At 61.4% G+C, this 57671-nt stretch carries 52 protein-coding genes (1 of these 52 running past the window's edge); 28 read left to right on the plus strand and 24 right to left on the minus strand.

Features of this window, described 5'->3' with window-relative positions:
- The first annotated feature begins 206 nt into the window (after window positions 1-206).
- The 5 genes from fadB to BN1118_RS17360 all read left to right on the plus strand — a co-directional run bounded on the left by fadB (window position 207) and on the right by BN1118_RS17360 (window position 7419).
- Complete coding sequence (fadB, locus tag BN1118_RS17340) at window positions 207-2354, plus strand: fatty acid oxidation complex subunit alpha FadB (RefSeq protein ID WP_043557266.1); 2148 nt, start codon at window positions 207-209, stop codon at window positions 2352-2354.
- A gap of 21 nt (window positions 2355-2375) precedes the next feature.
- Window positions 2376-3539: an acetyl-CoA C-acyltransferase FadA gene (fadA, locus tag BN1118_RS17345; RefSeq protein ID WP_042867410.1), complete on the plus strand. Its 1164-nt coding sequence runs from the start codon at window positions 2376-2378 to the stop codon at window positions 3537-3539.
- Between the two features lie 286 nt (window positions 3540-3825).
- Entirely contained in the window at window positions 3826-4548 is a 723-nt protein-coding gene (locus BN1118_RS17350; RefSeq protein WP_042867409.1) for a response regulator, read from the plus strand.
- Window positions 4549-4599: 51 nt separating this feature from the next.
- Entirely contained in the window at window positions 4600-6045 is a 1446-nt protein-coding gene (locus BN1118_RS17355) for an ATP-binding protein (protein WP_042867408.1), read from the plus strand.
- Window positions 6046-6180: 135 nt separating this feature from the next.
- Window positions 6181-7419, plus strand: a complete 1239-nt coding sequence (locus BN1118_RS17360) for an ABC transporter substrate-binding protein (RefSeq protein ID WP_043557267.1) — start codon at window positions 6181-6183, stop codon at window positions 7417-7419.
- A 74-nt stretch (window positions 7420-7493) separates the two neighbouring features.
- Here the strand turns inward: BN1118_RS17360 and BN1118_RS17365 are convergent, their stop codons facing one another.
- Complete coding sequence (locus BN1118_RS17365) at window positions 7494-7685, minus strand: hypothetical protein (protein WP_042036104.1); 192 nt, start codon at window positions 7683-7685, stop codon at window positions 7494-7496.
- A 281-nt stretch (window positions 7686-7966) separates the two neighbouring features.
- Here BN1118_RS17365 and tusA point away from each other — a divergent pair, with 281 nt between their 5' ends.
- Genes tusA through BN1118_RS17380 form a run of 3 tightly spaced genes read left to right on the plus strand, consistent with a single transcriptional unit; the run spans window position 7967 to window position 8697 of the window.
- Complete coding sequence (tusA, locus tag BN1118_RS17370) at window positions 7967-8212, plus strand: sulfurtransferase TusA (RefSeq protein WP_043135850.1); 246 nt, start codon at window positions 7967-7969, stop codon at window positions 8210-8212.
- A gap of 19 nt (window positions 8213-8231) precedes the next feature.
- A complete protein-coding gene (locus BN1118_RS17375) occupies window positions 8232-8579 on the plus strand; it encodes a RidA family protein (RefSeq protein WP_043557268.1) in 348 nt (115 codons plus the stop codon).
- A 10-nt stretch (window positions 8580-8589) separates the two neighbouring features.
- On the plus strand, window positions 8590-8697 hold the full coding sequence (locus tag BN1118_RS17380) for a RidA family protein (RefSeq protein WP_043557269.1): 108 nt from the start codon (window positions 8590-8592) through the stop codon (window positions 8695-8697).
- A 144-nt stretch (window positions 8698-8841) separates the two neighbouring features.
- Here the strand turns inward: BN1118_RS17380 and BN1118_RS17385 are convergent, their stop codons facing one another.
- Window positions 8842-9498 carry an OmpA family lipoprotein gene (locus BN1118_RS17385; protein ID WP_043135845.1) on the minus strand — a complete coding sequence of 219 codons (657 nt, stop codon included), beginning with the start codon at window positions 9496-9498 and terminating at the stop codon, window positions 8842-8844.
- Window positions 9499-9752: 254 nt separating this feature from the next.
- Entirely contained in the window at window positions 9753-10325 is a 573-nt protein-coding gene (locus BN1118_RS17390; protein WP_043557270.1) for a DNA-3-methyladenine glycosylase I, read from the minus strand.
- 221 nt (window positions 10326-10546) lie between these two features.
- Here BN1118_RS17390 and glyQ point away from each other — a divergent pair, with 221 nt between their 5' ends.
- Window positions 10547-11470, plus strand: a complete 924-nt coding sequence (glyQ, locus tag BN1118_RS17395) for a glycine--tRNA ligase subunit alpha (protein ID WP_005320598.1) — start codon at window positions 10547-10549, stop codon at window positions 11468-11470.
- 9 nt (window positions 11471-11479) lie between these two features.
- A complete protein-coding gene (gene glyS / locus BN1118_RS17400) occupies window positions 11480-13549 on the plus strand; it encodes a glycine--tRNA ligase subunit beta (protein WP_043557271.1) in 2070 nt (689 codons plus the stop codon).
- 266 nt (window positions 13550-13815) lie between these two features.
- Here the strand turns inward: glyS and BN1118_RS21365 are convergent, their stop codons facing one another.
- Both BN1118_RS21365 and BN1118_RS17405 read right to left on the minus strand, forming a co-directional pair.
- Window positions 13816-14397 (minus strand): hypothetical protein, encoded by a 582-nt coding sequence (locus tag BN1118_RS21365; RefSeq protein WP_084214187.1) that lies wholly within the window; start codon window positions 14395-14397, stop codon window positions 13816-13818.
- A gap of 246 nt (window positions 14398-14643) precedes the next feature.
- Window positions 14644-15150: an AAA family ATPase gene (locus tag BN1118_RS17405; RefSeq protein WP_043557272.1), complete on the minus strand. Its 507-nt coding sequence runs from the start codon at window positions 15148-15150 to the stop codon at window positions 14644-14646.
- A 231-nt stretch (window positions 15151-15381) separates the two neighbouring features.
- Here BN1118_RS17405 and BN1118_RS17410 point away from each other — a divergent pair, with 231 nt between their 5' ends.
- Window positions 15382-15861, plus strand: coding sequence for a DM13 domain-containing protein (locus tag BN1118_RS17410; RefSeq protein WP_043557273.1), 480 nt, complete (start codon window positions 15382-15384; stop codon window positions 15859-15861).
- Window positions 15862-16007: 146 nt separating this feature from the next.
- Here BN1118_RS17410 and BN1118_RS17415 read toward each other — a convergent pair whose 3' ends face one another.
- The 6 genes from BN1118_RS17415 to norV form a co-directional block, all read right to left on the minus strand.
- Window positions 16008-16562, minus strand: a complete 555-nt coding sequence (locus tag BN1118_RS17415; RefSeq protein ID WP_043135890.1) for a hypothetical protein — start codon at window positions 16560-16562, stop codon at window positions 16008-16010.
- 262 nt (window positions 16563-16824) lie between these two features.
- A complete protein-coding gene (locus BN1118_RS17420) occupies window positions 16825-18051 on the minus strand; it encodes an aromatic amino acid transporter (protein ID WP_043135835.1) in 1227 nt (408 codons plus the stop codon).
- A 288-nt stretch (window positions 18052-18339) separates the two neighbouring features.
- The gene (locus tag BN1118_RS17425) at window positions 18340-19557 is read right to left on the minus strand and encodes a 4Fe-4S binding protein (RefSeq protein ID WP_043135832.1); all 1218 of its coding nucleotides are present in this window, start codon (window positions 19555-19557) and stop codon (window positions 18340-18342) included.
- Between the two features lie 123 nt (window positions 19558-19680).
- A complete protein-coding gene (locus tag BN1118_RS17430; protein ID WP_042064476.1) occupies window positions 19681-20022 on the minus strand; it encodes a TehB family protein in 342 nt (113 codons plus the stop codon).
- A gap of 51 nt (window positions 20023-20073) precedes the next feature.
- On the minus strand, window positions 20074-21240 hold the full coding sequence (gene norW, locus BN1118_RS17435) for an NADH:flavorubredoxin reductase NorW (RefSeq protein ID WP_043135827.1): 1167 nt from the start codon (window positions 21238-21240) through the stop codon (window positions 20074-20076).
- On the minus strand, window positions 21237-22721 hold the full coding sequence (gene norV / locus BN1118_RS17440; RefSeq protein ID WP_043135823.1) for an anaerobic nitric oxide reductase flavorubredoxin: 1485 nt from the start codon (window positions 22719-22721) through the stop codon (window positions 21237-21239). The genes norW and norV overlap by 4 nt, the downstream gene beginning before the upstream one ends.
- 171 nt (window positions 22722-22892) lie before the next feature.
- On the opposite strand from norV, the gene norR reads away from it, so the two are divergent.
- A complete protein-coding gene (norR, locus tag BN1118_RS17445; protein WP_043135822.1) occupies window positions 22893-24419 on the plus strand; it encodes a nitric oxide reductase transcriptional regulator NorR in 1527 nt (508 codons plus the stop codon).
- 102 nt (window positions 24420-24521) lie between these two features.
- On the opposite strand, the gene BN1118_RS17450 is transcribed toward norR, so the two are convergent.
- Complete coding sequence (locus BN1118_RS17450; protein ID WP_043135820.1) at window positions 24522-25229, minus strand: GntR family transcriptional regulator; 708 nt, start codon at window positions 25227-25229, stop codon at window positions 24522-24524.
- Between the two features lie 284 nt (window positions 25230-25513).
- Between BN1118_RS17450 and BN1118_RS17455 the strand changes: the two genes are divergently transcribed.
- A complete protein-coding gene (locus tag BN1118_RS17455) occupies window positions 25514-27103 on the plus strand; it encodes an alpha-glucoside-specific PTS transporter subunit IIBC (RefSeq protein WP_043135817.1) in 1590 nt (529 codons plus the stop codon).
- Window positions 27100-28425, plus strand: coding sequence for a 6-phospho-alpha-glucosidase (locus BN1118_RS17460; protein WP_209428888.1), 1326 nt, complete (start codon window positions 27100-27102; stop codon window positions 28423-28425). The genes BN1118_RS17455 and BN1118_RS17460 overlap by 4 nt, the downstream gene beginning before the upstream one ends.
- 80 nt (window positions 28426-28505) lie before the next feature.
- Here the strand turns inward: BN1118_RS17460 and BN1118_RS17465 are convergent, their stop codons facing one another.
- Complete coding sequence (locus BN1118_RS17465; RefSeq protein ID WP_043135813.1) at window positions 28506-29510, minus strand: substrate-binding domain-containing protein; 1005 nt, start codon at window positions 29508-29510, stop codon at window positions 28506-28508.
- Window positions 29511-29945: 435 nt separating this feature from the next.
- Between BN1118_RS17465 and BN1118_RS17470 the strand changes: the two genes are divergently transcribed.
- The 6 genes from BN1118_RS17470 (at window position 29946) to BN1118_RS17495 (ending at window position 36020) form a co-directional block, all read left to right on the plus strand.
- Complete coding sequence (locus BN1118_RS17470; RefSeq protein WP_043135811.1) at window positions 29946-31067, plus strand: branched-chain amino acid ABC transporter substrate-binding protein; 1122 nt, start codon at window positions 29946-29948, stop codon at window positions 31065-31067.
- A 64-nt stretch (window positions 31068-31131) separates the two neighbouring features.
- Window positions 31132-32058 (plus strand): high-affinity branched-chain amino acid ABC transporter permease LivH, encoded by a 927-nt coding sequence (gene livH, locus BN1118_RS17475; protein WP_042867383.1) that lies wholly within the window; start codon window positions 31132-31134, stop codon window positions 32056-32058.
- Window positions 32058-33326 (plus strand): high-affinity branched-chain amino acid ABC transporter permease LivM, encoded by a 1269-nt coding sequence (locus BN1118_RS17480; protein ID WP_043135809.1) that lies wholly within the window; start codon window positions 32058-32060, stop codon window positions 33324-33326. The genes livH and BN1118_RS17480 overlap by 1 nt, the downstream gene beginning before the upstream one ends.
- Before the next feature lie 97 nt (window positions 33327-33423).
- Window positions 33424-34197, plus strand: a complete 774-nt coding sequence (gene livG, locus BN1118_RS17485; RefSeq protein ID WP_043557277.1) for a high-affinity branched-chain amino acid ABC transporter ATP-binding protein LivG — start codon at window positions 33424-33426, stop codon at window positions 34195-34197.
- A 275-nt stretch (window positions 34198-34472) separates the two neighbouring features.
- The gene (locus BN1118_RS17490) at window positions 34473-35174 is read left to right on the plus strand and encodes an ABC transporter ATP-binding protein (protein WP_043557278.1); all 702 of its coding nucleotides are present in this window, start codon (window positions 34473-34475) and stop codon (window positions 35172-35174) included.
- Window positions 35175-35177: 3 nt separating this feature from the next.
- Complete coding sequence (locus BN1118_RS17495) at window positions 35178-36020, plus strand: AraC family transcriptional regulator (protein WP_043557279.1); 843 nt, start codon at window positions 35178-35180, stop codon at window positions 36018-36020.
- On the opposite strand, the gene BN1118_RS17500 is transcribed toward BN1118_RS17495, so the two are convergent.
- Window positions 35999-36592, minus strand: a complete 594-nt coding sequence (locus BN1118_RS17500) for a LysE family translocator (protein ID WP_156995097.1) — start codon at window positions 36590-36592, stop codon at window positions 35999-36001. The genes BN1118_RS17495 and BN1118_RS17500 overlap by 22 nt on opposite strands.
- Window positions 36593-36762: 170 nt before the next feature.
- Between BN1118_RS17500 and glpE the strand changes: the two genes are divergently transcribed.
- Window positions 36763-37086 (plus strand): thiosulfate sulfurtransferase GlpE, encoded by a 324-nt coding sequence (gene glpE / locus BN1118_RS17505; RefSeq protein WP_043557281.1) that lies wholly within the window; start codon window positions 36763-36765, stop codon window positions 37084-37086.
- A 29-nt stretch (window positions 37087-37115) separates the two neighbouring features.
- Window positions 37116-37949, plus strand: coding sequence for a rhomboid family intramembrane serine protease GlpG (gene glpG, locus BN1118_RS17510; protein ID WP_043557301.1), 834 nt, complete (start codon window positions 37116-37118; stop codon window positions 37947-37949).
- Window positions 37950-38036: 87 nt separating this feature from the next.
- Here glpG and BN1118_RS17515 read toward each other — a convergent pair whose 3' ends face one another.
- On the minus strand, window positions 38037-40454 hold the full coding sequence (locus tag BN1118_RS17515; RefSeq protein WP_043557282.1) for a VolA/Pla-1 family phospholipase: 2418 nt from the start codon (window positions 40452-40454) through the stop codon (window positions 38037-38039).
- A gap of 300 nt (window positions 40455-40754) precedes the next feature.
- Between BN1118_RS17515 and ubiK the strand changes: the two genes are divergently transcribed.
- The gene (ubiK, locus tag BN1118_RS17520) at window positions 40755-41012 is read left to right on the plus strand and encodes a ubiquinone biosynthesis accessory factor UbiK (RefSeq protein ID WP_042867376.1); all 258 of its coding nucleotides are present in this window, start codon (window positions 40755-40757) and stop codon (window positions 41010-41012) included.
- 99 nt (window positions 41013-41111) lie between these two features.
- Here ubiK and fre read toward each other — a convergent pair whose 3' ends face one another.
- From fre to trxA, 5 genes are all read right to left on the minus strand, one after another.
- Window positions 41112-41810 (minus strand): NAD(P)H-flavin reductase, encoded by a 699-nt coding sequence (gene fre, locus BN1118_RS17525; RefSeq protein ID WP_043135798.1) that lies wholly within the window; start codon window positions 41808-41810, stop codon window positions 41112-41114.
- Between the two features lie 214 nt (window positions 41811-42024).
- Window positions 42025-43494: a 4-hydroxy-3-polyprenylbenzoate decarboxylase gene (gene ubiD, locus BN1118_RS17530; protein WP_043135797.1), complete on the minus strand. Its 1470-nt coding sequence runs from the start codon at window positions 43492-43494 to the stop codon at window positions 42025-42027.
- A gap of 30 nt (window positions 43495-43524) precedes the next feature.
- Entirely contained in the window at window positions 43525-44529 is a 1005-nt protein-coding gene (locus BN1118_RS17535; protein WP_043557284.1) for a hypothetical protein, read from the minus strand.
- Between the two features lie 107 nt (window positions 44530-44636).
- Window positions 44637-45902: a transcription termination factor Rho gene (rho, locus tag BN1118_RS17540; protein ID WP_042036072.1), complete on the minus strand. Its 1266-nt coding sequence runs from the start codon at window positions 45900-45902 to the stop codon at window positions 44637-44639.
- Window positions 45903-46108: 206 nt separating this feature from the next.
- Window positions 46109-46435, minus strand: a complete 327-nt coding sequence (gene trxA, locus BN1118_RS17545; RefSeq protein ID WP_005307306.1) for a thioredoxin TrxA — start codon at window positions 46433-46435, stop codon at window positions 46109-46111.
- 113 nt (window positions 46436-46548) lie between these two features.
- On the opposite strand from trxA, the gene rhlB reads away from it, so the two are divergent.
- The 4 genes from rhlB (at window position 46549) to BN1118_RS17565 (ending at window position 50806) form a co-directional block, all read left to right on the plus strand.
- Window positions 46549-47838, plus strand: a complete 1290-nt coding sequence (gene rhlB / locus BN1118_RS17550; RefSeq protein WP_042867371.1) for an ATP-dependent RNA helicase RhlB — start codon at window positions 46549-46551, stop codon at window positions 47836-47838.
- 13 nt (window positions 47839-47851) lie between these two features.
- A complete protein-coding gene (gene gppA / locus BN1118_RS17555) occupies window positions 47852-49342 on the plus strand; it encodes a guanosine-5'-triphosphate,3'-diphosphate diphosphatase (protein WP_043135795.1) in 1491 nt (496 codons plus the stop codon).
- A 208-nt stretch (window positions 49343-49550) separates the two neighbouring features.
- The gene (locus tag BN1118_RS17560) at window positions 49551-50528 is read left to right on the plus strand and encodes a DUF4382 domain-containing protein (RefSeq protein ID WP_043557286.1); all 978 of its coding nucleotides are present in this window, start codon (window positions 49551-49553) and stop codon (window positions 50526-50528) included.
- Between the two features lie 17 nt (window positions 50529-50545).
- A complete protein-coding gene (locus BN1118_RS17565; protein WP_043557288.1) occupies window positions 50546-50806 on the plus strand; it encodes a Rho-binding antiterminator in 261 nt (86 codons plus the stop codon).
- Between the two features lie 74 nt (window positions 50807-50880).
- Here the strand turns inward: BN1118_RS17565 and BN1118_RS17570 are convergent, their stop codons facing one another.
- Entirely contained in the window at window positions 50881-51630 is a 750-nt protein-coding gene (locus BN1118_RS17570) for a class I SAM-dependent methyltransferase (protein ID WP_043557290.1), read from the minus strand.
- Between the two features lie 76 nt (window positions 51631-51706).
- Here BN1118_RS17570 and BN1118_RS17575 point away from each other — a divergent pair, with 76 nt between their 5' ends.
- Complete coding sequence (locus BN1118_RS17575; protein ID WP_043557291.1) at window positions 51707-52447, plus strand: substrate-binding periplasmic protein; 741 nt, start codon at window positions 51707-51709, stop codon at window positions 52445-52447.
- A 7-nt stretch (window positions 52448-52454) separates the two neighbouring features.
- On the opposite strand, the gene BN1118_RS17580 is transcribed toward BN1118_RS17575, so the two are convergent.
- The 3 genes from BN1118_RS17580 to hemB all read right to left on the minus strand — a co-directional run.
- A complete protein-coding gene (locus BN1118_RS17580; RefSeq protein ID WP_043557292.1) occupies window positions 52455-55001 on the minus strand; it encodes a putative bifunctional diguanylate cyclase/phosphodiesterase in 2547 nt (848 codons plus the stop codon).
- A 205-nt stretch (window positions 55002-55206) separates the two neighbouring features.
- Window positions 55207-57249 (minus strand): oligopeptidase A, encoded by a 2043-nt coding sequence (gene prlC, locus BN1118_RS17585; RefSeq protein ID WP_043557293.1) that lies wholly within the window; start codon window positions 57247-57249, stop codon window positions 55207-55209.
- A 222-nt stretch (window positions 57250-57471) separates the two neighbouring features.
- Window positions 57472-57671, minus strand: partial view of a porphobilinogen synthase gene (gene hemB, locus BN1118_RS17590; RefSeq protein ID WP_043557294.1) — the 3' portion only. Its footprint extends 820 nt past the window's final position; the window shows 200 of its 1020 coding nt (coding positions 821-1020); its start codon lies off the right edge, out of view; its stop codon occupies window positions 57472-57474.

Below are 57671 nucleotides of genomic sequence, written 5' to 3' on the forward strand. Positions count from 1 at the left end.
TAATTGGGACATAGCCTTAATAAAGGCGTCATGAGACGCCTTTATTTTGGCTGTTAGTCTGAGGCGAGCTTTTACTCGAGATCTGTTAAACAAATGTTTTAAATAGGTGTTGAAATTGTCTTCTTTTGGATCAATAGTGAGCCTCGCCCCCTGCTGGGGATAAAGGAGCAACACCCCCCACCGAGTGGGAACAAGGAGACACTCTCATGATCTACCAAGGCGAAACCCTGTCGGTCAGCTACCTCGAACACGGCATTGCCGAACTGAGGTTTGATGCCCCGGGTTCAGTCAACAAGCTGGATCGCGCTACCCTGCTCTCACTGAGCGAAGCGATCGCCGCATTAAAACAAGAACGTGAACTAAAAGGTCTGATCCTCACCTCCGGCAAAGACGCCTTTATCGTCGGCGCCGACATTACCGAATTCCTGGAACTGTTCGATCTGCCGCAAGAAGAGCTGCTCGGCTGGCTGAAAAAGGCCAACGACATCTTCAGCGCCATCGAAGATCTGCCGGTACCGACCCTCTGTGCCATCAAGGGCCACGCTCTGGGCGGCGGTTGCGAGACCATACTCTCCACCGATTTTCGTCTGGCCGACACCAGCGCCAAGATTGGCCTGCCGGAAACCAAACTCGGCATCATGCCGGGCTTTGGCGGCACGGTTCGTCTGCCGCGCCTGATCGGCGCCGACAACGCGCTGGAGTGGATCACCACAGGCAAGGATTACCGTGCCGATGACGCCCTCAAGGTGGGTGCCGTCGATGCCGTGGTCGCGCCCGAGGCACTGCACAGCGCCGCCGTGCAGATGATGAAAGACGCCATCGCGGGCAAGCTGAACTGGCAGAGCCGCCGCGCCGCCAAGAAGGCCCCGCTGCGTCTCTCCAAGCTGGAAGCCATGATGAGCTTCAGCACCGCCGCCGGCATGGTTGCCGCCGTGGCGGGCAAACACTATCCAGCCCCCATGACGGCGGTGAAAACCGTCGAAGCCGCCGCCGGCATGAGCCGTGACGAGGCGCTCGTCGTCGAGGCACAGGGCTTTATCAAGCTGGCCAAGACAGACGTAGCCAAGGCGCTGGTCGGTATCTTCCTCAACGATCAGCACATCAAGGCGCTGGCCAAGAAGGCCGCCAAGCAGGCAGCCAAGGCCACAAGCCACGCCGCCGTGCTGGGTGCCGGCATCATGGGTGGCGGCATCGCCTACCAGTCTGCCAGCAAGGGCATTCCGGCAGTGATGAAGGACATCAACGAGAAGGCGCTGGCGCTCGGCATGGGCGAAGCCACCAAGCTGCTCAACGGTCAGCTCGAGAAGGGCCGCATCGATGGCATCAAGATGGGCCAGGTGCTCTCCGCCATCACCCCGACCCTGAGCTATGACAGCGTCAAGCACGTGGATCTGGTAGTTGAAGCCGTGGTCGAGAATCCCAAGGTGAAGGCCGCCGTGCTGGGCGAAGTGGAAGGCATTATCGGTGACGACGCCGTCCTCGCCAGCAATACCTCCACCATCCCCATCTCCCTGCTGGCCAAGGGGCTGAAGCGTCCGCAGAACTTCTGCGGCATGCACTTCTTCAACCCGGTGCACCGCATGCCGCTGGTGGAGATCATCCGTGGCGAGCAGACCTCCGATGAAACCATCAACCGCGTGGTGGCCTACGCCGCCGCCATGGGCAAGTCGCCGGTGGTGGTCAACGACTGCCCGGGCTTCTTCGTCAACCGGGTGCTGTTCCCCTACTTCTTCGGCTTCAACAAGCTGGTCGCCGATGGCGCCGACTTCGCCGCCGTCGACAAGGTGATGGAGAAAGAGTTCGGCTGGCCCATGGGCCCGGCCTACCTGCTGGACGTGGTCGGCATCGACACAGGTCACCATGCCGGTGACGTCATGGCGCAGGGCTTCCCGGCGCGCATGAGCAAGGAAGGTCGCACCGCCATCGATGTGATGTACGACGCCAGCCGCTTCGGTCAGAAGAATGGCAAGGGCTTCTACGCCTACGAGCAGGACAAGAAGGGCAAGCCGAAGAAGGTGGCCGATGTGGCCGCTTACGAGCTGCTGGCCCCCATTGCCAAGCCGAAACAGGATTTCGACAAGGAAGCCATCATAGCCCGCATGATGATCCCGATGATCAACGAGGTGGTGCTCTGTCTGGAAGAGGCCATAGTCGCCACGCCGGCCGAGGCCGACATAGCGCTGGTCTATGGTCTGGGCTTCCCTCCCTTCCGTGGTGGCGTGTTCCGCTATCTGGACACCATAGGTCTGGATCGTTACGTGGCCATGGCCGACCAGTATGCCGATCTGGGCCCGCTCTACCGCGTCAGCGACAAGCTGCGTGAGATGGCCGCCCAGGGCAAAACCTTCTACTGATTGCGGAAAGGAGATCCATTCATGAAAGACGTAGTCATTGTCGACTGTATCCGGACCCCCATGGGCCGGTCCAAGGGCGGCGCCTTCCGCAACGTGCGTGCAGAAGATCTGTCCGCGCACCTGATGAGCTCCATCCTGCTGCGCAACCCCAACCTGGACCCGAACGAGATCGAGGACATCTACTGGGGCTGCGTGCAGCAGACCCTGGAACAGGGCTTCAACATAGCCCGCAACGCCGCCCTGCTGGCGGGGATCCCCAAGCAGGTGGGGGCGGTCACCGTCAACCGTCTGTGTGGCTCCTCCATGCAGGCGCTGCACGATGCCTCCCGCGCCATCCAGGTGGGTGATGGGGACATCTTCATCATCGGCGGCGTCGAGCACATGGGCCATGTGCCCATGAGCCACGGCGTCGACTTCCACCCCGGCATGGCCAAGTCGGTAGCCAAGGCCTCCGGCATGATGGGGCTGACCGCCGAGATGCTGGGCAAGCTGCACGGCATCAGCCGCCAGCAGCAGGACGAGTTTGCCGCCCGCTCCCACCGCCGCGCCTATGCCGCGACCGTGGAAGGACGCTTCGCCAGAGAGATCGTCGGGCTGGAAGGGCATGACGCCAGCGGCGCCCGCTTCTTCTACGACTACGACGAGGTGATCCGCCCGGAGACCACGGTCGAAACCCTGAGCCAGCTGCGCCCAGTGTTCGACCCGGTCAACGGCACAGTCACCGCCGGTACCTCATCGGCCCTGTCCGACGGCGCCTCCGCCATGCTGGTGATGAGCGCGGATCGGGCCAAGGCGCTGGGGTTGACCCCGCGCGTCAGGGTACGCTCCATGGCCGTGGCCGGTTGCGATGCCGCCATCATGGGTTACGGCCCTGTGCCCGCCACCCAGAAGGCGCTCAAGCGTGCCGGCCTGACCATAGGCGACATAGATCTGGTCGAGCTGAACGAGGCGTTCGCCGCCCAGTCCCTGCCCTGCGTCAAGGACCTGGGACTGCTGGACGTAGCGGAAGAGAAGGTCAACCTGAACGGCGGCGCCATCGCGCTGGGCCACCCGCTGGGCTGCTCCGGCTCCCGCATCTCCACCACCCTGATCCACCTGATGGAGGAGAAGGACGCCACCCTGGGTCTGGCCACCATGTGCATAGGTCTGGGCCAGGGCATAGCCACCGTGTTCGAACGGGTGTGATGTCAAGGGCTCGCCCTCCCTTCGACAGCGAGGGCGAGCCAGAATTGTCTCTTTTGGGGTCGGCCTTGCCGGCCCGTCATCGAGTCTGTGGAGATCGCCACACGGGGTGATCGCCTGTCGTCGGAATCTGCGTGTTGGCCGCCCCGTTTGGGTCGGCCTTTTTTATTTACGGGACGCGATATGGGAGGATATTGCCCATAACCTCACATTAGATGGGGGGCTTGCTTGCTTTTTACTCCCCCGACAGGTTCAATCTGCACAAAAAAATGGGTGGATGCACATACATATGTCAACGAGCAAACAACTGCTGATCGTCGACGACGACCAAGAGATCCGCGAGCTGCTCAATGAATACCTGACCAGGGCGGGTTTCCAGGTATTGACGGCGGCGGAAGGAAACGAGATGCGCCAGCAGCTCGCCCTGCACAGCCCTGACCTGATTATTCTCGATATCATGATGCCAGGCGACGACGGTTTTACCCTCTGCCAGCAGATCCGTCGCGACTCCCAGGTGCCCATCATAATGCTGACCGCCGCCTCCGATGAAGCGGACCGGGTGATCGGCCTCGAACTCGGCGCCGACGACTACATCGCCAAGCCATTCAGCCCGCGCGAACTGCAGGCCCGCATCAAGGCGCTGCTGCGCCGCGCCGAATTCCGCCAGCCGGAAAAAGAGAAAGAACCGAGCCGCCGGCTGCGTTTTGCCGAATGGACCCTGGACACCCTGAGCCACCAGCTGACTCACGAGGATGGCAGCCTGCTGGATCTCTCCGGCAGCGACGCCCTGCTGCTCGGCATGTTTCTGCAGCAACCCGGCGTGGTGCTGGACAGAGACACCATCTCGGACGCGACCCGCGGCCGCGAGAGCCTGCCGATGGAGCGCGGCATAGACGTACAGATCAGCCGTCTGCGCCAGAAGCTGGGTGACAACGGCAAGAGCCCTCGGATCATCAAGACCATTCGCGGCAGCGGCTACATGCTGATTGCCGAGGTACACGAGATCCCATGATGGGTAAAAAGGTAGCGATGGCATGCTGATTGACCAAAGGCACGAGATCCCATGAGAACGAGGTGGTTCTGGCGGGCGCTGGTACCCCGCTCCCTGTTGTCGCGGATGCTGCTGTTGTTGCTGCTCGCCATCCTGCTCTCCCAGACCATACTTACCGGCATCTGGATGCAACAGATCCAGAAGCGGGAGCTGGAGGGCATGCTCAGCACCACCCGCAACCTGGCGCTGTCGGCCGCCTCCACCGTCAACTTCTTCAAATCGCTGCCGCTGCAGTACCGCCATATCGCGCTGGACCAACTGCGCAACATGGGCGGCAGCCGCTTCTTCGTCTCACTGAACGAGGAGGAGATCCACATCAGCGCCATCCCGGAGAGCGAGCGCAAGACGCTGGTGCTCAAAGAGGTGCAGGGCGTGCTGACCCGCAAGCTCTCCGATGCCATGGCCATCAAGGTGGACTTCTCGCGGCCCGAAGAGCTGCACGTCTTCAACAACGACACCCTGCTGGCGGATCTGCCCTCCTCCTGGGCCCGCTATACCCTGTCGCTGGAGCCGCTCAATCCTCCCGTGCTGGTGACCCAGATAGAGATAGAGCCGGGTGAATGGCTCTATCTGGCGGCCCTGCTGCCCGCTCCCTACATGACGCTCGACGATACTGTGATGCCGAGCAACCAGGTGCGTTTCATCGCCCTGATGACTGTCTTCCTCTGCTTCTTCACCTTCCTGCTGGTGCGCTGGCAGACCCGCCCGCTGCGCCGGCTCGCCAAGGCGGCGGTCAATCTCGGCAAGGATATAGACCAACCTTCGCTGAAAGAGGAAGGGGCGTCAGAAATCGTGGCGGCCACCCGCGCTTTCAACATCATGCAGCACCGCATCCGCCGTTATATCGACGACAGGGAGCGGCTGTTCAGCTCCATCTCCCACGATCTCAAGACCCCCATCACCCGGCTGCGGCTGCGGGTCGAGCTGCTCGATGACGAGGTGCAGATCGGCAAGTTCAACAAGGACCTGGACGAGCTGGAGCTGATGGTCAAAGGGGCGCTGCAGACGGTGAAAGACACCGACATCCACGAGAACATAGAGCAGCTGGACATAGACGCCATGCTGGAGCAGATGGCCGAGTCCATGAACCTGCATGACGAACGGCTGACCATAGAGGGCCACTGCAAGCAGCTCTACCGTGGCAAGCCGCTGGCGCTCAAGCGCTGCATCGGCAACCTGGTGGACAACGGCATCAAGTACGGCCAGAAGGTGCGCATCATCATCATGGACGACGAAGAGATGCTGATCCTCTTCATCATGGATGAGGGCCCCGGCCTGCCGGACGATCAGTTCGAGCGCATCTTCGAGCCCTACTACCGGCTCAGCACGGATCTGGCCGGTACCGGCCTTGGCCTGGGCATAGCCCGCAACATAGCCCACGCCCACGGCGGCGATCTGGTGCTGGAAAATCGCCCGCAGGGCGGCCTGCAGGCCACCCTCTCCCTACCAAGGCAGTAACCTTATGAAGTGGTTGTCTTTTTCTGTCATCGCCCTGTTGTCTCTGCCGATCGAGGCTTCCCTGCGCGTCGGGGGGCTGCACGGGTGGCGTGCGGTCGGCGCCGGTCACTCTCCTTCAATCAAGGCAGTCACTGTATGAAGTTGTTCCCGTTTGCCATTGTCGCCCTGCTCTCCCTGCCTGTAGGCGCCTCCCAGGTGGAGGTGCTGCACTGGTGGACCTCCGGCGGTGAGGCCAAGGCGGTGGAAGTGCTCAAGTCCGAGTGGACCGAACAGGGCAACCAGTGGAACGATTTCGCGGTGCAGGGCGGCGGCGGCAAGAGCGCCATGACAGTACTCAAGAGCCGGGCGCTGGCGGCCAACCCACCGGAAGCGGCGCACCTCAAGGGCTATGAGCTGAGGGAGTGGGCCGGGCTCGGCTTCCTGCGCGATCTCACCCCCATGGCCGAACACCTGGGCTGGTATCCACAGCTGCCCGCCATGGTGCGGGAGACCCTCAGCCAGAATGGCGCCCTGATGGCGGTGCCCACCGGCATCCACCGCGTCAACTGGCTGTGGCTCAACCGCAAGCTGTTCGACAAGCTGGGGCTGACCCCGCCCACCGACTGGAACCAGTTCGTGGCCGTGGCGGAACGGCTCAAGGCACAGAACATCACACCGCTCGCCATCGGCAACGAGCCCTGGCAGCTGGCGGTGTTGTTCGAAACGGTGGCGCTGGGCGAAGGAGGCAAGGATTTCTATCGCAAGGCCTTCGTCGAGCTGGACGGCGCCACCCTGACCGGCCCCGACATGGTGCGGGTGCTGACCCGCTTCCAGCAGTTGCGCGCCTATGTGCCCAAGAGCTTCATCGGCTTGAAGTGGCACCAGGCCACCAACCAGCTGGAGACGGGCGAGGCCGCCATGCAGCTGATGGGGGACTGGGTGAAGGGGGAGCTGAGCGTCAGCAACTACAGGCCGGGTGAAGATATTGAGTGCCTGCCCAGCCCGGGCAGTGAGGGGCTGTTCAGCTACAACCTGGACTCCATCGCCATGTTCAAGCAGCGGGATCCCGCCCAGTTGCAGGCACAAGGCGAGCTGGCCCAGCTGCTGATGACACCGCGCTTCCAGCAGGAGTTCAACCGGGTGAAGGGCTCGATCCCCGCCCTCACCAAACCGGACATGAGCAAGTTCGATCGCTGCGCCCTGCGCTCCTACCAGGATTTCCTGCTGGCGGAGCGAGAGGGCAACCTGCTGCCCAGCATGGCGGAAGGGATGGCGACACCGACCAACATGCGCCAGGCGATCATGGATGTGCTGAGCAACTTCTTCAACGACCCCAGGGCCAACCCGGAGCAGACGGCACTGCATCTGGAGCGGGCCATGCGCTCGACCCGCTAGCCCTTTCCCGACGGCCAGAAACGACAAAGGCGGATGATGCATCCGCCTTTGTCATCGTGGGAGAAATCCGGGAGCTAAGTGTTGTCGTTCTCGTCCTCATCTTCGTCGTAGTAATCGCTGAGCTCGATCCAGAGCCCCAGTCCGATCATCACCATGGAACCGAACCAGGTGCCTGTGTTACCGATCGGGCTGCCCATCACTATCATGGCGAAAGCCAAGAACCCCATGCCTGCGTAGGCTTGCAATCTGCCGTAGGAGACCTGCATATTCACACCTCCTTGTTGAATATGGTTCAATTTTTATATTACTCACAAGACGGGGACTAGATAGGGCCAGATAACACTTTGGTTACATATGCTGCTTCCAGCCCCAGTTATTTGATTATTTTTTCGCCGTGAGTATCATTGGCAGCTGAATTGGTTGAAGGTTGATTATTGATGAGTGCTTTATTCTGCGATGCAACCCATGAGTTGGACGCAATCGGGCTTCGTTATCCCGAACCCGTGACGATAGCGCGCAAGAAAGTGCGGCTGAAGGTTGATTATTAATGACTACTTTATTCTGCAATGCGACTCACGAGTTGGATGCAATCGGGCTTCGTTGCCCGGAACCCGTGATGATGGTGCGTAAAAAAGTGCGGCTGATGGCCCAGGGCGAGACCCTGCTGGTCAGCGCCGACGATCCCTCAACCACCCGCGACATCCCCAGCTTCTGCCGCTTCATGGATCACACCCTGATCGCCAGCGAGACAGAGCAGGCCCCCTACCGCTATCTGATCCGCAAGGGTCAATAAGCCCAGTTTCGGAGCAAACATGACAACCATTACCCGAGTCGGCACCACCCAGCGTTGGTCAGACGTGGTCATTCACAACGGCACCCTCTATGTGGTGGAAGTCCCCGTCAGCGAAGAGGCCGATATTCACCAGCAGACCCGCGAAGTGCTGACCAGCCTGCAGCGCCTGCTGGAAGCCAACGGCTCCGGGGTCGACAAGATCCTGATGGCCAACATCTATCTCAAGGACATTGCGGACATTGCCGCCTTCAACGAGCTGTGGGATGCCTGGATCCCGGCGGGTACGGCGCCTGTCCGGGCCTGCTTACAGGCTCGCCTGGCCCACGAAGGCTACAAGGTGGAAATCCAGCTGACTGCGGCCGTCTAAGCCGAGCGGGATGCCCGGCTCCCCTGATGCCGACACAGCCCCCGTCCGGGCCTGCGTACAGGCCCGCCTGGCCCACGAAGGCTACAAGGTGGAAATCCAGCTGACTGCGGCCGTCTAAGAGGCTGTTTTCCCCCTCATCCCCAGCCCTTCTCCCGCAAGGGGAGAAGGGTGCAAAGAACAAGGCGCCATTGCTCGCAACGGCTCCAATAAAAAGGCCCCGCCATCACTGGCGGGGCCTTTTTGTTACCGGAAACCGGACGACTTAGGCAGTCGGGGTCAGGGTAATGGTCACGCGACGGTTCTGGGCCTTGCCGGCGGTGGTGCTGTTGCTGGCAACCGGTTGATCCGGGCCCACACCGCTAGTGGCGATGCGGCTGCCGGTCACGCCCTGACCGATCAGCTGGGCGGCAACGGCATCGGCACGCTGGGCGGAGAGCTTCATGTTCAGATCGCGGGAGCCTGTGCTGTCGGTGTGGCCGACCACGTTCAGGCGGGTCTTGTCGAACTCGGCAACCACCATGGCCACGCCGGACAGGGTATTGGCACCGGCCGCTTTCAGCTGGGCGCTGGAGCTGTCGAAGGTGACGTTGTTCGGCATGTTGAGGATCAGCTCGTCGCCATTGCGGGTCACGCTGACGCCAGTGCCCTGCAGCTTCTCGCGCAGCTTGGCTTCCTGCACGTCCATGTAGTAACCGATACCGCCACCCAGGGCGGCACCGGCGGCCACGCCAGTCAGGATCCCCTTCTTGCGATCACCCTTGCTGGAGGAGAGCGCGCCCACGGCGGCGCCCGTCGCGGCGCCGGCCAGCGCCCCCCAGGCACCCTTGGAGGTCTGGGATTCACCGGTATAGGGATTGGTAGTACAGCCGGTCAGGGCAATGGTCAGTGCCAGAGCTGGCACCAGGATCTTGGCTCGCATGAAAAAACCTCTATGAATACAGTCCGGCACCATGCCGGGGGCCGGATTGTAACGCGCCACCACGCCATTGTCTGACGCAGGTCTGAACGGTTGGCGAGAGTGGGCATTTTTTGCGCACCAGCGGCGCTTGGCAGGCCAAATTCGGCTACAAATGCAGCCGAATTGGTCGCAAGAAAGAGGATGATCGACAGCCCCAGGCCATTCGGTGTGACCGATAGCCCTTGGCGGGCGTCTGGCACGGGCGATAAGCAGCCTCAGGCCGGTTGCTGACACTCGCCGTGGCAGGGGCAGGTCACCAGATGATCGTTCACCATGCCCACCGCCTGCATGAAGGCGTAGCAGATGGTGCTGCCGACGAAGGTGAAGCCGAGCTTCTTGAGGGCCTTGGCCATGGCATCCGACTCCGGCGAGGTGGCAGGAATATCGCCGTTTCCCTGCCGCTGATTGACCATGGGAGCGCCGCCGACGAAGCCCCACAGGTAATCCGCGAAGTCGATGCCCTGCGCCTCCAGCACCAGATAGGCGCGAGCGTTTTTGATGATCGACTGCACCTTGAGGCGATTGCGGATGATGCCTTTGTCCTGCATCAGCCGCTCCACATCCTGCTCGTCAAACCGGACGATGAGGTTGGGATCGAAGTCGGCATAGGCTCGGTAATAGCTGTCGGTGCGCTTGAGAATGGTGATCCAGGAGAGCCCCGCCTGCTGGCCATCGAGGCAGAGCTTGGCAAACAACTCGCGCGGGTCACGCACCGGCCGCCCCCACTGCTTGTCATGGTATTCGATATATTCCGGGTCCCTGGTCACCCAGGCGCAGCGCAGTTCCATTCTTCGTCTCCTGTTATTTTTCTCTGCCCGACTCTCTGTCCGACAAGGGGATTTCATCGGCCACATGATGGGGCTTCCATCCCGGGCCAACCAGGCCCGGCGCAGCCCCGCCCCATGAATCCCCTACAATTTCGCCTATTATCCGACCATGCCAGACGGTATACTCCTTCGGTTCACATTCAGCAAATCTTGCTCTGATTTCACTTCGCGCGAAAAACACTATGCAAAAATTCGATGTCAAAACCTTTCAGGGCCTGATCCTGCAGCTGCAGGACTATTGGTCCCGCCAGGGCTGTACCATCATTCAGCCGCTGGATATGGAAGTGGGTGCCGGTACCTCCCACCCCATGACCTGCCTGCGCGCCCTGGGCCCGGAGCCCATCGCCTGCGCCTACGTGCAACCGTCCCGCCGTCCGACTGACGGCCGCTACGGTGAAAACCCGAACCGCCTGCAGCACTACTACCAGTTCCAGGTGATCATCAAGCCTTCCCCCGACAACATTCAGGAACTCTACCTCGGCTCGCTGAAAGAGCTGGGCATGGATCCCGAAATCCACGACATCCGCTTCGTGGAAGACAACTGGGAAAACCCGACTCTGGGTGCCTGGGGTCTGGGCTGGGAAGTCTGGCTCAACGGCATGGAAGTGACTCAGTTCACCTACTTCCAGCAGGTTGGCGGCCTCGAGTGCAAGCCGGTCACCGGCGAGATCACCTATGGTCTCGAGCGTCTGGCCATGTACATCCAGGGTGTGGACAGCGTTTATGACCTGGTCTGGTCCGATGGCCCGCTGGGCAAGACCACCTATGGCGACGTCTTCCACCAGAACGAAGTGGAGCAGTCCACCTACAACTTCGAACACGCCGACGTGGACTTCCTGTTCCACTGCTTCGAGCAGTACGAGAAGGAAGCCCAGCACCTGCTGGCTCTGGAAACGCCGCTGCCGCTGCCCGCCTACGAGCGCATTCTGAAAGCCGCCCACTCCTTCAACCTGCTGGATGCCCGCAAGGCCATCTCGGTCACCGAGCGTCAGCGCTACATATTGCGCATTCGCACCCTGACCAAGGCCGTGGCCGAGGCTTACTACGCCTCCCGCGAAGCGCTGGGCTTCCCCATGTGCAAGCGCACCGAGAACAAGCAAGGTTAAGGAACGGACATGGCACAACATACATTTCTGGTAGAGATCGGCACAGCTGAGCTGCCGCCAAAAGCCCTGCGCTCCCTGGCCGAAGCCTTTGCCGACAACTTCAAGGCCGAGCTGACCAAGGCCGACCTGGCCTTCGGCGACGTCGAATGGTTCGCCTCACCGCGTCGTCTGGCGCTGAAAGTACACGCGCTGGCTGGCGAGCAGCCGAGCAAGAGCGTCGAGAAGCGCGGCCCGGCCGTCTCCCAGGCGTTCGATGCCGACGGCAAGCCGACCAAGGCCGCCGAAGGCTGGGCCCGTGGCAACGGCATCACGGTGGAACAGGCCGAGCGTCTGGTCACCGACAAGGGGGAGTGGCTGGTTCACACCGCCAAGGTCGAAGGTCGTCCGGCGCGCGAGCTGCTGGGTGAACTGGTTAGCCAGGCTCTGGCCAAGCTGCCCATCCCCAAGATGATGCGCTGGGGCGACAAGACCATCCAGTTCGTGCGTCCGGTGTTCACCGTGACCCTGCTGCTGGACGGCGATCTCGTGCCTGCCCACATCCTGGGGATCGATTCCGCCCGCACCATCCGCGGTCACCGCTTCATGGGCGAAAGTGAATTCACTATCGACAACGCCAGCCAGTACCCGCAGATCCTGCTGGAAAAAGGCAAAGTGGTTGCCGACTTTATGGCGCGCAAGGCCAAGATCAAGGCTGACGCCGAAGCGGCCGCTGCCGCCTTCGGTGGGGTCGCCGATCTGGACGACGCCCTGCTGGAAGAGGTCACCGCACTGGTCGAATGGCCTGTGGTGCTGACCGCCAACTTTGAAGAGAAGTTCCTGGCCGTCCCCGCCGAGGCGCTGGTGCACACCATGAAAGGTGACCAGAAGTACTTCCCGGTCTACGACAAGAGCGGCAAGCTGCTGCCGAAGTTCATCTTCGTCACCAACATAGAGTCGAAAGACCCGAGCCAGATCATCAGCGGCAACGAGAAGGTGGTTCGCCCCCGTCTCTCTGACGCCGAGTTCTTCTTCAAGACCGATCTGAAGCAGAGCCTGGCCTCCCGCCTGCCGCGCCTCGAAACCGTGCTGTTCCAGCAACAGCTCGGCACAGTCAAGGCCAAGGTCGAACGCATCGAGACCGTCGCCGGCTTCATCGCCGAGCGCATCGGTGCCAACGTGGCTCAGGCCAAGCGTGCCGGCCTGCTCTCCAAGTGTGATCTCATGACCAACATGGTTGGCGAGTTCGCCAGCACCCAGGGTGTCATGGGGATGCACTACGCCCGTCACGACGGCGAAGACGAAGTGGTGGCCGTGGCCCTGAACGAGCAGTACATGCCGCGCTTCGCCGGTGATGCCCTGCCGTCCGCTCTGGAAGCCTGCGCCGTGGCGCTGGCGGACAAGCTCGACACCCTGGCCGGCATCTTCGGCATCGGCATGCTGCCCAAAGGCGACAAGGATCCCTTCGCCCTGCGTCGCGCCGCCATCGGTGCCCTGCGCATCATGACCGAGAAGCAGCTGGATCTGGATCTGGTTGAACTGGTTGAAGAAGCAGTACGCGTCTACGGCGACAAGCTGACCAACAAGACCGTCGTCACCGACGTGGTCGACTTCATGCTGGGCCGCTTCCGCGCCGCCTATCAGGACGAAGGCATAGGTGCCGATGTGGTGCTGGCCGTGCTGGCCCGCCGCCCGACCCGTCCGCTGGACTTCGATCGCCGCGTCAAGGCCGTCAGCCACTTCCGCAGTCTGGATGCCGCCCTGGCCCTGGCCGCCGCCAACAAGCGCGTAAGCAACATCCTGGCCAAGGTCGAAGGCGAGCTGCCGACTGCCGTCAAACCGGAACTGCTGGTCGATGCCGCCGAGAAGGCGCTGGCCACTCAGGTTGCAGCACTGCAATCCGAGCTGGCCCCGCTGTTCGCCGCCGGTGACTACCAGGCCGCCCTCACCCGTCTGGCCGCCCTGCGCGAGCCGGTCGACACCTTCTTCAACGAGGTGATGGTGATGGCCGACGACGAGGCCCTCAAGGCCAATCGTCTGGCGCTGCTGAACAACCTGCGCAACCTGTTCCTGCAAGTCGCGGATATCTCCCTGCTGCAGTGATTTTGGTTGGGTTGAGTGATAGTAAAAACGGCGCCGTAAGGCGCCGTTTTTTATAGGAGCAAATATCATGGAAGCACTGCATGAAATTATTTATTCGTTATCCCTACTACACTGGTTTTTTTCGCCACATTAGTTCATGAGTTCACTCTGGTTTATTTACATAAATTAGTTATAAATATGAAACATTAAACAATGTAAGGCTGCAACAACATGCACAACTATTGGGTCATGAAAAATACTATAACATCTGAATAAACTCTAATAAATTAGAGTTCAACAATTCTAGCAAGACCAGAAGGCAAGCGAACGGTTCTATTTTGATTGGCCCTCCAAAATAATCGATACTCTTGCTGCCAAGCATCCTCAAAGGATTTTAAAAAATGATCTCTTTCGTGACCTCGTGTATATTTACAATTACCTGCAATAGACTTACATTTAAGTCGTTTATTTATAACCCTAGCTAGATTATTGATATCTAATATCTCAACACAAGCTACCTTTCCTAATTTTTTTGCTATCTCAGGGTCGAATACATTACAAAACGACAATATAAGACCATCTTCTTTATAATACATACCATTAGTGATATCTGGTATTCTCATTCCGTTATAATAATTACCAGACATGTTCACTCCCTTGACATCGTGCATCTCAAATCCAAACATCTTCAATGCAGGAATGGGGAATTCTGATCGATGAATTAGGTTTTCATCCGGAGTCATGATCCCTTCACGATTGTTACTTAAGTAGGTACTGGCTAGCTTAATAGGTATATCGCCTCCACTGACCCATGTTTTACAGTGCCACTTCTCAGACAGGTACAAATATTTTCTTGCGTTGCCACTCATAATAAAAATCCTGTAGAGTATTCATAAGGAATAATGACAATATTTTTGTACTATTTTCAAGTGAAAAAAATTATGAATATAGCTCGTAGGTTCGATTAACTATCAGGCGTAATCGGACGTTCGCGTAAATCAACTCTTCCGTCATATCAGCCAGCCGAATATCCTCTCCGGCTGACCGCCCCTGACTCACGGCAACAGCCGGAACAGAAGCCTCTCGATCGTCCGATTACGCCGCGCTAATCGAACCTACAGATCCTTTGCCAACGCGGCGACAATCTTTTCCACGCTCTGGGCTACCGACAGGGTGGCGCTATCCAGTATCAGGCGCTCCCTGTCCCAGGGTTCATAATCGCGGTCGAGCACCGCCTGCCAGTCCGGCAATGCAAACCCCGCAATATCGGCCGTCCGGTTCTCGACCCGTTCACGGTGCAGCCTAGGGTTGGAGCAGACGACCTCGATATCGAGACAGGGCACCCCGACCGAGAGGGCAACGTCGTGGTAAGCATCCCGGGTAAGCTGTATGGGGTTAACGGAATCGGTAATGACAGTAGACCCGACTTTCAGGTTCTCTCTGGCCAGCTCATAGGCAACGAAATACCCGGCGGGCCCCATCTCTTTGTTTGTCTGGTCGGCGTCACGAATGGCCTGCTCTATGGTATCGATGCGCAGATAGACGGCCCCCAACCGCTGGGCCAAGGCACGCGCAATGGTGCTCTTTCCGCTGCCCGGCAAACCACTGAAGATAATCAGCATCATGTCTCCCCTGTGATGAAAAAGCTTGCCGGTATTCTCCCCGCGATGGAGGCCCTGAGTCCAGCGCCTGTGTGCCGGCAGCCCACCGACAGGCTCGCCCGATCACCACAACCCCATGCAGGCACCGGCTGCGGGGCCCCCCACAGAGTGAACCTTGCCGCGTTCGGGTATGGGCATGGGAAGCTGCCGCTGTTAGGGTATGACCATCAATTAATCGACGACCGAGGCGTTATGCAACGCAAGACCCTGGCCCTGTTGCTGGTCACCCATCTGTTGGTGGGAGCGGCGGGCTTTGCCGTCGGCATCTATGCCCTGCCGATCCTGATAGCGCCTGCCGCACCGAGCAGTGAACAGGTGGCGGCCAGTCAGCAACAGGCAACCTTTAACGGCACCTTTCGCCGGGATCTGAAAGAGAGCGACCGGCTGCACTGGGGCGAAGGCCAGGTGAGCATAGGGCCAGATGCCATCAGCCTGATGGGCAAACTGGCGCCGGGGCCCGACTACCAGCTCTATCTGTCGCCGGAATTTGTCGAAACCGAGGCGGACTTTGCCCGCCTGAAGCCACAGATGGTGCGGGTCGGGCCGGTGAAAACCTTCGACAACTTTATCGTGCCGCTCCCCGCCAATATCGATCCGGCCCGCTACGACAGCGTGATCGTCTGGTGCGAAACCTTCGGCCAATTCATCACGGCCGCCCGCTATCGGCAGTAGATGCCATGCCCGCTTCCTGCCGTCATGAGCCAGCCGATCAAAGAGGAGGTTTCTTCTCCCGCGACAGTCCAATACAAAAGGCGCCAACAGGCGCCTTTTGATGATCGGCAGCGGCGAGCCGCACCGACCCCATTGCACGGAACGCCTTACTCCACCGGCGCCATCAGGTGCTGATAGGGGGTGCCAGACCACATGATATAGGGTATCGAGGTATCAGGAGCGGCACCTTTCGGATACTGATCGTAGAAGGCGTCATCCGCCCCGACAACCATCACGTGGGGCCCGGTCTGCAACCAGTGATTGCTGGTGGTGGGCTGGGTGGCGTAAGGATCTGTGTTGCTGGCATCGGTGCCACCCTTGAGCATGTACATAAAGCCGATCTTGCCCTTGGGCGGGGTCTGATGGCCGATCCAGGCGTGAGCCCAGGCCATCGCCGCCGCATCCATGCACATGGGGTCCGGCCCCGGCGTGGCGGGGTTGTCGGGCATGCAGGTAAAACCGTTGCTGCCTTCCCGCAGGGTACGCATCTTGCCATCGGCGCCCATGGCGACAATGGTGGCGCCGGCACCGACCCTGGTGGGGGCCGCCGCCATGGCGCTGGTGATCATCGCCTCGTCCGTCATCGCCGCAGCGCCGGCCATCTCTTCGGCCTGCACCAGGCCGGCCAGGGTGATGGCCGCGAGTGCTCCAAGGGTGGACATGTGCTTGCACATAACGTCTGTCTCCCGGTTGATTGGATAGATCACGCGCGGCCTGACTACCATGGCGGCCGTGCTGCCGGGCAGCAGCTGTCTGGTGGGGGACGGAGTGATCGGAAGGTGGCGCCATGGGGTCGCAGCCCGGGGGCGTGCGGTGGGCCGCCGACGTCATCTGTCTGACTATAGTCCCTCCAGCTCCCTGCGCCGGATGGCGCAAAAAACAAGGCGCCACCCGGGCGCCTTGTCATAGGGTGAGGACAAAAAACTAGCCCATGTAGACGGGCAGCAGACCCGCCATGTTGAGCAGATGGAAGAGGGCGGTCAGCACCCCGAACAGCAAGACGCCCACTATCATCGGCAGGCCGCCCGGCGCGCGGAAGCCGTCACCTTTGCCGCCTTGCTCACCCTTGCCGGCGCGCACCTTCCAGGCCAGCAGCGCGGGTATGATGCAGGTCCAGAGCGTCGCCACGGCACCGGCGTAGCCGATGGCCATCAGGAAGCCGAACGGGAACAGCAGGGAGAGCAGCAGCGGCGGCAGGAAGGTGGCGGCCCACGACTTGGCGCGGCCACCGCGGCCGTTGTCGAACTTGAACAGATCCGCCAGATAGTCGAACACCCCCAGACCCACACCGATAAAGGAGGAGAGGATGGCGGCCATGGAGAAGAGGTTGAGGGCGCTGGAGACGGCCTCCGACTCTATCACCGAGGCCAGCGCCTTGAGCAGCACATCGACGTTGCCGCCCTGGGCCACCACGGGTCCGAACTCGCTGCGCGGCAGGTTGCCGAACACGCTCACCAGCCAGATGAGGTAGAACAGCAGCGCGATGGCAGTGCCGCCGAGGATGGCGTAACGGGCGCGGCGCTCCTCACCGTAGTAGGCGCGCATGGACGACACCGAATGGTGATAGCCGAACGAGGTGAGCGCCACCGGCAGCATAGCCAGGGCATAGGGGGCATAGCTGGCGTGCTGGCTCAGGGTATCGAACAGCAGGGTCGGCTTGATGTTGAGCGACAGGCCCGAGATGCCGAACACGAAGCTCAGCCCCATGGCGATGACCAGCACCACTGAGATGCGATCCACCGCCCGGGTGGAGTGCCACACCAGGCCGGAGAAGCCCAGGGTAAACAGGATGGAGCCCCAGTGGCTGCCGATGCCGGTCATGCCATCTATGATGAGGCCGGCCGAGGTGATGTAGGCGTAGAGCAGTATGCCACCGACGAAGTAGACGGTGAGGTTGTTGAGGACGTTGACCTTGTCCCCCAGCAGTTCGCGGGTGACGGTATCGAACGACACGCGCAGCGGATAGCCCTGATAGGACTCCAGCAGCATCCAGCCGGAAACCGTCATCACCACCATGGTCAGGGTGATGGCCAGCACCGACCAGATGGTCCAGGCGCCCGCCCCGGCACTCGGCAAGCCCAGCATGCCGGCTCCTACACAGACGCCGGCAATGATGCATGCCCCGCCCACCAAAGATGGTTTCTGTCCCATTTACTTCTCCAAAGACGATTGTGGATCTGGTCGCGACCGCGGACCGTTGCATTTGCTACGCCGGTTGTCATGGTAGATCGCGCTCATCTATGTGCCGGCGCCCAGTACTTGCTGCTTCGAAAGCGAAGCAAGGTGCGGTTAAGGCGGGCTGCCGGCCCGACACGGCAGCAGGGCCACCATATCGGGGAAGGGACTTTACCCTGCTACCCCTCAGGTATCAAATGCGGGTGTATCTTCAGAGCTCCCGGCGGCCCCCCAACAGGCAGCCTGCAACTGGCGCATCGGCACTCAATGAGCCAGTTGCGGCAACAGCTGCAGCAGCTGGGCGCGATCCGCCAGCGGCGTCTGGCTGACCCAGATACCCAGCAGGCCGTAGGAGAGCAGCGGCAATATCAACAACAGCAGGCAGAGCAGACCCAGCAGCCAGCGGGGCTCAAGCCTGCGCGCCTTGCTGCCAAGGTGCAGCGCATCTGCCCGCTTGGGGCAGGCGGCGACGCAGCTCATACAACTGGTGCACTCCAGGCTGCGCACCGCGATCAGCTGGTGCACCTGGATGCGGGAGGGACAAACCCGGCTGCACTTGTCGCAGTCATGGCCAGCACTTCGCAGGCAGCGGGCCGGGTCACGCCGAATGCGCAGCGGTGTCAGCAGGCCGAGTAAAGACAGCCAGGCGCCGTAGGGGCAGAGGTAGCGGCAGAAGCCCTGGCGGAAGGTGGCGGTGAGCAGCAGCACCCAGCCCAGACACAGGCCCGAAATCAGGGTCAGGTTGAAGAAGAAGGCCCCCATCTTCATGTCCGCCGCCTGATGGTAGGGGCTGGTGAAGTAGCCGGGCAGAGCGGTGCCCGGCACCGCGATCAGCACGATAAACAGCAGGAAAGCCAGCACCAGGAATTTCTGGGAACGCAGCACGGCATCGAGCCAGCGCGGCGGCGTCCACTCCCCCACTATCCATCGGCTGCGCAGGCCGTGCATCCACTCGCCCACCAGCCCGAGCGGGCAGAACCAGGCGCAGAAGGCCCGCCCCAGCAGCAGGGCCGACAGGCAGAGCACCAGTACAGTGATGGTCGCCGCCGGATGATGGGGATCCACTATGCCCTGACTGAGCCAGGCCCGCAGCCCGAGCCCGCCGGCGATGGGCAGGAAACCGTCCACCACGTCCGGACGCATCAGCCAGGGGGTCTCCCCCTGCCCCAGCTGCCAGATATGGATGCTGTACTGCACAGTCACCAACCCCCAGCAGATCAGCAGCAGATGGCGCGCGCGCCCCCGCAGCGACTGGCTGTTGATCCCGCTGAGTGCCGGCAGCGGTCGGTATCTGTGCCACAGGGCGAGGGGGATGACCAGCAGCCCCAGCGCGAACCAGAGCAGGCTGTCCGCCGCCACCAGCCAGATCAGGCCCAGCAGGCCGAGGGCAAGACGCCACTGCCAACCGGTGCGCGCCTGCCACCCCAACAGGGCCAGATAGACCAGGCCAGCCACCATGGTCATCGCTTCAATCAGGCTCATGCATCTCCCTCATAGCACTCATTCGGATAAGGGGGCAGGATAACGAACATCTGAGTTGATTATTTTGATCTGCATGGGCAGAGGGGGACATTCGCGCCCAATGCCCCTGGCGAGGGTTGAACCTTATGCCTTGCGGCTGTTGAACAGCGGCTGGTCCGATTCGGCCTGCTCGGCCCAGAAGTGGATGTTGAAGCGGGCATCCTCCGACAGCTCGACCCTGTGCCAGTATTGGGGCGGGCTGGTGGCAAACTGGCCGGCATGGATCACCAGGCTTATCTCAGGCTCCTCGGCCTGCTCGTCGGCAAAGCCGTGGTAGGTGACTGTGCCCTCCATCACGCAGAGCTGACCGAAGACGCCGGCTGCCGTGTTGTGATGGGTGAGCAAAGCCTGGGGCACGTTCTGGCGGGTGAAGAAGGGGGTGGAGCGACGCACTACCCAGTGAGACGGAATCAATTGCATGGCCATATCAGTTCTCCTCAAGTGGCCGGGTCGACCCGGCCGATGCAATGAAAGGGGTTAACGGGGCAGCTGGCGCAGCAGCGGGAAGGCGGCGCTCATCTGATCACCCCCCACCACGAAGCCGCACAGCTCGCCATCCTCGCCATGCGCCTCGGCCACCATGCCGTGGCTGTTCCAGCGGCACTGCCAGGCGAGATCCTCGCCCTTGGTGCGGCCCGCCAGCTGCAAGGGGTAACGCGGCGTTTTCACCTTCACCAGCATGGGCGGCAGGGTCAGCGGGGTCGGCGTGCCAAGCAGAGTGCGCGCCAACGCATTGGCCCCCAGCACTATGGGTAGCAGGAAGGGGAGCAGCTGGCCCCGCCACTGCACGCAATCACCCAGTGCGAAGATATGGGGATCGCTGGTCTGCAAGTTGTCGTCGACCAGGATGCCGCGCTCCACCTCCAGCCCGGCCCCCCGGGCCAGGGCCAGATTCGGCCGCAGGCCGATCGCGGCGATCACCAGATCCTGCTCGCTGGTGCGGCCATCGGTCAGGGTCACCCGCCAGCCGTCGCCGGGCTGGGCGTCTATCCTGGCGATACCCAGCCCGAATTGCAGGCTGACCCCCTGACTGCGCAGCGCCTGTTGCAGCGGTTGGGTCAGGGCGGCCGGCAACAGGGCGCTGAGCGGGCTGTCGGCCAGATCCAACAGGGTGACCTCGCGACCATCGCTCGCCATGTCCATCGCCAGCTCGCAGCCTATGAGGCCAGCCCCCAGCACCATGATGCGGCTGGCCTGCTGGATTAGCCCCTCGGCGGCGGCGTACTCCTGCTGGCTGTTGAGGGTCACCAGATGCTCGCTGCCCGGTATCTCGGGGCGCGCCGCGCTGGCGCCGGTGGCCAGCACCAGCTGGCCATAGGGGAAGCTGCCCTGCTCGGTCAGCACCAGCCGCCGGACGGGATCTATGCCAAGCACGGGGCAGTGGGGCAGCAGCGCGATGCGCTGCTGCTCGGCAAAGTCGCTGCCGCTCTGCCGGGTCATGGCCGCGGCGGCGCAGCCCCGGCTCACCACGTGGCTCAAGTCCGGCTTGTTGTACTCGTCGCCGCTGTCGGCCGTGATGAGGCGGATGGGCTGCTCACCATCCAGCTTGCGCAGGCTCTTGACCAGCTGCTGGGCGGCGAAGCCGCTGCCGATCACCACGATTTCCCGGCTGATGCCGGCGTCATTCAGGGTTGCTGCGTTCATACACAGGCCTCCACGGCGCAGGGTTCGAATACCTCCTTGCCGATACCGCAGCCGGGGCAGAGGAAGCTGTCCGGTACCTGGGCCCAGGGAGTGCCCGGTGCCACCAGCTGATCCGGCTCCCCCAGTGCCGGGTCATAGACCCACTGGCAGACGACGCAGAGCATGCTCTGCTCATCGTCCAGCGTGCTGGCGACCGGGGTGACGACACGCGCAACCGGTACCTCGATCACGGGCGCCGTCACTGCGGCGTTCTTTGTGATGATCGGGCGAGGTGCCTCCAGCGGGTGCAGCGCCCACTGGCGGGCCAGCTGGCGGCCGTGCTCGCGGCATTCGGCAAGGGCCGAACCATCGGGACGCCACTTGGCCTTGAGGGAGATGCTGATGTCGAAACCCGCGTCCATCAGCCGGGTCTGGATGCGGTCCACGGCGCCGCCGGTCCAGCCGTAGCTGCCGAAGGCCGAGGCGCGCTTGTTACGGAACCGCAGGCCGGTGATCTCTTCGAGCATGCCCGCCACCTTGGGCATCATGACGTTGTTCATGGTGGAGGAGCCCACCAACACCCCCTTGGAGCGGAACACCTGGGTCAGGATCTCGTTCTTGTCGTGGCGCGCCACGTTGAAGATCTTCACCGCCACGCCCGGGTCCACCTCGTGGATGCCCTGGGCGATGGCGTCGGCCATCATGCGGGTGTTGTTGGACATGGAGTCGTAGAAGAGGGTGATGCGGTCTTCCTGATAGTGGTCGGCCCACTCCAGGTATTTCAGGATGATCTGGGTGGGGTCCTCGCGCCAGACGATGCCGTGGGAGGTGGCCACCATGCTCACCGGCAGGTTGAAGCCCAGCACTTCCTTGATCTTGGCGGTCACCAGCGGGCTGAAGGGGGTGAGTATGTTGGCGTAGTAACGCTGGCACTGCTCCATCAGCTCGGTCTGATCCACCTCGTCGTTGAACAGGTGCTCGTCGCAGTAGTGCTGACCGAAGGCGTCGTTGGAGAAGAGCACGGCATCCTCCGTCATGTAGGTCATCATGCTGTCTGGCCAGTGCAGCATGGGGGTCTCGATAAACACCAGCTGCTTGCCGTTGCCTATGTCCAGGCTGTCGCCTGTCTTGACCGGGTGGAAGTTCCACTCTGGGTGATGATGGTGGCCTGTGATGGAGTCGATGGCGTTGTGGGTGCAGTAGATGGGGGTGCCAGGGATGCGGGCCATCAGCTCGGTCAGGGCGCCGGCGTGATCCTCCTCGGCGTGGTTGATCACCACGAAGTCGATGGAAGCGAGATCGATCTCCGCCGCCAGGTTCTGCACGAACTCCCGGCTGAACTTGTGATCGACGGTGTCGATCAGTACGTTCTTCCCTTCGCGGATGAGATAGCTGTTGTAGCTGGTTCCCTTATGGGTCTTGTACTCGGTGCCGTGGAAGTCGCGCACCTCCCAGTCCCGTTGGCCGACCCAGTGAATGTTGTTTTTGACGTGAATGCTCATCAAGTTGTTCCTCAGAATGCAATAGCGAATGTGCGACTGAACGGACTATTGCAGTTGACGTGCCAACTCATAACTTATTGTTTTTACTAGACACACACATAGAACATTGTCATTTAGACAGCCACTCTTTATAGTCAAAACCACAAACACACTGTCATTTGGACAATCACCTTGATCTCGACCGACAGCCTGGCGCGCATCGCCCTCGACCTGCAACTCGGCATCTCCCACCAGGACCGCTTTCACCGCCTGATCCAGAGCGTGCGCAGCCTGCTGCACTCGGACGCCTCGGCCCTGCTGCGCTACGAGGGGGGCCAGTTCATCCCGCTGGCCATCGACGGCCTGATGCAGGACGTGCTGGGCCGCCGCTTCGCGCTGGCGGACCATCCGCGCATGGAGGCCATAGCCCGTGCCGGTGACGTGGTGCGCTTCCCCGCCGACAGCAACCTGCCCGACCCCTATGACGGCCTGATCCCGGATCACGACGACCTCAGGGTGCACGCCTGCGTTGGCCTGCCACTGTTTTCGGATCAGACGCTCATCGGCGCCCTGACCATAGACGGCATGAACCCGACCCAGTTCGACGGCATCAGCGACGAGGAGCTGCGGCTGGTGGGCGCCCTGGCCGCCGCCGCCCTCAGCAACGCCCTGTTGCTGGAACGGCTCGCCCGCCAGAGCAGCGAACCCCTCGCCCCCTCCACCCAGAATGGGCCGGGCCAGCCCGAGATGATTGGCCGCTCCCCGGCCATGGACCGGTTGCGCCACGAGATAGCCGTGGTGGCGAGCTCAGAGCTGAACGTGCTGATCCTGGGGGAGACAGGAGTCGGCAAGGAGCTGATCGCCAAGGCGGTGCATCAGGGCTCACCCCGTGCCAGCGTGCCACTGGTCTATCTCAACTGCGCCGCCCTGCCGGAATCGGTGGCGGAGAGCGAGCTGTTCGGCCACGTGAAGGGGGCTTTCACCGGCGCCATTCACAACCGGGCGGGTAAGTTCGAGCTGGCCGACAAGGGCACCCTGTTTCTGGACGAGATCGGCGAACTCTCCCTGTCGCTGCAGGCCAAGCTGCTGCGGGTGCTGCAATACGGCGATCTGCAGCGGATCGGTGACGACACCCCGCTCAAGGTAAACGTGCGCATCCTGGCCGCCACCAACCGGGATCTGAAACAGGCTGTGGTCGAGGGGCAGTTTCGAAGCGATCTCTACCACCGCCTGAGCGTCTTCCCGATCCACGCCCCCGCCCTGCGGGAACGACCGGACGACATACCCCTGCTTGCCGGTTATTTTTGCGAACGCTGCCGGGTCAGCCTGGGGCTGGAGCGGTTGCGCATCCAGCCCAGAGCGCTGCAACTGCTCGCCAGCTACGACTGGCCGGGCAACGTGCGGGAGCTGGAGCACGCCATCCACAGGGCGGCCGTACTGGCGCGGGCCGAGCAGGGCAGTCAGGCACCCGCGCTGGATTGCCACCACTTCAACCTGGCGGCCACCGGCACCCCCTCATCCAGCCGCATTCCTGTGGAACAGGCGGTGCAGCCAACAACAGTCATGGGGCTGCGCACGGCCACAGATGCCTTCCAGCTCCAGCTGATCGAGCAGACCCTGGCGGCCCAGCAGGGCAACTGGGCCGCCACCGCCCGGGCGCTTGAGCTGGACGGCGGCAACCTGCACCGGCTCGCCAAGCGGCTCGGGCTCAAGGCCTGATGCTGGCGACACCCCATAAACAAAAACCCCCTCCTGACGAGGGGGTTTTTCGTGGTGCCTGTGCGATGACAGGGGCAACGGCATGGTCCATCGGCGGCGGATTCAGTCACGGGCACGGCGCAGGTGGTAGTCGACGTGATAGTCGTTGGCGTTGCGGAACATGATGGAGTAGTTGAGAAACTCCCCGTTCTCACCATAAGAGAGGGAGGTCAGCCGCAGGATGGGCGCCCCCTGCTCGATATGCAGCAGCTCGGCCATCTGCCGGTCGGCCAGCACGGCGCTGAAGCTCTCGTAGTTGCCGGCGATAGGGAGCTGGCACTCGTTCTCGATGTAGGCAAACTTGGAGCCCTCCAGATGGGCCACCGACAGGGTGCGAAACAGCCGCACCGGCATGTAGCTCTCCTCCAGCAGCAGGGCCCGGCCATCCACAGAGCGCACCCGGCTGGAGTAGTAGACGGGTTCGTTCACCTTGACCCTGAGCTGGCTGGCAATCGCCGGTGGGGCCGGCATGGTACGAAACTCCAGCACCTGGCTGGTGAGCTCCCGGCCCTGATCGCGCATCAGCTCGGTAAAGCCGCTCAGCCCCTTGGTCTCATGCTGGACATCCTTCTTGGTCACATAGGTGCCGCTGCCGTGGCGCCGTGCCACCAGCCCCCATTCGATCAGCATGTCCACCGCCTTGCGCACCGTCATGCGCGACACACCGAACTGGCTCGCCAGCATCTTCTCGCTCGGCAATACGTCCCCCACCCGGCAATCCGCGCCATTGACCCGGATACGCAACCGATCCGCCACCGATTTATAGATCACTGCTAGACCTCTCCCAGCCTGTACCCGCGGCCCCCTCATTCAGGGGCTTCAGGCCCAACCAATTGAAAATAAACAATTTTAAATTCAAATAAACCGACAAGAACGTCACAAAAACAAGATGTACAACAATATCTCAAAATTTAGATCTCTTTGTCTAAATAAGAGCATGCGCCGGATCACATAACCACCACATATTTCATGAGGGCTTGACCCATTGTTGTTAGGTTCAATTCAGCAACACAAACAACACCCTATCAAAAACTCTTTTAATAAAGGGACAATATATGCTCAGTCAAATTCAACGCTTTGGCGGAGCAATGTTTACTCCTGTACTACTGTTTCCATTTGCAGGTATGGTAGTGGGCATTGCAATCATGCTGAAAAATCCCATGTTCGTGGGAGAGGCGCTGGCAAACCCGCAAGGGTTGTTCTTTCAAATAATCCATATTATTGAAGAAGGTGGCTGGACCGTATTCAGAAACATGCCGCTTATATTTGCCATCGGCTTGCCGATTGGGCTGGCAAATAAGGCGCAGGCACGAGCCTGTCTCTCCGTATTGGTCAGCTTCATGACCTGGAATTATTTCATCAATGCCATGGGGATGACCTGGGGCGACTATTTCGGGGTCGATTTCAATCAGGCAGTCGGCGGCGGAAGCGGCCTGGCCATGATCGCCGGGATCAAGACGCTGGACACCAGCATCATAGGGGCCATCGCCATCTCGGGTATAGTCACCGCCCTGCACAACCGGCTGTTTGATCGACAGTTGCCCGTCTTTCTCGGCATCTTTCAGGGCAGCTCCTTTGTCACCATCATTGCCTTCTTCCTCATGATCCCCTGTGCCTGGCTGACCCTGCAGGGGTGGCCCAAGGTACAGATGGGCATCGCCTCCCTGCAGGAGTTCATGCTGATCTCGGGCCCGCTCGGTGTCTGGGTCTACACCTTCCTCGAGCGCATCCTGATCCCGACCGGACTGCATCACTTCATCTATGGCCCCTTCATCTTCGGCCCGGCCGCGGTGGAAGGCGGCATCCAGCTCTACTGGGCCCAGCATCTGCAGGAGTTCAGCCAGAGCACGCGTCCGCTCATCGAGCTGTTCCCCCAGGGTGGCTTCGCACTGCACGGCAACTCCAAGATCTTCGGTGCCATGGGGATTGCCCTGGCCATCTACGCCACTGCAGCCCGTGAAAACAAGGCCAAGGTGGCCGGTCTGCTGATCCCGGCGACCCTGACCGCCATGCTGGTGGGCATCACAGAGCCGCTTGAATTCACCTTCCTCTTCATCTCGCCACTGCTGTTTGCCATCCATGCCCTGCTGGCCGCCACCATGGCCACCGTCATGTACCTGTTCGGTGTCGTCGGCAACATGGGCGGCGGCCTGCTCGACCAGTTCCTGCCGCAGAACTGGATCCCCATGTTCCACAACCATGCCGGCATGATGTTTACCCAGATAGCCATAGGCCTGGTGTTTACCGGACTCTGGTTCCTGATATTCAGGAGTCTCATTCTGAGATTCAATTTGAAAACCCCGGGGCGGGAAGACAGCGAAATAAAGCTGTATTCCAAGGCCGATTATCAGGTAGCCAAACAACAACGAGGCAGTGATATTGCGGAGCAAATTATCGAGGCACTCGGCGGCAGCAAAAACATAAGAAGCCTGAATAATTGCGCCACCCGCTTAAGAATATCGCTGATAAATTCCAGCCAGGTTGCGGCAGATGACATATTCAAACAACTGGGCGCCCATGGTGTGGTTCGTCATGGCGACAGCATTCAAATAATCATAGGTCTGCATGTGCCTCAGGTACGTGAAAATATGGAATCGATAATGAACAACCCCACTCAATCCTCTTCTTTCGTAACGGAGTCATGATCATGAAAAAATTCTCTGTAGTCATCGCCGGCGGCGGCAGCACTTTTACTCCTGGTATCGTTCTGATGTTGCTGGAGAACCAGCATCGTTTCCCGCTCAAGGAGATCAAGTTCTATGACAACGATGGTGCCCGCCAGGAAGTCATCGCCGAGGCATGCAGGATACTGCTGAAAGAGAAGGCACCCGAGATTGCCTTCAGCTACGGTACCGATCCCAAGGCGGCCTTCAGCGAGGTGGATTTTGTCATGGCCCACATCCGGGTCGGCAAATACCCCATGCGCGAGCAGGACGAGAAGATCCCCCTGCGTCACGGCGTGGTCGGTCAGGAGACCTGTGGCCCAGGCGGCATCGCCTACGGCATGCGCTCCATCGGCGGCGTGCTGGAGCTGGTCGATTACATGGAGCAGTACTCCCCCAACGCCTGGATGCTGAACTACTCCAACCCGGCCGCCATAGTGGCGGAGGCAACCCGTCGCCTGCGTCCCAACGCCAAAATCCTCAACATCTGCGACATGCCGATCGGGATCGAGGGGCGCATGGCCCAGATCGCCGGCCTTAAATCTCGCAAAGAGATGCGGGTACGCTACTACGGTCTCAACCACTTCGGCTGGTGGACCCACATCGAGGATCTGGCAGGCAACGACCTGATGCCGAAGATCAAGGAACACGTCGCCCGCCACGGCTACGTGCCCAACAGCGCCAGCCATGCCGAAGCAAGCTGGAACGATACCTTCGCCAAGGCCAGGGATGTGTGGGCGCTCGATCCGGATACCCTGCCCAACACCTATCTCAAGTACTACCTCTACCCTGACTATGTGGTGGCCCATGCCAACCCTGAGCATACCCGCGCCAACGAGGTGATGGAGCACCGCGAGAAGCAGGTATTCAGCGCCTGCCGCACCATCGTCAAGGCGAGTCATTCGGAGGCAGGCGAGCTGGAGATCGACGAGCACGCCTCCTATATAGTGGACCTGGCCACCGCCATCGCCTTCAACACCCAGGAGCGGATGCTGCTGATAGTCCCGAACCGGGGCGCCATCAACAACTTCGACCCCGAGGCCATGGTCGAGATCCCCTGTCTGGTGGGCAGCAGCGGGCCAGAGCCCTTGCAGGTCGGCAATATTCCCCTGTTCCAGCAGGGCCTGATGGGCCAGCAGGTGGCGGTCGAGAAGCTGGTGGTGGAAGCCTGGGTCGAACGCTCCTACCAGAAGCTGTGGCAGGCAATCACCCTGTCCAAGACTGTGCCCAGCGCCTCGGTGGCGAAGGCCATCCTGGATGACCTGGTGGCCGCCAACAAGGATTACTGGCCGCCGCTGCAATAAATCGCCCACAAACAAAAACCCCCTCGTGACGAGGGGGTTTTTCGTGGTGCCGACTATCGCCGTGCAATACAGCGGGGCGGTCAGCGCAGGGATTTGACCGAGCGGCGGACGATAAGCTCGGGCTCTACCGTCATGGACTCGACTTCCAGCGCCTTGTTGCGGATCCGGCTCACCAGATGCTTCACCGCCAGCAGGCCGAGCTCGGCCTTGGGGTGGCGGATGGTGGTCAGCGGCGGGCTGGAGAAGCGCGCCATTTCCACGTCGTCATAGCCGATCATGGAGATGTCGTCCGGCACCTTGACCCCGGCTTCCCAGGCGGCGCAGATGGCGCCGATGGCCATGGGATCATCGAAGGCAAACACAGCCGTCGGGCGAGGCGTGAGGGCCAGGATGCGCTGCATGGCATCGAAACCGCTCTGGCTCTCGTAATCCCCTTCGAAGATCTGCTCATCCTTCAGGGTCAGGCCATGCTCGCCCAAGGCGTCGCGCACCCCGTCCAGCCGCTGCTGGGTGGTCGGCTTGGAGAGCTGGCCAGTGATGCAGACGATCTCTTTATGGCCCTGCTCCAGCAGATGACGTACCGCCAGCCGCGCGCCTATGCGGGCGTTGTCGTTGATCACGTTGGCGAAATCGCACTCTGTGCCCCAATCCAACACCACCTGCGGCACATTCTTGTGGATGCGCAGCATGTCGCGCAGCGGGGTGTCGATGTCGGTTCCCAGCACCAGCAGGCCGTCGACCCGCTTCTCCATCAGCATTCTCAGGTAATGCTGCTGGCGGGGCGGCTGGTTTTCGGTGTTGCACAGGATCAGGCTGTAACCCTGTTCGAAACAGTACGCCTCCACCCCCTGTACCACTTCCGCGAAGAAGGGGTTGGCACTGGTGGTGACCAGCATGCCTATGGTTTTGGTTGAGTTTATCTTGAGGCTGCGCGCTACCGAGTTGGGCGCGTAGTTGAGTTCTGCCACCGCCTCAAGCACTTTTTGGGTTGCATCTTCGCTGACCCGACGGGTGTGATTGAGTACATGTGAGACGGTGGAGATGGATACGCCTGCACGGGAAGCGACATCCTTGATAGTGGCCATCTCTGTCTCCTGAAGATCAAAAGCGGAACATTAGCAGATTTCCCGAATAAAGGCTTGGTTTTAACAGGCACTGCCAATGAATTGTCAATGCTGGCTAATCTAGGCGCTCATTTCTATTTGCGCAAACGGATTTTGGTCAAAATGGGAGCAGTGTCAGGGTAAAATATCGTCAGTTTTTTCATCTGCCATTTGTCACCAGCACACCTTGTTGTGAAGATGTTAACTGAACAAATCAGTATTAATGTCTACAATGGCATTTGAATTTAGCTATTTGTTTCAAAAAAGCACTATCCCACCCACTATGGTTAGTATCTTTAACAGCTTGTTATTGCCCAGCGAGGAATGATAGAACCATACCTATTACCGGACTGGCGGGATCCCGGCCCGGAATGGCACACGGAAAATGAAACAATCCACTGATTAAGGGACGAATCAATGCATAAGTTGAGCAAAATCACAGTAAGCGCAGCGGTTTCTTTGGCTCTGTTTGGATCGATATCCATCGCCAACGCGGCTGACACCATCAAGATCGGCATCGCCGGCCCGGTCACAGGCCCGGTCGCCCAGTACGGTGACATGCAGTTCACCGGCGGCAAGATGGCGGTCGAGCAGATCAACAAGGCTGGCGGTATCGCAGGCAAGCAGATCGAAGCCGTCATCTATGACGATGCCTGCGATCCCAAGCAGGCCGTGGCGGTCGCCAACAAGGTGATCAACGACGGCGTCAAGTTCGTGGTCGGCCACCTCTGTTCCGACAACACCCTGCCCGCCTCCGACATCTATGAAGATGAAGGTGTGCTGATGATCACCCCCGCCTCCACCAACCCCAAGATCACCGAGCGCGGCTATCAGCTGGTGCTGCGTACCATAGGTCTGGACAGCGACCAGGGTCCGACCGCCGCCAAGTACATCATCGAGCAGGTCAAGCCCAAGCGCGTGGCCGTCATCCACGACAAGAAGCAGTACGGTGAAGGCATCGCCACCAGCGTGAAGGCCTCCCTGGACAAGGCCGGTGTGAAAGTGGTGGCGTTCGAAGGCATCACAGCCGGTGACAAGGACTTCTCCGCCCTGATCGCCAAGCTGCAGAAAGAGAACGTCGATTTCGTCTACTACGGCGGCTACCACCCCGAGCTGGGTCTGATCCTGCGTCAGGCTGGCGAGAAGGGCCTGAAGGCCAAGTTCATGGGTCCGGAAGGGGTAGGCAACAAGGACATCTCCGCCATCGGTGGCCCGGCTTCCGAAGGTCTGCTGGTGACCCTGCCGAACAAGTACGATCTGGTGCCGACCAACGCCCCGCTGGTGGCGGCGTTCAAGGCCAAGGGTCAGGACTCCTCAGGCCCCTTCGTCTGGACTACCTATGCGGCGGTACAGACCCTGGCTGCCGGTATCGCCAAGGCGGGTGAGGATGACCCGGCTGCAGTCGCCGCCGCCATTAAGGCCACGCCGATCGATACCGTCATGGGCACCCTGAGCTGGGCGCCGAGTGGTGACCTGAAAGGCTTTGAATTCGGTGTGTTCCAGTGGCACGCCGACGGTACCTCCACTCAAGTCAAATAATCTGCCGGTCGGGGTGACATGAGTCACCCCTCCTTTCTTTGCGGGCAAGTACAGGGATCGCAGTATGTCCGAACACCTCCTTTACCTGGTTCAGCAGCTGCTGAACGGGTTAACCATAGGCAGCACCTATGCGTTGATCGCCATCGGCTACACCATGGTCTATGGCATCATCGGCATGATCAACTTCGCCCACGGCGAGGTTTACATGATCGGCTCCTATGTCGCCTTTATGGTGATGGCCGGGCTCGCCATGATGGGCATCGACAGCACCTTCCTGCTGCTGGGAGGCGCCTTCCTGGTCAGTATCATCATCACGGGAACCTATGGCTGGACCATAGAGCGGGTCGCCTATCGCCCGCTGCGGGGCGGCAACCGCCTCATCCCCCTCATCTCCGCCATCGGCATGTCGATCTTCCTGCAGAACATGATGCGAATGGCACAGGGCTCGCGCGATATCGCCATGCCCACCCTGATCTCCGGGGGCTGGACCCTGGGCGCCGAAGACGGCTTCCAGGCCAGCCTCTCCTACATGCAGCTCATCATCTTCGTGGTGACCTTCATCACCATGCTGGCGCTGACCCAGTTCATCGGCCGCTCCCGCATGGGCCGTGCCTGCCGCGCCTGTTCGGAAGACATCAAGATGGCCAACCTGCTGGGGATAGATACCCATGTGGTCATCTCCATCACCTTCGTGCTGGGGGCCACCCTGGCCGCCGTCGCGGGCGTGCTGCTCGGCATGTATTACGGCGTCATCAACCCCTATCTCGGCTTTATGGCCGGTCTGAAAGCCTTTACCGCAGCGGTATTGGGCGGCATCGGCAGCATTCCCGGCGCCGTGCTGGGCGGCCTGCTGCTGGGGGTGGTGGAAGCACTCACCGCCGGCTATCTCAGCACCGAGTACAAGGATGTGATGGCCTTCGCCCTGCTGATCGGCGTCTTGCTGTTCATGCCCACCGGCATTCTCGGCCGACCGGAAGTGGAGAAAGTCTGATGAAACGCCAATTCATTCACGCCTGTATCGCCAGCCTGGTATTGCTGGTGCTCTCCTTCTGGCTGCTCGGCTTCAAACTCGAGACCGACGGCACCCGCTTGCTGGTAGTCAGCCGCCTCGACGTGTCGCTGGCCTGGCTGGTGGGCGGTGCCGCCCTGGTGTTCTGGTTCCAGATGTTGCGCGGCCAGATCAGCCGGCTGTTCAAAGGCTCCATCAGCGGCTTCTCCATCGGCTTCACCAAGCTGGTGCTGCCAAGCCCGGAAGAGGCACCCAAGCTCTATAACCTCACCGCCGTGCTGGTGCTGCTGTTTGCGGTCAGCTGGCCCTTCATGGCCTCACGAGGCGCCATCGATCTCGCCACCCTCACCCTGATCTACATCATGCTGGGGCTGGGGCTGAACGTGGTAGTGGGCCTGGCCGGTCTGCTGGATCTGGGCTACGTCGGCTTCTATGCGGTCGGCGCCTACAGCTATGCCCTGCTCAACACCTACTTCGGCCTGAGTTTCTGGGAGTGTCTGCCCATCGCCGGCCTGACGGCGGCCACCTTCGGCTTCCTGCTCGGCTTCCCGGTGCTGCGGCTGCGGGGGGACTACCTGGCCATAGTCACCCTGGGCTTTGGCGAGATCATCCGCATCCTGCTCAACAACATGACCAGCCTCACCGGCGGCCCGAACGGCATCTCCGGCATTCCCAAACCGACGCTGGGCGGACTCGAGTTCAACCGTACCGTCAAGGACGGGGGCTTTGGCACCTTCCACGACTTCTTCGGCATCGCCTACAACGCCAACCACAAGGTGATCTTCCTCTACCTGATGGCGCTGGTGCTGGTGGTGGCCACCCTGTTCGTCATCAACCGCTTGCTGCGCATGCCGCTGGGCCGCGCCTGGGAAGCGCTGCGGGAGGACGAGATCGCCTGCAAGTCGCTGGGGCTCAACCCCACCATCATCAAGCTGACCGCCTTCACCATAGGCGCCTGCTTCGCTGGCTTCGCCGGCAGCTTCTTCGCCTCGCGCCAGGGTTTCATCAGCCCGGAGTCCTTCGTCTTCATCGAGTCGGCTATCGTCCTTGCGATCGTGGTACTGGGGGGCATGGGCTCCCAGATCGGGGTGGTGCTGGCCGCCATAGTGATGACGGTACTGCCGGAGCTGGCCCGTGAATTCAACGAGTACCGCATGCTGATGTTCGGTCTGCTGATGGTGTTCATGATGATCTGGCGGCCACAGGGACTGCTGCCGATGACCAGACCTCACCTGGAGCTACAAAAATGAGCAATCAGACGTTGTTAGAAGTCTCTGATTTATCGATGCGCTATTTGACCGGATTGCTGGCGGTGACTTGCTCCACCTTGAATCGGGGGCTGAAAAAATGAGTGCCAATCAGAAGTTAATGGAAGTCTCTGATCTGTCGATGCGCTTCGGCGGTTTGTTGGCTGTCAACGGCGTCAAACTGGACGTGGACAAGGGGGAGGTGATCTCCATCATAGGCCCCAACGGCGCGGGCAAGACGACCGTCTTCAACTGCCTGACCGGCTTCTATCGCCCGAGCGGCGGCACCATTCGCTACAAGGGTGAAGAGATCCAGGGGCTGCCCGGTCATCTCATCGCCCGCAAGGGGATAGTGCGCACCTTCCAGCACGTGCGGCTGTTCAAGGACATGACGGCGGTGGAGAACCTGCTGGTGGCCCAGCATCGCCACCTCAACACCAGCTTCATCGCCGGCCTGTTCAAGACCCCTGCCTTTCGCCGTGCCGAGCAGGAGGGGCTGGAACACGCCGCCTTCTGGCTGGAGAAGGTGGGCCTCAAGGATCTCTCCAATCGCGCCGCCGGCAACCTGGCCTATGGCCAGCAACGCCGGCTCGAGATCGCCCGCTGCATGGCAACCCGGCCCGATCTGCTGATGCTGGACGAGCCGGCCGCCGGCCTCAACCCGCACGAGACAGATGAGCTGAACGAACTGATCATCAGCCTGCGGGACGAGTTTGGTGTCTCCGTCCTGCTTATCGAACACGACATGAAGCTGGTGATGGGCATCTCCAACCGCATCTTCGTGGTCAATCAGGGCACCCCGCTGGCCCACGGCAAGCCGGATGAGATCCGCAACAATCCGGCCGTGATCAAGGCCTATCTGGGCGAGTCATAGGGTCTGTTGACGTTTCGTCACGACCGCGACGGAATCTGTTTTGACGCGAAACTAGGCGCGAGGCGCGAAGTTTGGTGATCCAAATGAGCCGTCGAGTAACGTCGTTACGCGAAAAAACAGACCCGTCCCTTCGGGTTGCGCGGCAAATGACGCCATGCGTTGTTGCGGGACTTGCCAAGGGAATAGCCATTGCCTGCGCCCCGCGTCTAGCCTGGTGTCATTTTACGTGGCAACGCGGCTTGCGCCGAAACATCAACAGACCCTAGGGAAACAAGATGTTAGAACTTCGCAACGTATCGACCCACTACGGCAAAATTCAGGCGCTGCACGACGTCAGCGTCGAGGTGAAAGAGGGGGAAATCGTCACCCTGATAGGTGCCAACGGCGCCGGCAAGACCACCTTGCTGATGACATTGTGCGGCGAGCCCAAGCCCAGCAGCGGCAGCATCTGGTTCGAGGGGGAGCAGATAAGCGCCCTCACCACGGCCCGCATCATGCGCAAGGACATAGCCGTGGTGCCGGAGGGGCGCCGAATCTTCGCCCGCCTGACGGTGGAGGAGAACCTGCTGATGGGCGCCTTCTTCGTCGACAAGGAGGAGCAGCACGGCCTGCTGGATCAGGTGTTCACCCTGTTCCCGCGCCTGCACGAGCGGCTGCAACAGCGCGCCGGCACCATGTCCGGCGGCGAACAGCAGATGCTGGCCATAGGCCGCGCCCTGATGAGCAAGCCGCGCCTGCTGCTGCTGGATGAACCCTCGCTGGGGCTGGCCCCCATCGTCATCCAGCAGATCTTCGACACCATAGAGCAGCTGCGCCAGAAGGGGATGACCATCTTCCTGGTGGAGCAGAACGCCAACCAGGCGCTCAAGCTGGCCGATCGGGGCTATGTGCTGGAGAACGGCCACGTGGTGCTGCAAGATACGGGGGCCGCCCTGCTGGCCAACCCCGCAGTACGGCAGGCCTACCTGGGTGGTTAACCCATGAGCAGGGCCGGTGCCGAGCGGGATCGCCACCTGTTCTGGCGCGATCCGGCCCTGCCCTTCATAGAGGCGCGGGCGGTGCAGGATGGCCGCCGCGTCTGTTACGACAAGCACAGCCACGCCCACTTCTCCATCGGCGCCATCACCGGCGGCCACAGCCACTACCTCAACCAGCGCAGCAGACAGGAGGTCGGCTCGGGCTCCCTGGTGCTGATGAACCCGGAAGAGGTGCACGCCTGCAACCCCATCGCAGACCAGCCCTGGTCCTATCTGATGTTCTACCTCGATACCGACTGGCTGCGCAGCCAGCAGGAGGAAGCCGGACTGGGGGCCCATTTTCGCCCCTTCGACATGACGGCCAGCCGGGATCCCCTGCTGTATGCCCGCTTGCAACACCTCTATCGCACCCTGCAGGATGACCGCCAGGATCGCCTCGCCAAGGAGGTGGCCTGCCATCTGTTCAGCCACCAGCTGCTGGCCAGGCTCACCCCCGCCAGATGGGACGCGCGCCCGCCCCTGCATCTGAGGCGCGCCGCCGAGCTGATGCAGGACGAGTACGCCAGCCCCCTCACCTTGCAGCACCTGAGCACAGTCGCCGGTCTGACCCCGTCTCACTTCGTGCGCGCCTTCAGCCGCCATTACGGCATGACCCCTCACGCCTACCTGCTCAACCAGCGCATTCGCCATGCCCGTGCCCTGCTCGTTCAGGGGCGCCCCCTGGTCGAGGTGGCGCTGGCGACGGGCTTCGCCGATCAGGCCCACTTCCAGCGCCAGTTCAAGCGGCTGGTCGCCGCGACTCCGGGCCAATACCAGTGCCTCCCTCAGCGCTCCAGCACAAGATAGCCAACGCTGAGCAACAGCAGCATCGCCATCCCGCGGTTGAACCAGCGCAGACGGCGAGGTGCGAGCAGGGCTTCCTGCAGACAGCTGCCGACATAAGCCCAGCAGGCGATGGAAGCAAGACAGATCACCAGATAGAGGCTGGTGAACCATATCGTCTGACCCACATTGCCCACGGCCCCATAGGCTCCCATGCCCATGCTGGCCGCCAGCCAGGCCTTGGGATTAAGCCACTGCATCAGGGCGCCGTATAAAAAGGCGGGTGGGGTGGCGCCCTCACGCTTCAGTTCTCCCTTGTCCGTCATCAGCAACCAGGTCAGATAGCAGAGAAAGAGGATGCCTCCCCAGCGGATGCCGCTGAGCGCCACTGGCCAGTGCGACAAGGCTGCCCCCAGGCCCAGCCCCATCAGCAGCAATAGCAGGATGAAGCCCAGGGTGGCCCCCACCACATGGCGCAGGCTGGCGCGAAAACCATATTGCGCCCCCGCACCGAGGGCGACCAGATTGACCGGGCCGGGAGAGATGGACATGGCCAGGGCAAACCCGGCCATGGACAACAGCAGACTCATTTCCATGGATGACACTCGTTGAAGGTGTTGAGCCTTTACCCTACCCATGAGCCTGGCGCCGATATTGAAGAAAATTGCGATCTCCTCCGGCGGGACGAGCCGACACATTGCGGGCTTAGCACGGACGCACGCTTGCGGTAAACTGACCCACAATCACCTATTCACAGGACATGTTAATGGACCAGTTTGCCCATATCAGTGCCCATGATGCCCACCAGAAGATCGCTGCCGGTGAAGCCCGCCTCGTGGATATTCGCGATCCGCAATCCTTCGAGGCCGCCCACGCGGTCGGCGCCTTCCACCTTACGAATGGTTCTCTGGTTCGCTTCATGGACGAGGTAGATTTCGATACCCCTGTGATAGTGATCTGCTATCACGGCAACAGCAGCCAGGGCGCGGCCCAGTACCTGCTGCAACAGGGCTATGACCAGGTCTACAGCCTGGATGGCGGCTTCGAGGCGTGGCGCAAAGAGTTCCCCGTCCAGGCAGGCGACGCATGACAGGGGCAGGCAAGCCCTCCTCAACCGGCATGATCCAGCTGCTGGTGCTCGACAACGCCCGCATGGCCCAGGCGCTGGTGGACTACCTCGCCACCCTCGGCATCTCGTGCGAGCTGACCCAGTCCGAGCTCGGCGTCTCGGTCTGGCTGGCGGATGAACAGCGCCTCGCCCAGGCCCAGCTGGAGGTGAAACGCTTCCTGGCAGAGCCGGCCCACCCGCGCTACATGGAGGCCTCCTGGCAGTCGGGTCGGGCGGATGCCCGCATCGACTACAGCAAGGGGATGACGGATCCCGTCACCGACTTCCTCCATCAGGCGGGGCCGCTGACCCTGGTGGTGATCATCGCCTGTCTGGCCATCTATGCGCTCAATGCCATAGGCCTGCCGATCTTTGACGAGCTGGCGTTCCACCCGACCCTGGCCCAGTTCACCGACTGGCAGGCGTGGCGTTACTTCACCCCGGCCTTTATCCACTTCTCGGTGCTGCACCTGGTGTTCAACCTGCTGTGGTGGTGGTATCTGGGGGGCCAGATAGAGCAGCGCCTCGGCGGCGGCAAGCTGCTGATCCTGCTGTTGGTGGGGGCAGCCCTGCCCAACATCGCCGAGTTCTTCACGAGCGGCCCGCTGTTTGGCGGCCTCTCCGGCGTTGTCTATGCCCTGCTCGGCTACTGCTGGCTGCGCGGCAAGCTGCAACCGGCCTGTGGCCTCACCCTGCCACCGGCGCTGATGGGCTTCATGCTGTTCTGGCTGGTGCTCGGTTTCTTCGACCTGCTCGGCACCAGCACTGCCAACATGGCCCACCTGGTGGGTCTGCTGGTCGGTCTGCTGCAAGGCTGGCTGGATCGCCATCACAAACCAGCCTGAGTTTGTTGCCGCAGCCTGCTGCCACTGTTTTTACGCCAGAAAACAAAACGCCGCCCCAAGGGGCGGCGTTTTTATTGGCCGACTGGCTTACTGCTTGAGCAGGCCGCCATTGGTCACCTGGACCGCGGTACCGCCACTCATGAAGAAGCTGCCGAACTGAGACTGCATCTCTGTGGTGACGTCGCCACTCGGATCGAAGTTCTCGTCCGGTGCCAGCAGCGAGCTGTGACCACCGGCCACGAAGCGGGCCGCATTGTGGCTGGCCGCGCCTGTGGCGGTCAGGGGTTGCAGCGCCAGCACCTTGAACAGCGGCTCGGTACCACCCAGCGGGGCGGACGCTATGCTGTTCGGGATCACCTGATCCGACAGGCTCAGGGCACCGTCACCCACGATCTCGGTGGCAAACAGCGGGAAGTCCGCCTTGATGCCACGGCCGAGGTTGATCGGGTCAGCCGAATCCAGCACCGACTGGGCCGCAAAGCTGTAGCTCTGCAGCGTGCTGGCTGCGGTCGCCTGAGTGGCCGCGTCCAGGCTCGGCAGGAACTCGTTGACGAAGCAGGTCGGCACCGCCGTCTGGCAGTTGGGAGCATAGGCGGTGAAACCGGCCTTCAGCTCGGCACTGCCGCTGGTCAGCACGCCCATCTTGATGGTCGGGCCGAAGGTCGGCGAGTTCAGCAGCAGCGGCGCTATGCCGCCACCCGGCATGGCCAGACCACCTGTGTCGAACTTGAACAGGGCATCCGCCTGCGCGTTGCCCAGGGTCTGGTTGGCGACCGCCAGCAGGTTGGTACCCGAAATGGCACCCAGGGAGTGACCCAGGAAGTGCACCTTGAGGTTGCCGGGCGTCCCGATGGCGCTATTGGCGTTGGCCAGGCCAACCGCCAGACGCAGACCCAGCAGGTCCGCCACGCTCTGTTTCAGGTTGTCCCGCGCCACTGTCAGGTAGCTCAGGTTCAGGTACGGCGTCGGATTGTCGGAGGTGGTCACAGTATCCATGCTGCCACTCAGAGCGAAGCCACGCTCGCCGTGCAGCGGATGATCGATCACCACCAGCGCCACCTTCTTGCCCGCCTGCATGCCGGCATAGATCTGGCCCAGCGCCAGCGCGTAGGCGTTCTCTTTCACCGAGGTCACACCGTGCTGATAGATGATGACATCCGTGATGGTGTTGAGGGCATCCTTGGCGAAGACACGCATCGGCACGGATTGCACCTCTTCCAGCATCGGCAGCGGGTTGAAGCGGCCAATGTTCTGCTCGGCGTCCAGCGGCTTGCCGCCGGAGGTGAGGGTCACCCCGATCAGCTTGCTCGCCTCGGCCAGCAGCTCGGCCTGGCGGGTCGGATCGGCAATCAGCGTCGCCAGCAGGGCCGGATCCACACCCGCCCCCACCAGCCCGGCGATCACTTCGCTGTCAGACGCCTTCAGCGCATTGGCGATGGCGTACAGGCTGGGGATGGCACCGTGCCAGGACTGGGTCTTGGCCTTGCTCCAGGAACCGGCGGTGGACGGCGAGGAGAGGAAGTAAGGCAGCTTGACGGTACCTGTGTAGACCTTGGTGCCCTGGGCAATGGGGTTGAGCGGAGCGCCGGGGCCGAAGGCGGTGGCGATCGCATCTTTCTGCTCCTGCGGCAGGAACTGCTCGGCATCCAGCTGGGTCAGGAAGGCATTGTTGCCGGTCACGGCCAGGGTATAGGTGCCGGGCAGGCTGGTGTTGCCAAGGGCATCCTGCTTCCACAGGGCGGCAGCGTCCAGGGTTGGGCTCTTCAGTACGGAAGCGGCCGCGCCCTTCACCGCCACCAGCACATCGGCGCCGGATTGGGTGCCGAACCAGTCGGAGAAGATCACATGATCCGTCGCTATGCCGGTCGCAGCCTTGAACAGCCCTTCCTGCAGCGCGATCAGACCGTTGATGGTCTGCTCCTGGGCATTGCTGCCGACGTTGTTCTTGTAGTTGCCGTAGTCACTGCCTGCCTTGAGGGCATCGCCACGGCTGTCTTTCAGCGAGTCTGTGGCCACTATCATGTAGTAGGAGGACGGGTTCAACGGCTTGAGCGGAACCAGGTTCAGCTTGCCGGCCGAGGCGGCGACCACGAAGTCCACGCCGTAGGTCAGCACCTTCTTCACGCCGCTCGGGCGCAGGGCAGTGCTGTCGAAGGTCAATTCCAGCAGGTAGAGCGGTGCCACAGAGGCGCCAAACTCGGCCGCCGTCGGTGCCTGAACCGTGATGCCGGACGAGGTGACGGGCACGATCTGGATAGCCTGGGTCGTGGACCAGCCATCAAGGGTCGACATGGCGGAGACGGGGTTGGAGAGATCCGCAGTCTCGGTGGAGAATTTCAGGGTACCATCGCTGGCCCGGGCCGCCAGGGCGCTGGGGCGCACCGCGTTGGAACCGGTCAACAGATAGTCGAGATAGCTTGAGGTGTCGCCTTTGTTATCGTCACTGCCACCACAGCCAGCCAACAGGGCACTGACAACTGCGGCATAAATTAGCTTCTTTTTCATATCCTTATCTCTTTTTAGTTGTTATCCATGATGTGCTGACGGGGGAGGGTGAAAACCCGACCGAACCATCTTAACAGCAACGCAACAATTGTTAAGCGTCTGGTCGGTCATCTGATCTGCTTTTTTTGTGTACAACATCAAGGAATTGGAATAGAAACGGGACTCGATAGGTTAACAGCTTCATTCCGGATACCAGACCCGACCAGCGACTCCCCTGCTCCTGATGGCAAAAAGCCACCCCGATCTCGGCAAAGCGGCTGAATTGTCGGTAGAATGTCGCCATTGCTTAAGGAGAACCACATGATCGACCCGAAGAAACTGGAAGAGATCGCCAAACAGGTGCACAACTCCCTGCCGCCCGGCATTCGCAGCATGGGTGAAGAGGTGGAGAAAAAGATCCGTCAGGTGTTGCAGTCCCAGCTCAACAAGCTGGATCTGGTCAGTCGCGAGGAGTTTGACGTGCAGACCAAGGTGCTGCTGCGCACCCGCGAGAAGCTGACAGCCCTCGAGGCCAAGCTGACGCAGCTGGAACAGCAGCTCGGCGCCAAAGGCGAGTAACAAACGCTGACATCGCCGGCTCGCACGGCACATAAAACAAACCCCAGCCAGGCTGGGGTTTGTTGTTTCTGGCTAGCCGAAGAGACCCTCGGCTAGCGCTCAGATAAACTCGTAGGCGTCGCCGAAGATGCGCTCAGGCTCTGCGCCGAGGATCTTGAACTCCTCCCGCGCCGCGCCGGCCATCTCGAAACGGCCTGCCACATAGATGTCGTAGTCATGCAGACTGACGAAGTCATCCATGATGGCCTTGTGCACCAGACCCGTCTTGCCGGTCCAGTCGCTTTCCGGCTCCTGCACCACGGGGATGAAGGTCAGCGGTGCATAGTCGCGCGCCCACTGCTGCATCTGCTCCTGTTCATAGAGCCAGTGCGCCTGGCGCACGCCCCAGTAGAAGAACACGGGGCGCTTGCTGCCGGTATCGATCAGGAACTCCAGGATGGAGCGGGCATAGGAGAAGCCGGTTCCCCCCGCCATCAGGATCAACGGACGGGGCGACTCTTCCCGCAGGAAGGCCTTGCCTGCCGCCAGTTCAATCTCTATCTCGCCCTGCTCGCGCATGCGGGCCAGCACCTGACCTGCATAAGCGTTCTCGGGGGTGGCACCGATCTGCAGCTCCAGCACGCCGGGGCGGGTCGGTGAGTTGGCGATGGAGAAGGGGCGCTTGTCCGAATCGCTCATCACCACCAGCAGATACTGGCCCGGCTTGAAGCTGACCGCTTGCTGCGGCGTCAGGGCCACGTGCCAGATGGTGTCGACATATTCGCGCAGTTCCTCTACGCGGCACTTGATACGTTGCATTCTTATCCTTGTGACGGGCTCGCTCGGCCCGCTTTCGCTCATTGATTCACTGTGGACTGACGACCAGTGCAGCTGGTCAGGTTCCCCGAGCATACCCAATTCCGCCCGGAGATCATCAACCTTTTGCACCAGAACGGCGGTGGCACCGCGGATCCTCTGGCTGGCCGGGCATGTTCGACCCGGCCCGAGTGATATAAATCCCAGGCAGCCGGGCCTAGCCGAGAATAGCCAGCTCGTCCCAGATGGCATCCACCTTCTGCTTCACCGCCTCGTCCTGGACTATGGGTTGCCCCCACTCGCGGTTGGTCTCCCCCGGCCACTTGTTGGTGGCATCCAGCCCCATCTTGGAGCCAAGGCCGGAGACGGGCGAGGCGAAGTCCAGATAGTCGATCGGGGTGTGCTCGATCAGGGTGGTATCCCGGGCCGGGTCCATCCGGGTGGTGATGGCCCAGATCACGTCCTTCCAGTCGCGGGCGTTGATGTCGTCATCGCAGACGATCACGAACTTGGTGTACATGAACTGGCGCAAGAAGGACCAGACTCCCAGCATCACCCGCTTGGCATGGCCGGGGTAACGCTTCTTGATGGTCACCACCGCCATCCGGTAGGAGCAGCCTTCTGGCGGCAGGTAGAAGTCCACAATTTCGGGGAACTGCTTCTGCAGCAGCGGCACGAACACCTCGTTCAATGCCACCCCGAGCACCGCCGGCTCATCGGGCGGACGGCCCGTGTAAGTGCTGTGGTAGATGGCATCGCGACGCATGGTCATGTGGGTGATGGTGAAAACAGGGAACTCGTCCACCTCGTTGTAGTAGCCGGTGTGATCCCCATAAGGCCCTTCGGGAGCCATCTCCCCCGGCTCCAGATAGCCTTCCAGCACGATTTCGGCGCTGGCGGGCACCTCAAGCTCACAGCTCAGCGCCTTCACCACCTCGGTGCGGCTGCCACGCAGCAGACCGGCAAACGCATATTCGGAGAGAGAGTCAGGCACAGGCGTCACAGCGCCGAGTATGGTCGCAGGATCGGCACCCAGCGCCACCACCACGGGGAAGCGCTCGCCCGGATGGGCTTCCTGCCACTCGCGAAAATCGATGGCACCGCCGCGGTGATCCAGCCAGCGCATGATCAGCTTGTTCTTGCCGATCTTCTGCTGACGGTAGATGCCGAGGTTCTGCCGCTTTTTGTAGGGACCGCGGGTGATGGTGAGGCCCCAGGTGACCAGAGGCGCCACATCGCCGGGCCAGCAGTGCTGGATCGGGATCTGGTCCAGATCGACCGCCTCCCCTTCCAGCACCACCTGCTGACAAGGGGCGGAGGAGAGGCGCTTGGTCGGCATGTTGAGCACCTGCTTGAAGATGGGCAGCTTCTCCATCAGCTCCTTGAGGCCGCGCGGCGGCTCGGGCTCCTTCAGATAGGAGAGCCAGACCCCGACCTGGCGCAGGGCACCGACGTTGGGCTGGCCCATGCCCATGGCGACCCGATCCGGGGTACCGAACAGGTTGGTCAGCACCGGCATGCGGTAACCTTTGGGATTTTCGAACAGCAGGGCCGGGCCACCCGCACGCAGGGTGCGATCGCTGATCTCCGTCATTTCCAGATAGGGATCTATCTCGCGGGTGATGCGCTTGAGTTGTCCGTTTTGTTCCAGCTGCGCGATGAAATCACGCAAATCCTTGTATTTCATGCAGGTACCCTGTGTTCAGGCGATGCCGCATTATAACCCTGGCGGGGCGACGGGTGTACCCGTATCGGGCAGCATCACAGGACTTGCATGGCGCTTTTCCTGCCGGGTGAGTCGATCGGCGAGCTGAGCCAGCAGCCTGGGTTCATCCATCTGCAACAGCAGACTTGCCACCTGACCGCTGTACTGACGATTGCCGAGCTCGGCCAGCAGGAACTGCTGCGCCGTGTCGGGCAGGGGCGAGAGCTGGCTGAGTTGTTGCAGGGCGGGCAGTTTCAGGCGGCCGTTGCGGCTGGCGGCGATCAGCAGGTCGCTCGCCGCCTGCCCCTGGTGAAAACGGGCCACGCTCCGAAGGGCGGCAACGCTGTCGTGATCCACCGGCTGGTGCCACAACTTCTGATAGAGGGCGCTGTCGCCGGTGCGCTCGAGCAGCTGTCGCAGCAGCTGGTTGTCGGGCAGGAAGATGCTCATTGCGGCCAGCTTGCGCGCCTCGCGCTGCAAGACAAAGAGCGGCTGCCGCTCGAGTACCGCCAGCAACGCCTGCTGCTGCTGGGCCAGGTCCGGGTTGCGGCTGTTGTAGATCTGTTTGAATTCGAAGCTGTTCTGCTCCAGCAACTGACGGTAGTTGTCCTGCCAGGCCTGTTGCTGCCAGCGGCTCAGCACCAGCCGCGCCGCAGCGGCAAAATCATAGGCGGGCTGCTGGATCAGAAAGCCGTCCACCTCCTTCTCCACCAGCCAGCGGGGCGCCTTGACCGACTGGGCGCGCACCCAGGCCAGCAGTTCGGGGGAACTCGCTCTGGGGCTGGCATCCAGAGTGGCCAGCAGCCGGCACAGCAGGTATTCCCGCTGGCCCACGGCCAGCGAGTCCAGCAGCGAGTCCATGGCGGCAAACTGCCCCTGCTGCAGACGGCTGCCCAGATAGTCGAGATGGCCCTGCAGCCCTTCATCGGCGACCAGCTCGGACTTGGCCACCGAGGGGGCAGCATGCACCGGCATGCCCATCAGCCAACCGAGCCATATCAGGAGTACCAGCTTCATGACGTCCCTGTCCTTGTGACATCGAGGTTTCATACTACTCAAGCGACCGGAAAATAGATAAACAAAAACCGCGACCTGAGCCGCGGTTTCGTCATTCTCCGACCGGATTACTTCTGTTGACGCCGCATGGAGTCAAAGAATTCGTCGTTGGTCTTGGTGGCAGCCAACTTGTCGATCAGGAACTCTATGCTGTCGATCTCCCCCATGGGGTGAATGATCTTGCGCAGGATCCACATCTTCTGCAGCTCGTCACCGGTAGTCAGCAACTCTTCCTTCCGGGTGCCGGAGCGGGTGATGTCGATGGCCGGGTAGACGCGCTTCTCGGCAATCTTGCGCGAGAGGTGCAGTTCCATGTTGCCGGTACCCTTGAACTCTTCGTAGATAACCTCGTCCATCTTGGAACCGGTATCAACCAGCGCGGTCGCTATGATGGTCAGGCTGCCGCCTTCCTCAACATTACGCGCGGCGCCGAAGAAACGCTTGGGTCTGTGCAGGGCGTTGGCGTCCACACCACCGGTCAGTACCTTGCCGGATGAGGGTATGACTGTGTTGTAGGCACGGGCCAGACGGGTGATGGAGTCCAGCAGGATCACCACGTCCTTCTTGTGCTCGACCAGGCGCTTGGCCTTCTCGATCACCATCTCGGCGACCTGGACGTGACGGGATGCCGGCTCGTCGAAGGTAGAAGCAATGACTTCACCCTTCACCATGCGCTGCATCTCGGTCACTTCTTCCGGACGCTCGTCGATCAGCAGGACGATCAGTTCACAGTCCGGGTGGTTGTAGGCGATGCTCTGGGCGATATTCTGCAGCAGCATTGTCTTACCGGCCTTGGGCGGTGCCACGATCAGGCCGCGCTGGCCTTTACCTATGGGGGAAGCCAGGTCCAGCACACGGGCCGTGATATCTTCGGTCGAACCATTGCCCCGTTCCATGCGCAGACGCTCGTTGGCATGCAGGGGCGTCAGGTTTTCGAACAGGATCTTGTTGCGGGCGTTTTCCGGACGGTCGTAGTTGACCTCGTTGACCTTGAGCAGCGCGAAATAACGTTCGCCCTCTTTCGGTGGCCGGATCTTGCCGGAGATGGTATCGCCGGTACGCAAGTTGAAGCGGCGGATCTGGCTTGGGGAGACATAGATATCGTCCGGGCCTGCCAGATAGGAGCCGTCTGCACTGCGCAGGAAGCCAAAACCATCGGTCAGGATTTCCAGCACACCGTCGCCAAAGATATCCTCACCACCCTTGGCATGCGCCTTGAGGATCGCGAAAATAATATCTTTCTTGTGCGCCCGAGCCAGATTTTCTAACCCCATGGATTCGCCAAGCTTGACCAGCTCGGACACAGGAGTGTTCTTTAATTCAGTCAGATTCATAGTGGTGAAAGTCTGTAAGCAAGGATTGAAATGAGGAGACAGTCTGCTGGATTGATGCTGATCGGATTTGATTTGCCGGGCTGTTGTTAAGCAAAGAGTCAGGCAAAAAGGTTAGCAAACGAACGATAAACTAGCACCAATCGGGATGAGCGTCTAGGTGATAAAACACAAGGAGCGCATTATTGCAATGCGCTCCTTTTTGATTATTACAGGTTACCGTCCAGAAACTCTTTCAGCTGAGTCTTGGACAGGGCACCGACCTTGGTCGCTGCCACTTCGCCATTCTTGAACAGCAAGAGGGTCGGAATACCGCGAATGCCATACTTGGGCGGAGTGTCGGCGTTATGGTCGATGTTCAATTTCGCCACTGTCACACGACCGGCATACTCTTGGGCGACTTCGTTCAGGATCGGGGCAATCATCTTGCACGGACCACACCATTCGGCCCAGAAGTCGACCAGAACGGCGCCATCGGCTTTGATTACATCTGCCTCGAAGCTGGCATCGCTCAGCTGAACAATCTTGTCACTCATCTCCAACTCCAGTCAGTAATTAAGGCTTTATTGACGTATCAACAAAGGCAATAGTTGCCCTATTTGAAATGATCCTGTTTATTATTGCAAGCCTAACCTGATAACCTACCGCCATGAGCAAAACACACTTAACGACCGAAAAATTCGCCCAAATGGGCCTCGAACCCGAAGTTCTGGCTGGTCTGGAATCAAAGGGATTTCACTATTGCACGCCCATCCAGGCACTGTCTCTGCCACTGCTGGTAGAAGGTCATGACCTCGCCGGTCAGGCCCAGACAGGAACCGGCAAGACCATTGCCTTCCTGGCCGCGACATTCAACTATTTGCTGACCCACCCGCTGACCAATCCCCGTCTGGTTAACCAACCCAGAGCCATCATAATGGCGCCCACCCGGGAACTGGCAGTACAGATCTACAACGATGCCGACAGCATAGCCGCCTCTACCGGCCTCAAGCTTGGCCTCGCCTACGGCGGCGAAGGTTACGACAAGCAGCTGGCCGTGCTGGAGCAGGGTGTCGACATCCTGATCGGCACCACGGGCCGCATCATCGACTACTTCAAGTCCAAGGTCATCGATCTGAGCAACATTCAGGTCGTGGTGCTGGATGAAGCGGATCGCATGTTCGATCTGGGCTTCATCAAGGACATCCGCTTCCTGTTCCGCCGCATGCCGGCGCCGACCGAGCGGCTGAGCATGCTGTTCTCCGCCACCCTCTCCCTGCGGGTGCAGGAGCTGGCCTACGAGCACATGAACCACCCGGAACACGTGCAGGTGGAGCCTGAGCAGATGACGGGCGTGCGCATCAAGGAGGAGCTGTTCTACCCCTCCAACGAAGACAAGATGCTGCTGTTGCTCTCCCTGATGGAAGAAGAGTGGCCGGAAAAGGCCATCGTCTTCGCCAACACCAAGCATGTCTGTGAAGACGTGCATGCGTGGCTGGAGAATGACGGCCACCGCGTCGGTCTGCTGACCGGTGACGTGCCGCAGAAGAAGCGGATGAAGATCCTGGAAGACTTCACCAAGGGAACGCTGGACATACTGGTCGCCACCGACGTGGCCGCCCGTGGTCTGCACATCCCGGACGTGACCCACGTCTTCAACTACGACCTGCCCGACGACGCCGAGGACTATGTACACCGTATCGGTCGTACCGGTCGTGCCGGCAAGAGCGGTCACTCCATCAGCCTGGCCTGTGAAGACTATGCCTTCAACCTGCCGGCCATCGAGGAGTACATCCACCACCCGATCCCGGTCAGCAAGTATGACCGCGAGGCGCTGCTGGATGACGTGACCGCACCGAAACGGGTCGTTCGCAACCGTCAGCCGGTGAACCGCAACATGCGGGATCGCCAGGGCGGTGGCAACAGCAACAACCGTCGTCGTCCGCCGCGCAAGAGCTGAAGGACAGGCCCAGTTGTACAACTCGCCGCTCTATGCCGCCATCGACCTCGGCTCCAACAGCTTTCATATGCTGGTGGTGCGCGAGGTCGCCGGTGCGCTGCGCACCGTCACCAAGGTCAAGCGCAAGGTTCGCCTCGCCGCCGGGCTCGATCCGGAATTTCGTCTCAGCCGTGCCGCCATGGAGCGGGGCTGGGACTGTCTGCGCCTGTTCTCCGAGCAGTTGCAGGACATTCCGGCCGACAACATCCGGGTGGTGGGCACCGCCACGCTGCGCCTTGCCACCAACGTCGACGAGTTCCTCAGCGAAGCGGAACGGGTGCTCAACCACAGCATAGAGATCATCTCGGGCGAGGAAGAGGCCAAGACCATCTACGAGGGGGTCTCCTGGACCTCAGCCGGGGAAGGCAACCGGCTGGTGATCGACATAGGCGGCGCCAGCACAGAGCTGGTGATCGGCGAGCACAGCGAAGCCAAACTGCTCAACAGCCTGCACATGGGCTGCGTCACCTGGCTCAACAACCACTTCGGTGACGGCGAGCTGAGTGAAGCCCGCTTCGGGCAGGCCATCGCGGCCGCCAAGGCGGTACTGGAGAAGGTGGCGGAAGATTACCGCACCCTGGGCTGGCGCACCTGCGTCGGCGCCTCCGGCACGGTGCAGGCGCTGCAGGAGATCATGCTGGCGCAAGGGAAGAGCGAGCGGGTCACACTGCCGAAACTGCAGGAGCTGATGGGTCAGGCCATCGCCTGTGGCAGGCTGGACCGGCTGCAGCTGGAAGGGCTGGCGGCCGAGCGGCTGACCGTGTTCCCCTCCGGCCTCGCCATCCTGATCGCCATCTTCGAGACTCTCGGCATCGAGAGCATGACCCTGGCGGGCGGCGCCTTGCGGGAAGGACTGATCTACGGTCTGCTCGGCAACAATCACGACTGTGATGCCCGGGATCGCACCGCCGACAGCCTGATCAGCCGTTATCAGCTGGACAAGGAGCATGCCGAGCGGGTGCGCGACACCGCCATCGAGGCCTTCACCCAGCTGCAGCCGAGCTGGCGCCTCTCGAAACGTTACGGTCGCCCCATCCTGCGTTATGCGGCTCTGCTGCACGAGATTGGCCTCTGCATCGAGTACAAGAAGGCGCCGCAACACGCCGCCTACATCATCGACAACATCGACATGCCGGGCTTCACCCCTGCGCAAAAGAAGCTGTTGTCGGCCCTGCTGTTCAACCAGCGGGACGAATTAAAGCTGGAAACCCTGGAGAAGCAGGGCGCCGTCACCGGTCGGCAGGCGATCCGGCTGGCCCGCATTCTGCGCATCTCGCTGATCCTCTGCATGCGCCGTACCCAGGGCACAGTCCCCAGCTTCACCCTGCAGGCCGATGAAGAGGCGCTGACCCTGACCCTGCCCAAGGGCTGGCTGGATGAGCACTACCTGCGCGCCAGCGAATTGCGACTCGAAGTGGAACGCCAGCAGAAGCTGGGCTGGCCCACCCGCTTGCTGGAAGCCTGATTGGGCCCGCGCCCAATCAGCTCCCCTTTTCACCCCGCCTCACCTGTTCCGACAATCCCTTTCGCAGCCACACATGGCTTCATTCAAGACTTGCCTTTGATTTCATTGGCTTTTCAGCCCGATCACGCCCCTCCTGATCGTCTTGCATTCCACCCAGTTTCTCCATCTCGGCTAGAGTAGGATCGTCTCTCAAACAGGAATGGACGCCATGAAACCTTTGACTCTGATAGGCCTGACCGCCCTGCTGACTGCCTGTGGTGGTGGCGGCGGTGACAACAACAGCCAGCAGAATACCCAGCTGTCGCTGGCCTTCTCCGATGCCCCCGTGGATGCGGTCAGCAAGGTCTGCATCGCCGTCTCCAACATCAGTATTCACCCAGTGACAGGCACCGAGCTGGGCTGGACAACCGCCAGCTTCCTGACCTCGGCCCAGGACGACGGTTGCACGCCGACGGGGGAGACAATTCCCCTCGACAGCGCGGGACATCCCCTGTTCACCTACATAGATCTGCTGCAATACCAGGGCTCCGCCAGCCGTCCCCTGCTGGCCAGCCAGAGCGTGGTACCCGGTGACTACAGCCAGATGCGGCTGCGAGTGCTGGATGGACGGGAGGTCAGCAACCAGTTTCTGGGTGGCACCCCCTACTCCTACGTCAAACAGGATGATGGGGTGATCAAGCCGCTGGAGGTGCCCAGCAGCGAGCTCAAGCTGGACGCCTTCACCATAGCCGCCAACGGCCTCAGCGCCTTCACCACTGAGTTCGATCTGCGCCACGCCATGGTGCTGCCGGGCCACGAGCAGTACTACAAGCTCAAGCCCAGAGGGGTGCGGCTGGTGAACAATACCCAGGTCGCGACCGTCAAGGGCACTGTGGCGAGCGGTGCCTGCGGCGCTCAGCTGACCGACAAGGCCTTCGTCTATCTCTATCAGCCGAGAAACGATGACAACTACCCCGATATGGCCGACAGCGACAACGGCTTCTACGCCAGCGCCCCCGTGCAGCCCTTGACCGCGGGTGGCTTTGGCTACGAGCTGGGCTTTGTTGACCTCGGCAATTACGATCTGGCCCTGGTCTGCAATGGCAACGAGGATGATCCCGAGCTGGCAGGCGATCCGCTGCAACTGGAGCAGGTGCTGAAGGGTCAGGCGGTGGTCGCCCCCGCCACCAGCATCAACTTCCAGTAGCGAGAGGCAAGACACGCATGGCAGATTACCAGCCCATCAGCTGTGACCTCTACGACTGGCTCGAGATCGCCGCCAGCTGGCAGTTATCCGTCACGCTCACCACCAGGGCGGGACGGCAATGGGTAGACAAGATCCGCACCATAACAGCCAGCGAGGGCGTCGAGTATCTGCTGCTGGAGAGTGGCGAGCGGCTCAGCCTGGCCGAGCTGGCTAGCCTGAGCCTGGTCTGGCAGGGGGAAGAGAAGCTGATCCGCTTCGCCTCCGCCCCCGCCACCTGAACGCCAAACCTAAAAAAGGAGGGCCAACACCTTGTTGGCCCTCCTTTTTTCATCCCGCGACCTCAGGCCGGCAGTCAACTCGCCGCCAGCGCCGCCATCACGTAGACATCGAAGCGGTTGCTCTTGGTTTCGATGGCCATGCTGGGTTTGTGCTCATTGAGCCAGCCCGCGTAGTCGGGCCGCTTCACCACCACCCGCTTGTCCGCCATCTTGAGGGCCGCCGGCAACAGGGCATCCGCATCGAGATCCGGCCCCACCAGCGACTGGAACACCCGCATCTCCTTCTTCACCAGCGCCGATTTCTGCTTGTGGGGGAACATGGGGTCGAGATAGACCACCTCGGGCCGCTCGGTCAACGCCAGCAGGTTGTCCACCGCCGGCCCTTGCAGCAGCCGCATCCGCTCGCTGACCCAGGGGCCTATCTCGGGATCCTGCGCCGCCCGCATCAGCCCATCCTGCAGCAGGGCCGCCACCACGGGGCTGCGCTCGATCAGGGTCACCTTGCAGCCGAGGGAGGCCAGCACGAAGGCGTCGCGGCCCAGCCCTGCGGTGGCATCCACCACGGTCGGGGTCGCCCCGGCCTTGAGCCCGACCGCCTTGGCGATGGACTGGCCCCGTCCGCCGCCAAACTTGCGGCGATGGGCCACAGCCCCTTCCACGAAGTCCACGTAGACGGCCCCCAGCTTGGGCTCGTCCAGCTTGCGCAGCTCCAGCCGCTCAGGCGTAAACACCAGGGCGAACTGGGGGTAGTCGGTCTGGTCAAGCTGGCTGGCCAGCGCTTGCGCCAGCGCGGCCTTGGCGGGGTCTTCGAGGAGGATTTGCATGGTCTTTGGAGGCGTTCTAAGTTCAGTGAAGGGAGTGTACCACAGCCCCTTTCCATCGCTGTAGGGAGGAAACCCCATGCACCTGCTCATCGCCTTGCTACTCGCCGCCCAGAGCGGCACAGACCTGAAGGTATGCGGGGTGGACTGGCCCCCCTTTTCCTATGCGGAGCAGGGGCGCCTGACCGAGGGGATTTCCATCGAGATCCATCAGGAGGCCGCCCGGCGTCTGGGGATGAAGCTCAGCCTGATCGAACTGCCATGGGGGCGCTGCGAGCAGTATGTCAGCACCCGGCTCGCCGACGGCATTCTCGACAATGCCCCGCTGCCCGGTTGTCATCACCCCGATCTCGCGACCGCTTTTTATCCCCTGGCCGCCTATGTGCGCACCGACAGCCCCCTGCACAACTTCTCATGGGAGATGGCCAGGGGGATGAAGGTCGGCATGGTGAGGGGCTATGACTACACGGACAAGATCAAGCACTATGACGGCTGGGTGCCGATCAAGGCGCACTCGGACAAACAGCTGCTGTTGCTGCTCGAAAAGAGCCGGGTCGACATGATCATCCTGGATTACTTCTCGGCTCCCATCTTGTCGAAGGAGCAGGACGTGCCGATCCGCGCGCTCTCCCCCTTCATCGACTCGACCCCGCTCTACCTCTGCTTTGGCGAGCAAAGGGCCGCGCTGCTGCCCGCATACAGCAAGGCACTGCAGCAGATGCTGGAGGAGGGTGTGCTGGATCGCATCTACCTGCGTTATCTCGGCGAAGACTATCGGACGCTGAAAAGCAGGCAGGACAAGCTGAAACCGGCGGAGTGATCGCCCGCTAGCTGATCTGCAGGAACATGCTCTTGTCGTTGAGTTGCAGGTATTCGATCAGGTCGTCATAGGCCAGCGGGCGGCTGAGCAGGAAGCCCTGGGTGAAGGCACACCCCTTCTGACAAAGGAAGTTGAGCTGCTCACGCGTCTCCACCCCCTCGATCACCACCTGCATGCCGAGGTTGTGCACTATGTTGATGATGCCGTCGAGCAGCAGCCTGTCCTGTTCGTTGAACGGGATGTGGCGCACGAAGGCGCGGTCAATCTTGACCAGATCCACCGGGAAGTTGCGCAGGTAGTTGAGCGCCGAATAGCCGGTGCCGAAGTCGTCGATGGCCAGCTTGCAGCCCGCCTCGCGCAGGGCATCGATCCGCACCCTGTGCTGATCGCTGGTCTCCATCAGCAGGGATTCGGTGATCTCGATGACTATGTCACAGGGGTCGAGCCCGAAGTGGTGAATCACCTTGAGCCACTCGCTCGCCTCCGGATCTATGGTCTGGAACTCCAGGGTGGAGCGGTTGATGGACATCTGCAGATCCGGGAAGCCGGATTGCTGCAACCGCGCCAGATCGCGGCAGGACTGCCAGAGCACCAGCGCCCCCAGCCCCTGAATGAGCCCCGCCTCCTCCGCCAGCGGAATGAAGTCCGCCGGCGAGACCTGACCCCAATGCGGGTGATACCAGCGCACCAGCGCCTCCAGCTTGGCCACCCGGCCGCTGCGGTTGTCCCAGATCGGCTGATAGGCCATGGTCAGCTGCTCCAGCTTGATGGCCTCCGCCAGATCCTGTTGCATCTGGTGGCGCTGGCGCACCTCTTCGCGCATGGAGGCGCAGTAGGTACCGAGCAGGCGTCCCTGTCGCTTGGCGGCAAACAGCGCCTGTTCGGCGTTGCGCAGCAGCTCGTCACTCTCGACGCCATCCCCGGGGCAGAGGGTGATGCCTATGGTGGCCGTCACATAGAGGTGCTGATTGGCCAGCATGAAGGGGCGGGCGAAACCGCCTATCACCTGCTTGGCGAACACCTCGGCCTGGCGGCGGTTGACTATGCCGGGCACCAGGAAGGCGAACTCGTCGCCGCCGATGCGGGCCACCAGATCCTCGGTACGCACCCGGCTCACCAGCCGATCCGAGACCTCCCGCAGCAGGGCGTCACCGGCGTGGTGATCCATGCTGTTGTTGACCGCCTTGAAGTTGTTGAGATCCAGCACCATGAGCGCGAAGCGCTCGCCCCGCTCGCAGAAGCGACTGAGGCAGCGGCCGAACAACCAGCGATTGGGCAGGCCGGTGAGGTTGTCGTAGTTGGCCTGGGCGGCGATCTTCTGCTCCGCCAGCTTGGTCTGGGAGAGATCGCTGAAGATGGCGATGTACTGGCTGATCCTGCCCCCTTCCCGCAGGGTGCTGATCATCAGCTGCTGGGGGTAGAGCTTGCCGTTCTTGCGCTTGTTCCACACCTCGCCACGCCAGACCCCTACCCGCTCCAGCGCGTGATACATGTCGGCGTAGAAGGCCTGATCGTGCAGCCCGGACTTGAGCAGGCTGGGGCGCTGACCGCACACCTCGGTCTCGCTGTAGCCCGTGATCTGCTCGAACGCCGGGTTGACCGAGATGATGCGGCTGTCCGCATCGCACACCAGAATGGCTTCGGAGAGGTTGTCATAGACCCGGTGGGAGAGCTTGAGCTGCTCGGCATGGCGCTTGAGGGGGTCGATATTCTCCAGCACCACCATCAGGTAGTCGGGCTGCTGCTGATCATCCCGCACCAGGGTGACTGTGACTCTCCCCCACAGCACCTGACCGTCCCGGTGCAGGTAGCGCTTCTCCTGGGTGAAGGCGGTACGCTCGCCGCGCTTGAGCTCAGCGTAACAGGAGACGCTGCGCAGCCAGTCTTCCGGATGGTTGAGCTCGGCAGCGGTACGGTGCAGCAGCTCATTCTGGCTGTAACCCAGCATCTTTTCGATGGCCGGGTTGGTCCAGAGGATCCTGCCATCCAGATCCAGCTTGCCAATCCCCACGGGGGCGTGGGACATCATGGTGTGCAGGAAGTGGTGATACTCGGGCTGACTCTGCACCGGCAACTGCTGGCACATCAGCGCCAGCTCGCGGCCCGCCAGCGGTGCCAACAACCGCAGCAAGCCCATCACCTTGTCCATGTTGGCGAGCGGCTGCTTGAACAGCACGCTGCAGATGCCTATGGTCTCTCCCTGGGCATTCTTGAGGGCCACACCGGCATAGGCCTGAATATGCCAGGCCTGTAGCACGGCGGCATGGGGAAACAGCTGCTGGACGCGATCGCTGAACCAGGCCTCCCCCTCTTGCAGGGTGACTTCCCCCGGGGTGGCGCTAACCGGAAAACTGAAGTTGGTGGTGTCGAGAGATGCGGGATGGGCGGCGTGCACCTTGAAAAACAGCCCCGCTTGATCCCTACCTGAAATCAGGACGAAGTCGGCCCTGACCGCTGCTGCGATTTCACTCACAAAGGTATCGAAATATCCCTGACCACTCGAATGAGACAGACTTGAGATGATTTGATAGACAGACTCGAGTGCTCGCCTCATGGCAAGGTTCTTTCTCTCCTTGGAAGGTAGAACCCGACTCTACTGAAGAGGCGGGGACAGTGCAAACATGCACTCCGCAAGATATTAAAAAGCCTTGAGAAAAGGGACCAAAAGGTCCCTTTTTATCTCAAAAATCACGCAAGGATCCCACTATGCCGCAAAAGTGTACCTGCTTGAAGCTCACGGCGGCAAAGGGCGCCGGGCCTCAGGCGGCAATCCCGCTGTGGCGTAGCAGGGCATCGACCCTGGGTTCGCGGCCACGGAAGGCACGGAACAGCTCCATGGGCTCCTTCGAACCACCCTTCTCCAGAATATTCTTCAGGAAGGATTGGCCGGTGGCGGGGTTGAAGATCCCCTCTTCCTCGAAGCGGGAGTAGGCGTCGGCAGAGAGCACCTCGGCCCACTTGTAGCTGTAGTAACCCGCCGCATAACCGCCGGCGAAGATGTGGGAGAAGCTGTGCTGGAAGCGGTTGAACGCAGGCGGCGTCATCACGGCCACCTGGCTGCGCACCTCGGTCAGCAGGGCCGGGATCTGATCCGGATTGGCCGGGTCAAACTCCTGGTGCAGGCGGAAGTCGAACAGGGCGAACTCCAGCTGACGCAGCATCTGCATGGCGGCCTGGAAATTGCGAGCGGTCAGCATCTTCTCCAGCAGATCGGCAGGCAGCGGCTCGCCGGTTTCATGATGACCGGAGATGAAGGCCAGCGCCTCGGACTCCCAGCACCAGTTCTCCAGGAACTGGCTCGGCAGCTCCACCGCATCCCAGGCCACGCCGTTGATGCCGGCGACACCGGCCACGTCGATCCGGGTCAGCATGTGGTGAATGCCGTGGCCGAACTCGTGGAACAGGGTCACCACCTCGTTGTGGGTGAACAGGGCCGGTTTGCCATCCACAGGGCCGTTGAAGTTGCAGGTCAGATAGGCCACCGGCTTTTGCAGCGAGCCATCCTGACGGTAGCGACGACCCAGGCACACATCCATCCAGGCCCCGCCCTGCTTGTGCTCGCGGGCATAGAGGTCGAGGTAGAAGCTGCCGCGCAGCTCGTCCTCGGCATCGAAGATGTCGTAGAAGCGCACGTCCTGGTGCCAAGTGTCGATGCCGAGGCGCTCGCGCACCTTGATGCCAAACACCCGTCTCACCACCTCGAACAGGCCCTTCACCACCTTGTTGGCTGGGAAGTAGGGGCGCAGTTGCTCGTCGGAGATGGAGAACTTGTGCTGCTTGAGCTTCTCGGCGTAATAGGGCAGATCCCAGGCCGCCAGTTCGCTCTGGCCATGCTGCTCGGCGGCGAAGGTGCGGATCTCCTCCAGCTCGGCCTTGCCCTGGGGCAGGGATTTGGCCGCGAGATCCGAGAGGAAGCCCACCACCTGCTCCGTCTTGTCCGCCATCTTGGTGGCGAGCGACAACTCGGCATAGTTGCCAAAACCCAGCAGCAGGGCCAGTTCGCGGCGCAGGGAGAGCAGCTCGGTCATGATGGCGGAGTTGTCCCACTTGCCGGCGTTCGGGCCCTGATCCGAGGCGCGGGTGGTGAAGGCCTCATACAGTTCGGCGCGCAGCGCGCGGTTGTCGGCATACATCATCACCGGCAGGTAGGAGGGAATATCCAGAGTGAACAGCCAGCCCTGCTGACCCTTCTGCTCCGCCAGCTGGCGGGCGGCGGCCTGCGCACTCTGCGGCAGTCCGGTCAGGTCTGCCTCGTCGGTCACCAGCCTGGTCCAGCCCTGGGTCGCATCCAGCACGTTGTTGCTGAAGCGGGAAGCCAGCTCGGAGAGACGGGCCTGGATTTCACCGTAGCGCTGCTGCGCCTCGGCGGGCAGGCCGATACCGGACAGGCGAAAATCGCGCAGGGTATTCTGGATCTCCTTGCGCTGGGCACGGCTCAGCAGCGGGAAGTCGTCGCTCTCGGCCAGCTCGCGATAGGCCTGATAGAGGCCCTCATGCTGACCGACATAGGTCTGGAACTCGGACAACAGCGGCAGGCAGGCATCGTGGGCCGCGCGCAGCGCTTCGCTGTTGAGTACGGAGTTGAGATGACTGACCGGTGACCAGACTCGCGCCAGGCGGTCATTCACCTCTTCCAGCGGCGCGATCAGACTGTCCCAGGTATGGGGGTCCCGCTGGGCCAGCACATCGCTGATCTTCTGTTTGCAATCGGCGATGGCCTGCGTCACGGCAGCTTGCACCTGGTCGGGCTGGATCTGGCTGAAAGGGGGCAGCGAGTCCATTGTCAGCAAAGGGTTGTTCATCCTGCGGTACCTCTAAATTCTCTACAGCCCCTGCCGTCCAGAAGCCTGCTTGGACCATCTAAGATGTAGGCAGAAACCTCATTAATCAAGCCTTTGCCGCCGAGAGGCGGGCCAGTTGCCCACTTTTCGCGAAAACTTGCTCATTAAATCAGCGACAAGGAGGCCAGAGACGACAATGCCGACCCGGGGGTCGGCATTGTCAGCGAAAGCGCAAGGCGGGCATCAGCGTCTGGCGTCTTCCTGCAGCCACTGCGCCACCCGCTTGGCGAAGTAGGTGAGGATGCCATCGGCACCGGCCCGCTTGAAGCAGAGCAGGGACTCCATGATGCTCTCCTTCTCCTTCAGCCAGCCGTTCTGGATCGCCGCCATGTGCATGGCGTACTCGCCGCTCACCTGATAGGCGAAGGTCGGCACGCCGAACT

This window comes from Aeromonas bestiarum, assembly GCF_000819745.1.
Lineage (GTDB): Bacteria > Pseudomonadota > Gammaproteobacteria > Enterobacterales > Aeromonadaceae > Aeromonas > Aeromonas bestiarum.

Bases quoted from the DNA above. Each gene is read 5' to 3' on its own strand.
- BN1118_RS17490 (WP_043557278.1), top strand. From the start codon at position 34,473: ATGTTAGAACTTCGCAACGTATCGACCCACTACGGCAAAATTCAGGCG.
- BN1118_RS17390 (WP_043557270.1), bottom strand. From the start codon at position 10,325: ATGGAACTGCGCTGCGCCTGGGTGACCAGGGACCCGGAATATATCGAA.
- BN1118_RS17580 (WP_043557292.1), bottom strand. From the start codon at position 55,001: ATGAGGCGAGCACTCGAGTCTGTCTATCAAATCATCTCAAGTCTGTCT.
- fadA (WP_042867410.1), top strand. From the start codon at position 2,376: ATGAAAGACGTAGTCATTGTCGACTGTATCCGGACCCCCATGGGCCGG.
- BN1118_RS17560 (WP_043557286.1), top strand. From the start codon at position 49,551: ATGAAACCTTTGACTCTGATAGGCCTGACCGCCCTGCTGACTGCCTGT.
- rho (WP_042036072.1), bottom strand. From the start codon at position 45,902: ATGAATCTGACTGAATTAAAGAACACTCCTGTGTCCGAGCTGGTCAAG.
- BN1118_RS17495 (WP_043557279.1), top strand. From the start codon at position 35,178: ATGAGCAGGGCCGGTGCCGAGCGGGATCGCCACCTGTTCTGGCGCGAT.
- trxA (WP_005307306.1), bottom strand. From the start codon at position 46,435: ATGAGTGACAAGATTGTTCAGCTGAGCGATGCCAGCTTCGAGGCAGAT.
- livH (WP_042867383.1), top strand. From the start codon at position 31,132: ATGTCCGAACACCTCCTTTACCTGGTTCAGCAGCTGCTGAACGGGTTA.
- BN1118_RS17535 (WP_043557284.1), bottom strand. From the start codon at position 44,529: ATGAAGCTGGTACTCCTGATATGGCTCGGTTGGCTGATGGGCATGCCG.
- BN1118_RS17355 (WP_042867408.1), top strand. From the start codon at position 4,600: ATGAGAACGAGGTGGTTCTGGCGGGCGCTGGTACCCCGCTCCCTGTTG.
- BN1118_RS17575 (WP_043557291.1), top strand. From the start codon at position 51,707: ATGCACCTGCTCATCGCCTTGCTACTCGCCGCCCAGAGCGGCACAGAC.
- glpE (WP_043557281.1), top strand. From the start codon at position 36,763: ATGGACCAGTTTGCCCATATCAGTGCCCATGATGCCCACCAGAAGATC.
- BN1118_RS17425 (WP_043135832.1), bottom strand. From the start codon at position 19,557: ATGAGCCTGATTGAAGCGATGACCATGGTGGCTGGCCTGGTCTATCTG.
- glpG (WP_043557301.1), top strand. From the start codon at position 37,116: ATGATCCAGCTGCTGGTGCTCGACAACGCCCGCATGGCCCAGGCGCTG.
- BN1118_RS17470 (WP_043135811.1), top strand. From the start codon at position 29,946: ATGCATAAGTTGAGCAAAATCACAGTAAGCGCAGCGGTTTCTTTGGCT.
- BN1118_RS17420 (WP_043135835.1), bottom strand. From the start codon at position 18,051: ATGGGACAGAAACCATCTTTGGTGGGCGGGGCATGCATCATTGCCGGC.
- livG (WP_043557277.1), top strand. From the start codon at position 33,424: ATGAGTGCCAATCAGAAGTTAATGGAAGTCTCTGATCTGTCGATGCGC.
- fre (WP_043135798.1), bottom strand. From the start codon at position 41,810: ATGCAACGTATCAAGTGCCGCGTAGAGGAACTGCGCGAATATGTCGAC.
- norV (WP_043135823.1), bottom strand. From the start codon at position 22,721: ATGAGCATTCACGTCAAAAACAACATTCACTGGGTCGGCCAACGGGAC.
- BN1118_RS17350 (WP_042867409.1), top strand. From the start codon at position 3,826: ATGTCAACGAGCAAACAACTGCTGATCGTCGACGACGACCAAGAGATC.
- BN1118_RS17385 (WP_043135845.1), bottom strand. From the start codon at position 9,498: ATGCGAGCCAAGATCCTGGTGCCAGCTCTGGCACTGACCATTGCCCTG.
- BN1118_RS17465 (WP_043135813.1), bottom strand. From the start codon at position 29,510: ATGGCCACTATCAAGGATGTCGCTTCCCGTGCAGGCGTATCCATCTCC.
- BN1118_RS17365 (WP_042036104.1), bottom strand. From the start codon at position 7,685: ATGCAGGTCTCCTACGGCAGATTGCAAGCCTACGCAGGCATGGGGTTC.
- tusA (WP_043135850.1), top strand. From the start codon at position 7,967: ATGACTACTTTATTCTGCAATGCGACTCACGAGTTGGATGCAATCGGG.
- glyQ (WP_005320598.1), top strand. From the start codon at position 10,547: ATGCAAAAATTCGATGTCAAAACCTTTCAGGGCCTGATCCTGCAGCTG.
- BN1118_RS17405 (WP_043557272.1), bottom strand. From the start codon at position 15,150: ATGCTGATTATCTTCAGTGGTTTGCCGGGCAGCGGAAAGAGCACCATT.
- BN1118_RS17500 (WP_156995097.1), bottom strand. From the start codon at position 36,592: ATGGAAATGAGTCTGCTGTTGTCCATGGCCGGGTTTGCCCTGGCCATG.
- BN1118_RS21365 (WP_084214187.1), bottom strand. From the start codon at position 14,397: ATGAGTGGCAACGCAAGAAAATATTTGTACCTGTCTGAGAAGTGGCAC.
- BN1118_RS17360 (WP_043557267.1), top strand. From the start codon at position 6,181: ATGAAGTTGTTCCCGTTTGCCATTGTCGCCCTGCTCTCCCTGCCTGTA.
- BN1118_RS17430 (WP_042064476.1), bottom strand. From the start codon at position 20,022: ATGGCCATGCAATTGATTCCGTCTCACTGGGTAGTGCGTCGCTCCACC.
- rhlB (WP_042867371.1), top strand. From the start codon at position 46,549: ATGAGCAAAACACACTTAACGACCGAAAAATTCGCCCAAATGGGCCTC.
- ubiK (WP_042867376.1), top strand. From the start codon at position 40,755: ATGATCGACCCGAAGAAACTGGAAGAGATCGCCAAACAGGTGCACAAC.
- ubiD (WP_043135797.1), bottom strand. From the start codon at position 43,494: ATGAAATACAAGGATTTGCGTGATTTCATCGCGCAGCTGGAACAAAAC.
- BN1118_RS17460 (WP_209428888.1), top strand. From the start codon at position 27,100: ATGATCATGAAAAAATTCTCTGTAGTCATCGCCGGCGGCGGCAGCACT.
- BN1118_RS17455 (WP_043135817.1), top strand. From the start codon at position 25,514: ATGCTCAGTCAAATTCAACGCTTTGGCGGAGCAATGTTTACTCCTGTA.
- BN1118_RS17515 (WP_043557282.1), bottom strand. From the start codon at position 40,454: ATGAAAAAGAAGCTAATTTATGCCGCAGTTGTCAGTGCCCTGTTGGCT.
- prlC (WP_043557293.1), bottom strand. From the start codon at position 57,249: ATGAACAACCCTTTGCTGACAATGGACTCGCTGCCCCCTTTCAGCCAG.
- norW (WP_043135827.1), bottom strand. From the start codon at position 21,240: ATGAACGCAGCAACCCTGAATGACGCCGGCATCAGCCGGGAAATCGTG.
- BN1118_RS17565 (WP_043557288.1), top strand. From the start codon at position 50,546: ATGGCAGATTACCAGCCCATCAGCTGTGACCTCTACGACTGGCTCGAG.
- glyS (WP_043557271.1), top strand. From the start codon at position 11,480: ATGGCACAACATACATTTCTGGTAGAGATCGGCACAGCTGAGCTGCCG.
- BN1118_RS17380 (WP_043557269.1), top strand. From the start codon at position 8,590: ATGCCCGGCTCCCCTGATGCCGACACAGCCCCCGTCCGGGCCTGCGTA.
- BN1118_RS17375 (WP_043557268.1), top strand. From the start codon at position 8,232: ATGACAACCATTACCCGAGTCGGCACCACCCAGCGTTGGTCAGACGTG.
- BN1118_RS17410 (WP_043557273.1), top strand. From the start codon at position 15,382: ATGCAACGCAAGACCCTGGCCCTGTTGCTGGTCACCCATCTGTTGGTG.
- BN1118_RS17570 (WP_043557290.1), bottom strand. From the start codon at position 51,630: ATGCAAATCCTCCTCGAAGACCCCGCCAAGGCCGCGCTGGCGCAAGCG.
- BN1118_RS17415 (WP_043135890.1), bottom strand. From the start codon at position 16,562: ATGTCCACCCTTGGAGCACTCGCGGCCATCACCCTGGCCGGCCTGGTG.
- BN1118_RS17480 (WP_043135809.1), top strand. From the start codon at position 32,058: ATGAAACGCCAATTCATTCACGCCTGTATCGCCAGCCTGGTATTGCTG.
- fadB (WP_043557266.1), top strand. From the start codon at position 207: ATGATCTACCAAGGCGAAACCCTGTCGGTCAGCTACCTCGAACACGGC.